The sequence below is a fragment of the Rhodanobacteraceae bacterium genome (assembly GCA_024234055.1).
GTDB lineage: Bacteria > Pseudomonadota > Gammaproteobacteria > Xanthomonadales > SZUA-5 > JADKFD01.
On sequence record JACKOW010000012.1, the window covers coordinates 57,672 to 115,342 of the forward strand.

At 64.6% G+C, this 57,671-nt stretch carries 47 protein-coding genes (2 of these 47 cut by a window edge); 26 read left to right on the plus strand and 21 right to left on the minus strand.

All coding sequences use genetic code 11. The features are described from left to right. From H7A19_16695 to H7A19_16740, 10 genes are all read left to right on the plus strand, one after another. Positions 1 to 1,193 carry the 3' portion of a serine/threonine protein kinase gene (locus tag H7A19_16695; protein MCP5476469.1) on the plus strand. Its footprint begins 700 nt before the window's first position, so only the last 1,193 of its 1,893 coding nucleotides appear in the window; its start codon lies beyond the left edge, outside the window; the stop codon is at positions 1,191 to 1,193. Between the two features lie 174 nt (positions 1,194 to 1,367). Beyond that, positions 1,368 to 2,255 carry an ABC transporter ATP-binding protein gene (locus H7A19_16700; GenBank protein ID MCP5476470.1) on the plus strand — a complete coding sequence of 296 codons (888 nt, stop codon included), beginning with the start codon at positions 1,368 to 1,370 and terminating at the stop codon, positions 2,253 to 2,255. Beyond that, positions 2,255 to 2,995, plus strand: a complete 741-nt coding sequence (locus tag H7A19_16705) for an ABC transporter permease (protein ID MCP5476471.1) — start codon at positions 2,255 to 2,257, stop codon at positions 2,993 to 2,995. Before H7A19_16700 ends, H7A19_16705 begins: the two co-directional genes overlap by 1 nt. 108 nt (positions 2,996 to 3,103) lie before the next feature. Beyond that, positions 3,104 to 4,246: a sensor histidine kinase gene (locus tag H7A19_16710; protein MCP5476472.1), complete on the plus strand. Its 1,143-nt coding sequence runs from the start codon at positions 3,104 to 3,106 to the stop codon at positions 4,244 to 4,246. Then, complete coding sequence (locus H7A19_16715) at positions 4,243 to 4,845, plus strand: response regulator transcription factor (GenBank protein MCP5476473.1); 603 nt, start codon at positions 4,243 to 4,245, stop codon at positions 4,843 to 4,845. The genes H7A19_16710 and H7A19_16715 overlap by 4 nt, the downstream gene beginning before the upstream one ends. Positions 4,846 to 4,894: 49 nt before the next feature. Next, entirely contained in the window at positions 4,895 to 5,455 is a 561-nt protein-coding gene (locus H7A19_16720; GenBank protein MCP5476474.1) for a sigma-70 family RNA polymerase sigma factor, read from the plus strand. Further along, the gene (locus H7A19_16725) at positions 5,452 to 7,800 is read left to right on the plus strand and encodes a serine/threonine protein kinase (GenBank protein MCP5476475.1); all 2,349 of its coding nucleotides are present in this window, start codon (positions 5,452 to 5,454) and stop codon (positions 7,798 to 7,800) included. Before H7A19_16720 ends, H7A19_16725 begins: the two co-directional genes overlap by 4 nt. A gap of 212 nt (positions 7,801 to 8,012) precedes the next feature. Continuing rightward, positions 8,013 to 9,428, plus strand: coding sequence for a PD40 domain-containing protein (locus H7A19_16730; protein MCP5476476.1), 1,416 nt, complete (start codon positions 8,013 to 8,015; stop codon positions 9,426 to 9,428). After that, positions 9,425 to 14,224, plus strand: a complete 4,800-nt coding sequence (locus tag H7A19_16735; GenBank protein ID MCP5476477.1) for a putative Ig domain-containing protein — start codon at positions 9,425 to 9,427, stop codon at positions 14,222 to 14,224. Before H7A19_16730 ends, H7A19_16735 begins: the two co-directional genes overlap by 4 nt. A gap of 500 nt (positions 14,225 to 14,724) precedes the next feature. Beyond that, positions 14,725 to 15,387 (plus strand): response regulator transcription factor, encoded by a 663-nt coding sequence (locus tag H7A19_16740; protein MCP5476478.1) that lies wholly within the window; start codon positions 14,725 to 14,727, stop codon positions 15,385 to 15,387. Positions 15,388 to 15,411: 24 nt separating this feature from the next. On the opposite strand, the gene H7A19_16745 is transcribed toward H7A19_16740, so the two are convergent. Together H7A19_16745 and H7A19_16750 are read right to left on the minus strand one after the other, a co-directional pair. Beyond that, positions 15,412 to 16,371 carry a patatin-like phospholipase family protein gene (locus H7A19_16745; GenBank protein ID MCP5476479.1) on the minus strand — a complete coding sequence of 320 codons (960 nt, stop codon included), beginning with the start codon at positions 16,369 to 16,371 and terminating at the stop codon, positions 15,412 to 15,414. Between the two features lie 268 nt (positions 16,372 to 16,639). Further along, positions 16,640 to 17,686, minus strand: coding sequence for a serine hydrolase (locus H7A19_16750; GenBank protein ID MCP5476480.1), 1,047 nt, complete (start codon positions 17,684 to 17,686; stop codon positions 16,640 to 16,642). Between the two features lie 448 nt (positions 17,687 to 18,134). Between H7A19_16750 and H7A19_16755 the strand changes: the two genes are divergently transcribed. The 4 genes from H7A19_16755 (at position 18,135) to H7A19_16770 (ending at position 23,218) form a co-directional block, all read left to right on the plus strand. Further along, the gene (locus H7A19_16755) at positions 18,135 to 19,349 is read left to right on the plus strand and encodes an AAA family ATPase (GenBank protein ID MCP5476481.1); all 1,215 of its coding nucleotides are present in this window, start codon (positions 18,135 to 18,137) and stop codon (positions 19,347 to 19,349) included. Then, positions 19,346 to 20,377, plus strand: a complete 1,032-nt coding sequence (locus H7A19_16760) for a ParB/RepB/Spo0J family partition protein (GenBank protein MCP5476482.1) — start codon at positions 19,346 to 19,348, stop codon at positions 20,375 to 20,377. The genes H7A19_16755 and H7A19_16760 overlap by 4 nt, the downstream gene beginning before the upstream one ends. A gap of 27 nt (positions 20,378 to 20,404) precedes the next feature. Beyond that, the gene (locus H7A19_16765; protein ID MCP5476483.1) at positions 20,405 to 21,259 is read left to right on the plus strand and encodes a replication initiation protein; all 855 of its coding nucleotides are present in this window, start codon (positions 20,405 to 20,407) and stop codon (positions 21,257 to 21,259) included. 984 nt (positions 21,260 to 22,243) lie between these two features. Next, entirely contained in the window at positions 22,244 to 23,218 is a 975-nt protein-coding gene (locus H7A19_16770) for a tyrosine-type recombinase/integrase (GenBank protein MCP5476484.1), read from the plus strand. Positions 23,219 to 23,224: 6 nt separating this feature from the next. On the opposite strand, the gene H7A19_16775 is transcribed toward H7A19_16770, so the two are convergent. Further along, the gene (locus H7A19_16775) at positions 23,225 to 24,076 is read right to left on the minus strand and encodes a hypothetical protein (GenBank protein ID MCP5476485.1); all 852 of its coding nucleotides are present in this window, start codon (positions 24,074 to 24,076) and stop codon (positions 23,225 to 23,227) included. A gap of 276 nt (positions 24,077 to 24,352) precedes the next feature. Here H7A19_16775 and H7A19_16780 point away from each other — a divergent pair, with 276 nt between their 5' ends. Further along, complete coding sequence (locus tag H7A19_16780) at positions 24,353 to 25,021, plus strand: SDR family oxidoreductase (GenBank protein MCP5476486.1); 669 nt, start codon at positions 24,353 to 24,355, stop codon at positions 25,019 to 25,021. 159 nt (positions 25,022 to 25,180) lie between these two features. On the opposite strand, the gene H7A19_16785 is transcribed toward H7A19_16780, so the two are convergent. Then, positions 25,181 to 26,332 carry a DUF2183 domain-containing protein gene (locus H7A19_16785; GenBank protein ID MCP5476487.1) on the minus strand — a complete coding sequence of 384 codons (1,152 nt, stop codon included), beginning with the start codon at positions 26,330 to 26,332 and terminating at the stop codon, positions 25,181 to 25,183. Between the two features lie 204 nt (positions 26,333 to 26,536). Here H7A19_16785 and H7A19_16790 point away from each other — a divergent pair, with 204 nt between their 5' ends. Next, entirely contained in the window at positions 26,537 to 27,097 is a 561-nt protein-coding gene (locus tag H7A19_16790; GenBank protein MCP5476488.1) for a DUF1415 domain-containing protein, read from the plus strand. A 201-nt stretch (positions 27,098 to 27,298) separates the two neighbouring features. After that, positions 27,299 to 28,009 (plus strand): pseudouridine synthase, encoded by a 711-nt coding sequence (locus tag H7A19_16795; protein ID MCP5476489.1) that lies wholly within the window; start codon positions 27,299 to 27,301, stop codon positions 28,007 to 28,009. Here the strand turns inward: H7A19_16795 and H7A19_16800 are convergent, their stop codons facing one another. Together H7A19_16800 and H7A19_16805 are read right to left on the minus strand one after the other, a co-directional pair. Continuing rightward, positions 28,010 to 30,358, minus strand: a complete 2,349-nt coding sequence (locus tag H7A19_16800) for a response regulator (GenBank protein MCP5476490.1) — start codon at positions 30,356 to 30,358, stop codon at positions 28,010 to 28,012. A gap of 138 nt (positions 30,359 to 30,496) precedes the next feature. Then, a complete protein-coding gene (locus H7A19_16805) occupies positions 30,497 to 31,198 on the minus strand; it encodes a class I SAM-dependent methyltransferase (protein ID MCP5476491.1) in 702 nt (233 codons plus the stop codon). 343 nt (positions 31,199 to 31,541) lie between these two features. On the opposite strand from H7A19_16805, the gene H7A19_16810 reads away from it, so the two are divergent. Then, a complete protein-coding gene (locus tag H7A19_16810; GenBank protein MCP5476492.1) occupies positions 31,542 to 32,378 on the plus strand; it encodes a hypothetical protein in 837 nt (278 codons plus the stop codon). Positions 32,379 to 32,513: 135 nt separating this feature from the next. On the opposite strand, the gene ureG is transcribed toward H7A19_16810, so the two are convergent. From ureG to H7A19_16860, 10 genes are all read right to left on the minus strand, one after another. Beyond that, entirely contained in the window at positions 32,514 to 33,176 is a 663-nt protein-coding gene (ureG, locus tag H7A19_16815) for an urease accessory protein UreG (protein ID MCP5476493.1), read from the minus strand. 8 nt (positions 33,177 to 33,184) lie between these two features. Beyond that, the gene (locus tag H7A19_16820) at positions 33,185 to 33,877 is read right to left on the minus strand and encodes an urease accessory protein UreF (GenBank protein MCP5476494.1); all 693 of its coding nucleotides are present in this window, start codon (positions 33,875 to 33,877) and stop codon (positions 33,185 to 33,187) included. After that, on the minus strand, positions 33,864 to 34,427 hold the full coding sequence (gene ureE, locus H7A19_16825) for an urease accessory protein UreE (GenBank protein MCP5476495.1): 564 nt from the start codon (positions 34,425 to 34,427) through the stop codon (positions 33,864 to 33,866). Before ureE ends, H7A19_16820 begins: the two co-directional genes overlap by 14 nt. Before the next feature lie 399 nt (positions 34,428 to 34,826). Continuing rightward, the gene (ureC, locus tag H7A19_16830; protein MCP5476496.1) at positions 34,827 to 36,527 is read right to left on the minus strand and encodes an urease subunit alpha; all 1,701 of its coding nucleotides are present in this window, start codon (positions 36,525 to 36,527) and stop codon (positions 34,827 to 34,829) included. Next, entirely contained in the window at positions 36,524 to 36,952 is a 429-nt protein-coding gene (locus tag H7A19_16835) for an urease subunit beta (GenBank protein ID MCP5476497.1), read from the minus strand. Before H7A19_16835 ends, ureC begins: the two co-directional genes overlap by 4 nt. After that, positions 36,952 to 37,146 carry a hypothetical protein gene (locus H7A19_16840; protein MCP5476498.1) on the minus strand — a complete coding sequence of 65 codons (195 nt, stop codon included), beginning with the start codon at positions 37,144 to 37,146 and terminating at the stop codon, positions 36,952 to 36,954. Before H7A19_16840 ends, H7A19_16835 begins: the two co-directional genes overlap by 1 nt. Further along, positions 37,143 to 37,445 carry an urease subunit gamma gene (locus tag H7A19_16845; protein ID MCP5476499.1) on the minus strand — a complete coding sequence of 101 codons (303 nt, stop codon included), beginning with the start codon at positions 37,443 to 37,445 and terminating at the stop codon, positions 37,143 to 37,145. Before H7A19_16845 ends, H7A19_16840 begins: the two co-directional genes overlap by 4 nt. 16 nt (positions 37,446 to 37,461) lie before the next feature. Next, positions 37,462 to 38,322, minus strand: coding sequence for an urease accessory protein UreD (locus tag H7A19_16850; protein MCP5476500.1), 861 nt, complete (start codon positions 38,320 to 38,322; stop codon positions 37,462 to 37,464). A gap of 167 nt (positions 38,323 to 38,489) precedes the next feature. Next, positions 38,490 to 39,335, minus strand: coding sequence for an ankyrin repeat domain-containing protein (locus H7A19_16855; protein ID MCP5476501.1), 846 nt, complete (start codon positions 39,333 to 39,335; stop codon positions 38,490 to 38,492). Next, positions 39,322 to 41,025, minus strand: coding sequence for a hypothetical protein (locus H7A19_16860; protein MCP5476502.1), 1,704 nt, complete (start codon positions 41,023 to 41,025; stop codon positions 39,322 to 39,324). The genes H7A19_16855 and H7A19_16860 overlap by 14 nt, the downstream gene beginning before the upstream one ends. Positions 41,026 to 41,214: 189 nt before the next feature. Between H7A19_16860 and H7A19_16865 the strand changes: the two genes are divergently transcribed. Together H7A19_16865 and H7A19_16870 are read left to right on the plus strand one after the other, a co-directional pair. Then, positions 41,215 to 42,507, plus strand: coding sequence for an NCS2 family permease (locus tag H7A19_16865; protein ID MCP5476503.1), 1,293 nt, complete (start codon positions 41,215 to 41,217; stop codon positions 42,505 to 42,507). Positions 42,508 to 42,667: 160 nt separating this feature from the next. Then, a complete protein-coding gene (locus H7A19_16870; GenBank protein ID MCP5476504.1) occupies positions 42,668 to 44,911 on the plus strand; it encodes a TonB-dependent receptor in 2,244 nt (747 codons plus the stop codon). Positions 44,912 to 44,968: 57 nt separating this feature from the next. Here the strand turns inward: H7A19_16870 and H7A19_16875 are convergent, their stop codons facing one another. Further along, positions 44,969 to 45,517, minus strand: coding sequence for a response regulator (locus H7A19_16875; GenBank protein MCP5476505.1), 549 nt, complete (start codon positions 45,515 to 45,517; stop codon positions 44,969 to 44,971). Continuing rightward, positions 45,514 to 46,764, minus strand: a complete 1,251-nt coding sequence (locus tag H7A19_16880) for an ATP-binding protein (GenBank protein MCP5476506.1) — start codon at positions 46,762 to 46,764, stop codon at positions 45,514 to 45,516. The genes H7A19_16875 and H7A19_16880 overlap by 4 nt, the downstream gene beginning before the upstream one ends. A gap of 215 nt (positions 46,765 to 46,979) precedes the next feature. Here H7A19_16880 and H7A19_16885 point away from each other — a divergent pair, with 215 nt between their 5' ends. The 3 genes from H7A19_16885 (at position 46,980) to H7A19_16895 (ending at position 52,465) form a co-directional block, all read left to right on the plus strand. Next, positions 46,980 to 48,140 (plus strand): hypothetical protein, encoded by a 1,161-nt coding sequence (locus tag H7A19_16885; GenBank protein MCP5476507.1) that lies wholly within the window; start codon positions 46,980 to 46,982, stop codon positions 48,138 to 48,140. A 226-nt stretch (positions 48,141 to 48,366) separates the two neighbouring features. Continuing rightward, positions 48,367 to 49,137: a hypothetical protein gene (locus H7A19_16890; GenBank protein MCP5476508.1), complete on the plus strand. Its 771-nt coding sequence runs from the start codon at positions 48,367 to 48,369 to the stop codon at positions 49,135 to 49,137. Between the two features lie 196 nt (positions 49,138 to 49,333). Further along, the gene (locus H7A19_16895; protein MCP5476509.1) at positions 49,334 to 52,465 is read left to right on the plus strand and encodes a glycosyl hydrolase; all 3,132 of its coding nucleotides are present in this window, start codon (positions 49,334 to 49,336) and stop codon (positions 52,463 to 52,465) included. A 379-nt stretch (positions 52,466 to 52,844) separates the two neighbouring features. Here H7A19_16895 and H7A19_16900 read toward each other — a convergent pair whose 3' ends face one another. Continuing rightward, positions 52,845 to 53,774 carry a LysR family transcriptional regulator gene (locus H7A19_16900; protein ID MCP5476510.1) on the minus strand — a complete coding sequence of 310 codons (930 nt, stop codon included), beginning with the start codon at positions 53,772 to 53,774 and terminating at the stop codon, positions 52,845 to 52,847. 103 nt (positions 53,775 to 53,877) lie between these two features. On the opposite strand from H7A19_16900, the gene H7A19_16905 reads away from it, so the two are divergent. Further along, the gene (locus H7A19_16905; GenBank protein ID MCP5476511.1) at positions 53,878 to 55,392 is read left to right on the plus strand and encodes an NADP-dependent isocitrate dehydrogenase; all 1,515 of its coding nucleotides are present in this window, start codon (positions 53,878 to 53,880) and stop codon (positions 55,390 to 55,392) included. 56 nt (positions 55,393 to 55,448) lie between these two features. Here H7A19_16905 and H7A19_16910 read toward each other — a convergent pair whose 3' ends face one another. Next, positions 55,449 to 55,775 (minus strand): hypothetical protein, encoded by a 327-nt coding sequence (locus H7A19_16910; protein ID MCP5476512.1) that lies wholly within the window; start codon positions 55,773 to 55,775, stop codon positions 55,449 to 55,451. A gap of 425 nt (positions 55,776 to 56,200) precedes the next feature. Here H7A19_16910 and H7A19_16915 point away from each other — a divergent pair, with 425 nt between their 5' ends. Both H7A19_16915 and H7A19_16920 read left to right on the plus strand, forming a co-directional pair. Beyond that, the gene (locus H7A19_16915) at positions 56,201 to 56,767 is read left to right on the plus strand and encodes a sigma-70 family RNA polymerase sigma factor (protein MCP5476513.1); all 567 of its coding nucleotides are present in this window, start codon (positions 56,201 to 56,203) and stop codon (positions 56,765 to 56,767) included. Then, positions 56,764 to 57,204, plus strand: coding sequence for a hypothetical protein (locus H7A19_16920; protein ID MCP5476514.1), 441 nt, complete (start codon positions 56,764 to 56,766; stop codon positions 57,202 to 57,204). The genes H7A19_16915 and H7A19_16920 overlap by 4 nt, the downstream gene beginning before the upstream one ends. 74 nt (positions 57,205 to 57,278) lie before the next feature. On the opposite strand, the gene H7A19_16925 is transcribed toward H7A19_16920, so the two are convergent. Continuing rightward, on the minus strand, positions 57,279 to 57,671 hold the final stretch of the coding sequence (locus H7A19_16925; GenBank protein MCP5476515.1) for a diguanylate cyclase. The gene runs 2,115 nt beyond the window's last position; the window shows 393 of its 2,508 coding nt (coding positions 2,116-2,508); its start codon lies off the right edge, out of view — the gene reads right to left on this strand; it ends in the stop codon at positions 57,279 to 57,281.

Below are 57,671 nucleotides of genomic sequence, written 5' to 3' on the forward strand. Positions count from 1 at the left end.
ACGCGAGCCCGGAGCAACTGGCAGGCCAGGCATTGGGGATTGCCAGCGATGTGTACCAGTTGGGATTGCTGTTGACCGAGCTGTGCACGGGCACACTGGCGCGCGCTCCCGAGCAGATCAACGCGCGGGCCCTGTCGCGAGATCTGCGTGCGATCCTGGCGCGGGCACTGGCTCCTGATCCTGCCGAGCGCTACAGCAGCTGTGAGGCGATGAGTCAGGATATCCGGGCCCTGCTCGATGGGCGCCCCGTTTCGGCGCGACGTTACCGAAGCTGGGAGCTGGCCCTTGGCCTGCTGCGACGCCATCCCCTTGCAGGTGCGCTGACCGGCTTGTGCCTGCTGTCGCTGATTGCCGGCGTGACTCTGAGCCAGATGCACGCGCGGCGTGCGCAAGCCAATGCCCACATCCTGATCGAACTGCTGGGCAGCGCAGTGCCGGCCGACTATCTCTCGCAGAAGTCTCCGGCTGCAGCATTTCTGCACCACGCCGCCATGCGGATCAACGACGATTTTGCCGATCAGCCGCAATTGGGCTTTTCCGCCAGCCTGAGCTTGGGCAGCGGCTTGATCAATCTCGGCGAAGATGCGCTGGCCCGCCAGGTGCTGGAACAGGCGGCCCGCTTCGGCCAGCACACCGACCTGACCGATACGGAGCGCTGCACGTTGCAGCGACTGCAGTCGAACGTGGTCACCGACTCGGAGCGGCAGGCATTGCTGGCCAATTTGCTGCAACCGGCAAGTCATGCAAAGTCGGCCTGCTTGAGCGCGCTGGCCACCGTTGCAGATGAGCTCAAGCGCAGCCTGGACCGGGCGACACTGGCCCAGGTCAGCACTGCGCTGGCCGCTGCCTTGAGGCAACTCGACGCGGAGAGAGCGCTGTCGACTGCAGACGCCGAGAACAGCTTCAGGCACTTGGCGAGGCTCTACCTGATGCAAGATCGCAGCCGCGCGGCGTTGCAATCCGCGGAGAAGGCGCAGGAGATTGCGCACACTCATCCAGCAGAGTTCAGTCCGATCCGCCTGGCTGAGACGCGGATGCTGATCGCCGAGGCCGCGTGTGCCAGTGCGCAGTGGCAGCACTGCAAGGACGCCCTGGATCTGGCCGCTCCGGTGATCACAAGACACTATGCCCCCGGCACCACGCCCCAGGCCGACCTCCAGAAGTTGCGCGACACCGTCGATCTGCACCCTTGAGGTGTACGCAAGTCGCTGGTCGCCGCATCTCCACGGGCGCCGTTGTCTGCCATGGCGGCAAGCCCGCCCGGCGTGGTGCTGACAGCTGTCATCCGCGATGCATGATGCCTGCGACTGCAGCTTCCCGGGGCGCGCTCTCAAGCTATGCCGCAGATCCCCGGATGGAGTGCCGCGATGCCGATGGTTGCGTTCTGGCAGGATGTACACAAGCGCTACGGACAGACCGCTGCGCTGGCTGGATTTTCCCTGCGGCTGTACCAAGGTCAGGTGCTGGCGTTGCTGGGGGCCAACGGCGCCGGCAAGACCACGGCCATCCGCAGCATGTTGGGTTTGACCTCGTGCGATGCCGGAGAGATCGCGGTATTCGGCGCCGAGGCCGGAAGCCGGGCCGCGCGTGCGGCCATCGGAGTAATGCTGCAGCAAGGCCAGTTGGCGCCGATGCTGACGGGTCACGAACTGCTGTGCGCGCACGCGGCGCTCTATCCGCAGCCGGAAGCGATCACGCAGCTGATCGCCGATCTGGACCTGGGCGGCTTCGTGGGTCAGCGCTACGGACAGATGTCTGGCGGTCAGCAGCGGCGCATCCAGTTTGCGCTCAGTCTGGTCGGCAGACCCCGGCTGCTGCTGCTGGATGAGCCTACCGGCGCGCTCGACCCGCTGGCGCGCGCTGGTTTTTGGGACAGTGTTTCGGCCCGGGTTGGTGCTGGGCTCAGTGTGCTCTTGACCACCCACGATGTGCACGAGGCTGAACAAGTCGCCAGCCATATCGCCATTGTGCGAGGCGGCAGGGTGGTCGAGCGCGGCGCGCTGGCCGACTGGCAGCGGGATGGCTGGTGCGAAATCCGCGTGCGTTCCGCGCTCGCTCCCGAGCATCTGCGCACGCTGCCCGGCGTCAGCGATGTGCAGGCCGAAGCCGAGGTGCAGCGCGTGCTGAGCCAGGATGGAAACGCCGCCCTGCGTGCACTGTTGGCCAGCGATCCCGGCGCCGAGATCCGCCAGTTCCAGGCGATGCGCTTGTCCGAACGGCTGCGCCGCCATTACCACAACGAGGAGATGGCCTGATGAGCATGACTGCCACACGTTGGCGCGTCGAAGCCGGTATGGAATGGCGCAAGCTGCGCCGCACCCTGAGCTACGTGGCCCCGGTCTTCGGCTTTCCGCTGGTGTTCTACACCATCTTCGGCGTGGTTCTGGCGCCGAAATCGGCGGCGAATGCCGGCACCTATCTGCTGGCAACCTATTCGGTATTCGCTGCCATCAACGCCGTGATGTTTGGCCTGGTTACCAGTCTGTCCTTTGAGCGCGAGCACGGCATGCTGACCCTGCGCCGACTCAGCCCGGCGCACCCGGCCAGCTATCTCTTGAGCAAGGTGGCTGCGGCCTTGCTGTTTGCCCTTCTGGTCTGCGTGATGCTGGCGCTGGTCGGCTGGTGCTTTGGTGAGGTACGCACGCCACTGGCGACGTTGGTGCGGCTCTGGCTGGTGGTGTGTCTGGGGGTCACCCCGTTTGCGTTGTGGGCGCTATATCTGGGCTTGCGTCTGCCCGCGCAATCGGCCGCCAACTGGCTCAACCTGATGCTGATGCCGCTGTTGCTGCTGGGCGGCTTGTGGGTGCCGGTGTTCGCTTTTCCGGGCTGGTTGCAGACGGTTTCGGCCTGGCTGCCCACCTACCACTTCGGCCAGCTGGCCCTGGCGCAGATCGGCATGCCCAGCGCCCGCAGTGATCTGATGGGGCTGGCGCTGACGAGTTTTGGTCTGGCCGGATGGTGGCTGGCGCTGCGCGCCTGGCGGCACCACCACTGAGCCGGTCCGATGCCTCGGCAGGTACCGCGCTCCGCCATGGACAGCGCCGGGAAGGACGCAATGCACCGGCGCGCAGTAGCATGGGCGTCTGGAGAGGGAGGCGTATCCATGTTTCAGCAGTGGGTGAATCGGCTGCGCAGGCCTTTTGCCGCTGCGGGTCTGGACGACCGCGAGGTGCTGTATGCGATCAGCAACCTGGGCTTTCTGGGATTCCTGTTTCTCAGCACCTGGCTCGGCGGGACACCTGCGGGGCACCTTGCCACCACGCTGGCCACGATTCCGCTGTTCCTGTTTGCCTATCTGACGGCAATCCTGCGCCCGCGCTGGCGCGGCGGGGCGCTGCTGCTGATCCTGGCCCTGGCCCTGGCCTTGATGCCCGTGAACTGGGGTGCGAATACCTATCTGGTGTACTTCTCGGCGTTGGCGGCGGTCTACTGGCCGGCACTGCGGGCCACGATGGCCATTGCCACTGCGCTGCTGATCTTCGCCTGGATCGGCACTCAGTTGCTGTCTTTCCCGCCCTTCTACATGGCCATCACCACACTGCTTTGCATCTCGGTGGCCCTGGGCAACGCCGTGACCCGACAGCTGCAGCGCAAGGATGCGGCGCTGCGACTGAGTCAGGCCGAGGTGCGTACCCTGGCGCAAGTCGCCGAGCGCGAGCGTATCGGGCGCGACCTCCACGATCTGCTCGGTCACAGCCTCAGCCTGATCGTGCTCAAGGCCGAACTGGCGCACAAGTTGAGCCGGCAGGGACATGCACGCGCCACTCAGGAAATGGCCGAACTGGAGCAGGTCGCCAGACAGACGCTGGCCCAGGTGAGGCGCGCCGTCAGCGGAATCCGCGCCGCTGGTCTCGATGCTGAACTGGCCGGCAGCAAGTACGCACTGCAGGCGGCGGGGACTGCACTTCGAGTCGAGAATCAGCTGCCAGCGCTGCCTGCGACGATCGAAACCGCGCTGGCCTTGGTCCTGCGCGAGGCCTGCACCAACGTCATTCGCCATGCCCGCGCCGAAAACACCGAGATCCGCGCGGGTATCCGAGACGGCCAGCTGTATTTCGTCGTCGCCGACGATGGTGTGGGCGGTATCGTCCGTGAGGGCACTGGCCTTGCCAGCATGCGCGAACGTGCGGCGGAGCTGGGCGGAAGCTGCACGGTGCAAAGTGGCATCGGCGGCACCGAGATCCGCGTGCAGCTGCCCTGGACACCGTCGGCTCTGCCCAATCCGGGCCAGGTGATGCCCGCATGATCCGTATCGTTCTGGCAGAAGATCAGGCCCTGGTCCGCGGTGCCATGACTGCCTTGCTGGAGATGGAAGGCGATATTCAGGTCATCGCCGAGGCGGCCGACGGTCTTGCCGCGCTGGCGGCCTGCGTGCAGCAGCGTCCGGACGTGCTGGTGACCGACATCGAGATGCCTGAACTCAGTGGGCTGGGACTGGCGGCGCAGCTGCGCGACAAGGACCTGGGGATTGCCATGGTGGTGGTGACCACCTTCGCCCGAGCGGGCTATCTGCGCCGGGCCATGGATGCGGGCATACGCGGCTATCTGCTCAAGGACGCACCCGCCAGTCAACTGGCCGAAGCCGTGCGCGTGGTTCATCGCGGCGGCCGTGTCATCGATCCTGAACTGGCGGTTGAAGCCTGGAGCGAGCAGGATCCGCTGAGCGACCGAGAGCGGCTGGTCCTGCGTCTGGCCGGCGAAGGCCTGGCAGCCACGGAGATTGCGGAAAAGCTGTCCCTGTCGCACGGTACGGTCCGGAACTATCTGTCTGAAGCGATCGGCAAGCTTGGAGTCAAGGGGCGCATCGAAGCCTACAGGCTGGCGCGGCAGAAAGGCTGGCTGTGAACTTCCTGCGGCAGCTATCCTCTGCAGACACCGATTTCGGGAGCGGGACGTGAATCGGCCGCCTGGCCAGACGCCCTTTACCCTGCTGCTGAGGCAATGGTCCTCGGGTAATGAGGCCGCGCGTGATGCCTTGATGGCTCGGGCCTATCAGGAGCTCAAGCGCATTGCGCGGGCGCAGATGGCGGGTGAGCGGGCCGGCCATACGCTGCAGCCGACAGCCCTGGTGCACGAGGCCTATTTGAAGCTGGCCGGCGGCGCCCACATCGAATGGCAGGACCGCACGCACTTCTTTGCGGTCTCGGCGCGGGTGATCCGGCAGGTACTGGTGGACAGCGCCCGGCGTCGGCAAGCGGCGCGGCGCGATGCCACCGGCTTGGCCCCGTTGACGCTGTCGGTCACCGAGGATGTGGTCGATCTGCAGGCGCTGGATCAGGCCCTGAATCGACTGGAGGCCCTCGACGCAACCCAGGCTCGGGTGGTGGAACTGCGATATTTCGCCGGACTGTCCATTGCCGAAACCGCGCACTCGATGGCCTTGTCCAGCGCCACGGTGGAGCGTGCCTGGCGGGCTGCACGGGCCTGGCTCTACGGCCAGCTGGGGGCGGTGTGAACAGCGCCGAAGTGACCCGCGAGCAGCGGGCGCTGGCGCTGTTCACGGCGTCTTTGGAGCAGCCCTCGGAATCGCGCTCGGCCTGGCTGGACCAGGCCTGCGGTGGAGAACCGGCGCTGCGCGCCGAGGTCGAGCAGCTGCTGGCAGCGGATCGGCTGACCCACGGCTTTCTGGATCAACCGCCACCGGGCGCGCCTGATCCGGATCGCCGCGGCGAGCGCCTCGGTGCCTTCGAACTGATCGAGCAGATCGGCATCGGCGGCATGGGCCGGGTATTTCGTGCCCGCCGGGTCGATGGCGGCTTCGAACAGGAGGTCGCGATCAAGCTCTACGGTGCCGGCCATCTCACCGGCTCGGCGCTGCAACGCTTCCACGCCGAACGCCAGATTCTGGCTTGCCTGGAACATCCGGGCATCGCCCGCGTCATCGACGGCGGCAACGCCGCCGACGGCACGCCCTTCATTGCCATGGAACTGGTCCGCGGGCTGCCGATCACCGAATACTACGAACGCAGCGGACTCGACCTCAGGCAACGCCTGCGCCTGTTCCAGCGCGTCTGTGAGGCGCTGCAGATTGCGCATCAGCGCGGCATCGTTCATCGCGACATCAAGGCCAGCAATGTGCTGGTCGATGATGACGGCCAGCCGCGGATCATCGATTTCGGCATCGCCAAGGTGCTCGACGCCGAATCGGTCGGACTCTCGCTGCCGCAAACGGGGACCCAGCTACAGATGCTCACGCCCGAGTACGCGAGTCCTGAGCAGGTGCGCGGCTTGCCGGTGGAACCGAGCAGCGATGTCTACTCGCTGGGCGTGCTGCTGTACGAATTGCTGACCGGCGCTCGCCCCTATGCGCTGATGGTCCGCAGCCCGGTGGAGATCGAGCGCACCGTGTGCCACTCGATGCCGGTTGCCCCCAGCAGCAAGGTGGCGCGCTCGATCACTCCCCTGCCCCGCGGCTTGCCCCATCACGGCCTCCTGCGCCGACAGCTGCGTGGCGATCTTGATCGCATCGTCATGACTGCGCTGCGCAAGGAGCCGGGCCAGCGCTATGCCTCGGCCGCTGCGCTGGGCGAGGATATCGGCCGTTATCTGGCGGGCCTGCCGGTGCTCGCGCGGGGCGCATCGCGCTGGTACCGGCTGGGCAAGTTCGTGCAGCGCCACCGCGCTGCCAGCGTGGCCACCGTGACGATCTTCGTCGTCCTGATCATCGCGCTGGTGGCAGTCTCGTTGCAGGCCCGTCAGGCACGCATCCAGGCCGAGCGAGCGGAAGCGGCCAAGTCCTTTCTGACCGAGATGATCAGCCGTGCCGATCCCTATGAGAACGCTGGCGAGGCCACTCTGGCCGGCGCCCTGCGGCAGGCGATCCCGACCATCGGCGAGCGTTTTGCCGAACAGCCGGAACTGCAGGCCGAATTGCGCTACGCGATCGGGTTCGCCATGGAGGGCCTGGGCGAATCCGACACGGCGCGGGACCAGCTGTCGCAGGCGATGGCCTATTTCCGGGCGGCCGGCGACCCGGTGCCCATCGCCCGTACCCTCACGGCACTCGGTCGGGTGGATTGGGGCGACAGCAACTACAGCGCCGCGCTGACGCAGTACGAGCAGGCACTGGAAATGCTGCAGGGATTGGAGACGCGTGCGGCCCGTCGGGCACGCTATGACGTACAGGCCGACCTCGGCGGCCTGCTACCCAAACTGGAGCAATATCAGCGCGCTGCCGATGTCACCCGCAGCGCCCTGCAACTGGCGGCAGAGCTGCCGGAAGTGCGACCGCTGGATCACGCCATCCTCTGGAACAATCTGGCCAATGCGCTGGAAGGACTGGGCGACGCGCCGGGTGCCATCGCCGCCTACGAACGCAGCATCGCCCTGCACCGCCAGATTCACAGCGCCCATCCGGATCTGGCTACGGCACTGGCCAATCTGGGCATAAGCTATGAAGACGCCGGCGACCTGCCCCGCGCGGTGGCCATGGTGGCCGAAGCGGCACAGATGCAGGCGCAGATGCTGGGACCGCAGCACCCGCAGGCGCTGCTGGCACGTTTCAACCTTGGCAGTCTGCAGCTCAATGCCGGCCAGCTGGAGGCCGCCGCGGACAATCTGAGCGCCGCGGCGGAAGGTGCCAACACGGCCTATGCCCCCAATCATCTGTACACCGGTCGCTTCCATCATCGTCTGGGTGAAGTCTCGCTGGCGCTCGGACGGCTTGAGCAAGCGAGCACCTACACCGCCACAGCGGCTCGGATCTATGCCCAGAATCCGGAAACCCCGGAGCGCTGGAAAACGGCCCTGGACGAGTTGATGACGCGGATTCCGGCTGGCGACACTGTTGCCGGGGATTGACGCGGGTCACGCAGCGGGTCTGGGGGCCAGGGTCGCAGCGATCTTGAGGAGGCTGCGCGCCGCCGCGGCCGTTCCTGATCTCCAGCCGGATCCAGGCCTCCAGGCAGCTTCGGGCCGAAACGGACGGCTCGCCATGACGTCGACATCGAGCTGATGGAGTTTCCTGCCGTTTTGCGCTTGTGCTTTCAGAACGCCAGAAAGCGGGGGACCGCATGAAACCATTTGCAAGCCAGGTGCCCGGGATGGCACGCGCATTGACGGTGCTGTTGCTGCTGTTCGCTGCAACAGCCCAGGCGCAGATCCAGCGCATCAGTACCGCTGTGGACGGCACCGAGGCCAATCACGACAGCTATGAAGCGAGCGTTTCCGACGATGGCAACGTGATCGCCTTCCGCTCCAGCGCAAGCAACCTGCTGGCCGGCGATATCAACGACTTGCCCGATGTCTTCCTGCGTGATCTCAATGCCGGGACCATCGAGCGGGTCAACGTCGATGCCAGCGGCAATGTGCTGAACTTCACCAATCTGTACCGGGGCAGCTATGCGCCCTCGGTCTCCGATGACGGTCTGCGCGTGATGTTCACCGGCTACCGGGATTTCGCCCAGGGCGTGCTGCGCGACCGCCTGGCCAACACCACCATCGAAGTCCTGCAGATCAGCTTTACCAGCAACAACACGGATCGACAGGCCCGCCAGGAGAGTCGGATTTCCGGCAATGGCCAGTTCGTGGTGTTTCACTCCCGCGCCGCCTTCCAGAACTCCGAACCCGTCAGTGCGCGCCCGGGCGACACCGGCACCAACGGGATGCACAGCATCTTCCTGTATGACGCCGTCACCAATCCGGTGCCCATGGCCGAGCGTTTGAGCCGACCTGATCTCACCGCCGACCCCAGTTGCGTGACCGATCCCGGCATCGAGTGCCCCGAAGGCAATGCCGACAGTTTCGCTGCCGCGGTCTCCGACGACGGCCGCCGAGTGGCCTTCCACAGCCACGCCGGCAACCTCGTGCCTGAGGACGACAACGACTTCCAGGACGTCTTCGTCAAATACCGCTTTGATGCCGGCGACAACTACCAGGGCATCGCCGGGCCGATTGTCCGCGTCAGCGTTTCCAGCCTGGGCGTGCAGGCCAATGACGACAGCGTGCAGGCGGCGATCTCCGGCAACGGCCAGTTCGTTGCCTTTCGCTCGCTGGCCAGCAATCTGGTGGCCGGGGACAGCAACGCTCACTGGGACATCTTCGTCCACGACTTGGACACGTCCACGACCACCCGCGTCAGCGTCTCCTCCAGCGGCGCCGAGGCCAATCACGACAGCTTTACACCCTCGCTGAGCGATGACGGGCGATTCGTGGCCTTCCGCTCCAATGCCAGCAATCTGGTCAGCGGCGATGACAACGCCAGGCAGGACATCTTTGTCCATGACCGCAGCAACGGGGCGACCGCGAGGGTCAGCGTGCCCGCTGCCGGCGGTGAGGCCAACGGCCACAGCCTGCGCCCGGAGATCTCCGGCGATGGCCAGTGGATCGTGTTCGAGTCCGATGCCAGCAATCTGGTGCCCGCCGACAACAATCAGTCGCGCGACATTTTCCGCGCCGCCAATCCGCTGATCGGGGGAGGATCGCCGTGAACACTCGTCTTCGCTTGCTGACCTTGATGGCCCTGCTCGCCGGCCTGTTGTGCGGATCGGCGCCGGCCGCCTCGCGTGGCGTGCCCGGGGCGATCTTTGCGGATGGATTCGAAGGCAATTTCCGCATTGTTCCGATAGACCTGCTCGGCGCCGTGGCCGAGCGCAATTTCGGCCATCAGGTCCAGGTGCTGCCGCCCGCCAGCACGGTAGTGCTGTATGCCATCGACAGCGGACCGCCCGGTCTGAGCATCGACAGCAATGGCGTGCTCAGCTGGACACCCGGGCTGGCCGATGGCGGCCCGAACACCGTGTCCGTTCGCGCCGAAGACGATCAAGGCGCGGTGGATACCGAGACCTTTGTCATCGAGGTGCTGTTGCCCAATTCACCACCGCTGATCGACACCATCGGTGAGCGCATCGTCGCCGCCAACCAGACCCTGAGCCTGACCGTGCCGGCCAGCGATCCGGACGTCGGCGATGTGCTCAGTTACGCGCTGGACGTGGCCCCGGGCGGCATGCAGCTGAACCCGGGCAACGGCCTTTTGAGCTGGACGCCGACGCTGGCCGACGTCGGCACGCATCCGGTCACCGTGCGGGTCACCGACAGTCGGGCCTTCTTCGATCTGGAGAGCTTTCAGGTGCAGGTGATCGATGCCAATCAGCCACCGGAGCTGAACCCCGTGACTGATCAGGGCGCGATCCTGAATCAGGCTTTCAGTCTGCAGCTGCTTGCCACCGATCCGGACCTGGATCCGCTGCAGTACAGCCTGACCCAGGCCCCGATCGGGATGAGCATCAACGCCGCCAGCGGGCTGATCAGCTGGGTTCCCACCAGCCTGACCCAGGGCAGCGAAAACGTGAGCGTGGCGGTCAACGATGGCCGCGGCGGCAGTGACAGCGCGACCTTTACCATCCTGATCGACAATAATCTGCCGCCAATAGCCGTCGATGACGCCTACACCGTCGAACGCGGCGAAACCCTGGACGTACCGGCTCTGGGCGTGCTGATGAACGACTCGGATCCCAATCTGAGTCCGCTCAGCGCGGTGCTCGTCGATGACGCCGATGCGGGTATCCTGGCCCTCGCCGGTGACGGCGGCTTCAGCTACACACCGGATCTGAATCTCAGCCCCTTTGGCTTCGTCGAGAAATATCGGGTGCAGAGCCCCAATGGCGGTCGGATCGGAATGCCACGCCTGGGTGACGTCGATGGTGATGGCGCTCCGGACATCTTCGTCCGCTACAGCAACGGCACCGCGGGCGCCAATCGCGGTTTGTTGGTGCGGGCCAGCGACGGCTCTCAGATCTACCAGACGCCAGCCTACGACCGCAGCGTCGAGGGCAGTCAGGGCTTCCTGCTGGCCGATATCGATCTGGATGGGCGCATGGAGATGGTGGCAGTCGGAACCGAAGGCGGCCGCACCACTACCCAGGACGGTCGCAAGCTGATCGCCTTCGAACATGACGGCAGCTTCAAATGGATCAGCGAGGCGATCCCGCAGGACGGGATCTACCTGGACGCCATCATCGACCAGCGCGGCAACCCGGGCGGCGAGATTGCCGCCGCCGATCTGGATGGCGACGGCACGCCGGAACTGATCCACGGACATGCCCAGACCGACGCCATTGGCGTCACGGTCTTCGACAACAATGGCCGGATCCTGTTCACCCGTTACGCCCGTGGCGTAGGTGCTATCCGCAGCAGTATCGAACTGACCGTGGAAGTGGTCGACCTGGATCTGGACGGCGATCTGGAGATTCTGGTCTCCGGCGCGGCCTTCTCCCATCGGGGTGAAGTGCTGTGGACCGTCCCGGGCGACCTGTCCGCACCCCGCTCCACGCCCATCGCTGCCAATCTCGACAACGATCCCTACCCGGAACTCGTGCGGGGAACCGATACCAATGACACCGCCGTGTACGAGCACGATGGCAGCCTCAAGTGGCAGGTGGTCACGACTACCGAGGAGGACTTGCCGCTGGTGATCGCCGATGTCGACGACGACGGTCGCGCCGACGTTCTCTCGGCCGCCGGTCGCGGCTCCAGCGCGGGCTTCCTGGAGGTCTACAACGGCGCCGATGGCAGCCTGAAATGGCGCTATCCAACGGTAGAGGATCCGACCATCGATCCGCGCTATTACGGTCCGGTGGTGATGGACTTTGATGGTGACGGCAAGGTTGAAGTTACCCTCATTGACCAGGACATCAGGGCGCACGTGCTCAATGGCGTTGACGGAACGCTGATCGGCATCTTCGATCTGGACAATGCCTCGGGTGTGCGCGCCATGCCGATCATGGCCGATGTCGACGGCGATGGCGCCTCCGAGATGATCATCCACGGCGAGTCCCGCTTCGGTGTCGGCGCTTCGGACATCGTGCGTGTCTACGAAGGTCCCAACGATGACTGGCCGGCCGCCAGGCCGATCTGGAACCAGTGGAACTACCATGTCACCAACATCAATGTTGATGGCACGGTGCCGGCCCAGGAGCAACCGCACTGGCTGCTGCCCGGACTGAACGCCAATCGGGTCAATGCCCTGCTCCCCGAAGAGCGGACACCAGAGGTCGATCTGTTCACCTACCGGGCCTCCGATGGCGCGCTGCAATCCAATGTGGCGACCGTGCGCATCGAGGTTCTGCCCCCGAACAGTGCACCGCAGATCCTGTCCACGCCGCGGACCCTGGCATCACCCGATTTCGAGTACCGCTACGCCGTGCTCGCAGTGGATCCCGATGTCGGCGAATCCCTGAGTTTCCAGCTGGTGCAGGCCCCGGCCGGCATGAGCGTGAACGCTCTGGGAATCATCTCCTGGACGCCGACCGGCGCTGATCTGGGCACCCATCCGATCATTCTGCAGGTCACTGACAGCCTGGGCTACAGCGACACCCAGCTCTTTGACCTGCTGGTGCGCACCGGAACCACCGTGCCCGAGGTGATCGGTCTGACCGAGGCTGCGGCAGTCAACGCCGTCGCGACAGCGGACCTCAGCGCCAATCCCATCGTTCAGGTCTTCGATGCCGTGGTTCCGGTCGGCCAGGTCCGTGCCCAGCTGCCCAGCGGTGGCAGCGCCGCGGCGGCTGGTGATTCGGTTCGGCTGGAGGTTTCCAAGGGACCGGCACCGGTGACCGTACCGCGCGTGGTCGGACTCGATCTGCTCAATGCCGGCCTGCGCCTGATGGACGGCAATCTGATGCTGGGCTCACTGAATTATGTCAACCGTGATGATCTGCCGCTGGGAACGGTGTTCCAGCAAAGTCCGGCCCCGGGCAGCTCGGTGGCGCCGGGAAGCAATGTCGATCTCAGTGTCTCCGGTGGGCCGCGCATCGATATCGCGCTCGATCATCCGGTGCTGATCGGTGGTCAGAGCAGTCCGCTCAGCGTCACCGTGTACAGCAACGAGGGCCTGCCACTGAGCCCTCAGCCGACCATTGCACTCAGCATCCTCGAAGCGGTCCCCGGCGCCAGCAGCGGGCCATTGCCGACCGTCAACAGCAGTTCGGTGCAATCGAGCCCAGGTACGCTGGGTGAGTATCTGCTGCAGGTCGACCTTCCCGACACCCTGGAGAGCTACAGCACCCGAGTGGTGGTCATGGAGAGCATCGCCGATGCGCCCGAGGGCAGCGTCTACGCCGATTTCGGGGCTCAGCTAGAACGGGCCGAGCGCCTGATCTCCGAGCTGGAAGCCGCGGTTCTGGCCAACAACGTCCCTGCCATCCAGATGATCGATGCACAGCTGCAGACCGTGCGCGCCGGGATTTCGGTTGACCGGATGCGAGGACTGACGCCGCTGGCACCCGATGGTGGCATGCCGCCGGATCGCAACACCGCCATCAGTATGGGCTTCGCGGCTGGCGCCGACGACCAGGCTTACCTGCAGGGCAATGCCGAACTGGCGCAGAGCCTGCAGCAAATGGCGGTGCTCGTCGCCAATCCGCTGACGCCGGATGTGGAGCTGTTCAACCTCAACCAGCGTCTGCTGGCGCAGGGTGCGGCCTTGAGCGGCCTGGAACCCGGCGTGCCTGGCGTGCTGGCCGCCATCGGACCCACCGTGGAACTCGTCGGCCATCGGATTCCAGCCTTGCTGGTGACCGATCTGGATGCTCTGCACCAGTCGTTGTCGAGCAGCGGTCTGCTAGGTCCGCAGGCGCCGTCGCGAATGGACAAGGCCGTGCGCTTCACTCTGGCCGGCGTACTCAGTGCCACCCGCATCCGCACGCGGATCATCAAGAACGTCTACCGGCCAATCCTCGGCGACGTCATTCGCGCCGCCGTGATCCTGGTGGCACAGAATGGCCTCGTGAACTACGCCAACGTGGGCAATCTGGCCGGCATCATCACCGCCGCCAGTCTGTCCATACACGTTGCCAAGATTCCGAACTCGGTCGCCGAGGGCGTCGGCTTTGAAGCCTACGCGCCGGCCAACAGCACGATCCTGATTGGCCCGGATGCCATCGAGCAAGCGCAGAGCATCCTCTCGGCCGGGCTCGCGACCGCACAAGACCTGAAGGACATCAACAAGCTCCAGGCCAATCTGAAGAGCGCCGCGGACATCGGTAACAACACCGTCGGGCTGATCAAGGGCGCCATCACCAGCCCCGGCAGCCTGCGCAGCGGCTGCTTCCTCGACCCCACACCCGGTTGCCAGCAACTGGTCTTTCCCGACGGCTTTGATTCGGCTTATGTCAATGACGGTCCGCTGGCCCTGCCGGCGCCGGTACTGATCGTCACCTTCGGCTTGAGCAGCGGCAATGTCGGCGTGTTTGTCGGCATCTTCCTGCCGACCGAGCCACAGAGTTGAGTCTGGCGCCGGTCTGAAATGCGTGGACGGAGCAGCGCGAGGCGTCCCGACATGGACGTCTCGCCAGCCGCTTCCAATCTGCCGACATGCCCGCATCCGCACCGGCCATGAGATGGCCTTTAATATCGTATGTATCTGATAAATAAACCAATTAATCTGGATGGAGTGGCTGGCTGTGACGCGACCGACTGGCTCTGCTGCTGACTTCAGCTACCCCGTCGACAGGGTCTGCATGCCGGGGTGTCGACGTACCGCTCGGAGACGCTCGCCCTGCCCTTTCGCGGATTCCACGTTCCCCCATCCGCGGCGCTCGTCGGATTGAGCAGAGACTTGCCGGCATCGGCGTGCCCATATCAGCCGACCCGGCATTTGGATTAGATTATTGCGGCAGTCCGGCGACACCCTGACTGCGGTCAGAATCACCCGGCAGGCGGCGTTTGCGTTAAGCCTCCGCAAAGCTCTGGCCTTGATACTAATCGCAACTGTGATGGATACGATCCATGCGTTTGTTGTTGATCGAGGCCTCCGAAAAACTCCGCTCCTCGCTGGTCCCGGCGCTGGTGGCGGCAGGCTACCTGGTGGAAGTGGCCGAGAGCTGCGCTGGCGCCGTCGGTCTGATGCAGGCCTGTGCCTATGCCATGGTGGTGATGGATCTGGCGCCACGGACATCGGATGCGCTGGGATTGCTGAAGGGCTTGCGCCAGCGGGGTGATGATGCCCGGGTGCTGGTGCTGACCGGCCGTGAACAGGTCAACGACCGGGTCATGGCGCTCGACCAGGGCGCGGATGCCTCTCTGGTCAAGCCGGTGCTCGCCGATCAGTTGGTGTCCAGACTGGCCCTGCTGCGTGAGCGCGGCGAGCCCCCACCGCCGATCTGCATTGGCGAGGTGTCTTTGGATAGCGAACGTCGACTGGTCCGCTGCAAGGGTCAGCCGATGGCCCTGTCGCCCAAGGAGTTCGAGTTGCTGGAATGTTTGATGCGTCAGCGTGGCCGCATGCTCACCCGCACCGCGCTCTATGCCCAGCTGTACGCGGGTCATCCGGACGCCTCGGAGAAGGTCATCGAAGTGCTGATGAGTACCTTGCGCAGCAAGCTTTCGCGGTTGGGCGCATCGGAGCTGATCGAGACCCGCCGCGGCCTGGGCTACGTCATTCCCAACTGAGGCGGAAAGACCGCCGCCGCCGGATCAGTTCCCCAGCGCCTGGTCGAATTCGGCCTGATTGAGCTGGCCCAGGGTGCGTTCGGCCAGTGCAACGAGGGTGTCGGCCGCCGCCGGGGTAGCAATGTCGATGCCCAACCCCGCGCCAGCCGGCCATTCGGCGTCGATGCGCTGGTAACGAGCGCCGAGCCGGTCTTCCAGCATCGATTCCACATGCTGCTGCTGCACGGCCACGGTGGTCAGGATCAGACGCCCGTCAGAGAGCCAGCCGACGGCGCCATCATCGGCATCCACGCCGTCCGCCGGCCGATAACCTGAGGTGGCCGTGCCAATCGACAGCATGCGGATCTGCGGCGGCGCAATGCCGAGGAAATGCTCGGCCTCGTGCAGCGCCACCTGATCGGGCGCCACGGCGAAGATGCCGCCATCGGCATACAGGTAGCGTCCGACCTTCACCGACGGGAAATAGGCGGGAGCGGCTGAGGTCGCCATGGCCACATCGACGGCCAGCACCCGCTCATCGCCGGTGGAGCGCTCGCCGTGGGGCGTCTTGAAGACCTTGGTCTGGCTGAGCGAGACATTCACGGCTGGCACCACCAGCCGATGCGGAGCGTCGCCCAGACGGCGCTTGTCGAAGATTTCGGTCAGGGCCGCACGCAGCGACTCACCGGAGTACTTCGGCCCCAGCACCGATCGTGTCAGATCGAGCAGTCGCCCGACGTTGCTGGTGGGCAGGCTGCGCGCCGAGAAGATCTCGCTGCCGCGTTCGCGGAACAGCTCGACGATGCGGATGACCGGCACCTCGAAGGCCAGCGCCAGTCCCAGCAGGCCGCCCACCGAGGTGCCGGCAATCAGGTCGAAACACTGCGCCAGGGGCCGACCAGCCCGACGCTCCAGGCCAGCCAGCACCGTGGCGGTGTACAGCCCCAGATAACCGCCGCCTGCGAGCGAGAGAATGCGGAAATACGGATGTGCGCTGTCGACCATGCCCTGCCCTCCCCCGCCCGACTCTGGGCTCACAGCCGGGACGGGTCAAGCCGCACAGCCGCATTCGCGGGCATCGGCCTACTTGGCCTTCTTCTCCTGTTTGGCCGCCCGCTTCTCCTTGGGAGTCTTCAGCGGCTGCTTCTTGGCGCTCTTCTTCTGATCCATGCCCTTGCTCATGACGACCTCGACTTGGCGATACTGGAATGTGTTCAGGTGTTGCCGTATCTCCGATCCCGGCACACACAGTGTACGCGTCAACGGCCCGGATTCACTGGCTTTGATGTCCCCCGGGGGCCAGCGCCGGCAGAATCCGATCGCGCATCCACAGCATCGGCTCCCTCGCGTCAGGGCGGTTATAGCGGTTGCCGACAAAGGCCACGCTGGCCTGCAACTCCGGCAACACGAACAGGTAGCTGCCACCGTTGCCCCAAGCCATCAGCACGCGGGTCTTCGGCAACTCCGGTCGGGTGGTCTGATCCAGCCACCATAGATATCCATAGGACTGTGACATGCCCGGTATGGAAGTACGGATCTGGGTCATCTGATCTATCCAACTGCTGGAAATCAACTGTTTGTCGGAGTATTGCCCTGCCGCACCCACCAGATCACCGATCCGCGCCAGACTTTCGGGATGCAGGCGCAAATGGCCGCCGCTGTCGATCTCCCTGCCCCGGTTCCAACGCGCCCAACGGGCAGTGTGGATGCCGAGTGGCTCGAACAATTCCACGGCGGCGAACTCATCCACGCTGCGGCCGGTGGCCTGCTTGATGATCAGCCCCAGGGCGATGGCATTGCCGGTGCAGTAGGAGAAACGGCTGCCTGGCTCGCTGACCAGGGCCTGGCTGATCCAGAACCGGACCCAGTCGCGCTTGCGATACATCTTGTCTTCGTGTCCGGGCGACTTCGGGTTCCAATCGTCACAATCGAGGCCGCTACGCATGGTCAACAGATCGGCGATGGTGATCCGGGTCTTGCGTGGATCACGCTCGAAGGCCCTGGCGTAGGCTGGCAGCAATTCGGCCACCGGTTGGTCAACCGAACGCAGGCTGCCCTGATCCAATGCAATTCCGACCAACAGCGCGGTCACCGATTTGGTCACCGAGCGCAGGTCTGGCAGTTCTTCGTCGATGCCAAATGAGACAGCAGCGGTCACCACCCTGCCCTGCTGGTGTATGACCATCGCTTCGATGCCCGGATGCTGGCCGACCATGAGCTCATGGCTCAGATCCTGAAGTGGCACCTGCGCAGCAGTTGAGTGGTATCCCGCGGCCAGCAACCAGATCATCAACACCCGTTTTGCGACACCACGCGTCATTGCACACTCCATCCAATGGCTCGGGTTTGGACGACAGCATGCCTTCATTGGTTACGCCGCTGGTTTGCCATGGCTGACTGCGCCATTGCCGCCGAGTCGCGAACAACGGCGCAGGGCGTCGTGGAATCAGGGGCTTGGCGTGATCTTTGGCTGCCAAAGATCGATCGGCGGGAGCGCGGGTTGGATGCAGGCGTCACCACCTTTTTCACGCTGCTGAGCCACCTATTTCTCGGCCCACAACCGCCTTTCCCTCGCTCGAGAACCGCCTATCTCTCGCTTCCATCCCCCTTTTTCTCGCCTTTCAGTGTGCAAGTTCCCGTTTTGACTACGGTTCTGGTAGTTATAAACAAGCTACTAAAAGCTCTAAACACAAAACAAAAACAGCTGACTAGCAGGAACAGAGCATGGTAGCTTTACGTGCAGTTACGTCATCAGAGCTACTTTAGCGATGAACAAGCAACAAGAAGCGGCGGCTGCCATGCTGACCCCCGATGTCGTCAGCAAACTCGATGTGCAGGAATCCCTGGAGATTGTAGCCACGCTGGGCGACAGCTTCATCAGTACCTTGAGAGAGCTGCATGCCCCGCCCGTCGGCTTGAAAACCTTGCGTCGCTACCGGATTCAGGAAGCGGCTCGGGAAGTCGGGCGCTCGGTATCCTGGCTGCGCTCGCAGGAGAGTGAGGGCAATTTTCCCGGACCGACCGATCGTAGCGCTGGTGGGCGTCGCATGTACACGCTCGAAGAGATCAATGCCATTCGCGCCTACGCCGGCACTTTGCCGAAGAGCCCGGCGCGGCGCCCGTACGTGCTCGGTTTCGTCAATTTCAAGGGCGGCAGTTCCAAGACCACCTGCACCTATCTGGCGAGCCATTTTCTGGCCTCCCGAGGCTACCGTGTGCTGCTGGTCGATCTGGATCCGCAGGGTTCGCTGACGGCGTCCTTTGAAGTCAGTCGCAGCGGCGAACCGGTTCGCGGGATCGACTGGGAGCAGACCATCGGTCCGATACTGACTGGCGAGATCGACGATCCGTTGACGCTGGTGCATCAAACCCATTGGCCCACGATCGACATCATTCCGGCATCGGTGGATGTCTACGACGCGGAGATGCTGCTGGCCGTGGAAACCGCCCGCACGGGTATCCAGGACAATCCCTTCTGGCGGCGCCTGGACACCGCAATGCGGCGACTGGACCAGTACGATTTTGTCCTGCTGGACAGCGCTCCGGCCCTGAACCTGGCGGCCATCAATGCGGTCGTCGCTTCGGATGGACTGGTAATTCCGGTGCCGCCCCGCAATCTGGATCTGGAAGCGGCAGTGAAGTTCGCCAAGGTGGTCCATGCCTGGACCGAAAGGCTGCCTGGTTTCAATGACCGCAAGCGCTGGCTCAGACTGCTGCTGACGCAGCTGCAGAAAGGCTCGCTGAGTGACCAGACCCACGCGCTGCTGGCCAGCCGCTTCTTTGGCAGCCTGATCTTCAACAATCATTTTCCGATGTCCGAGGCTGTGCGCCGCGGCTCGGCCGGCGCGCCCAGCTGTTATGAAGGCAGCAATCAGGTGGATCGCAGCCAGGCCGAGGCCAACCGCCGCGTGCGCGAGGCCCTGGACGAAGTCTTCGAGGAGATGCTGAGCATGATCGATCTCAAACGGGGGGCTAAGGCATGAGTACTGGACGCAGTGCGCAGGATCGGGCGCGACGCCTGCTGGAAGGGATCGGCGCGGCCGCGGCGCCGGGTGTGCCCTTGCCCAAGTCCGGGCGCGGCATATTGGGTCGACTGGAGCAGATGACCGGTTCGCCGCTGGTGTTGCGCGAAGTGGACCCGAACCGGGTTCGGGTCTGGGAATTGCAGGGACGTCTGCAGGCTGCGCTCGATGCCCGCACGGTCAGCGATCTGATCGATTCCATCGGTACCCACGGGCAGACCACGCCGGCGATCGTGCGCCCGGTCAGCGGCGATGCCGGCGCCGAGTTTGAAGTCATCGATGGATCGCGCAGGCGCTTCGCCTGTGCCCATCTGGGCCAGCCGTTGAAGGCCATCGTCGCCGAGCTCAGCGACCGTGACGCCGCGCTATTGACCGAAACCGCCGACGCCAGCCGCAAACACTCGGCCTACGAGACCGGCGTCAAATGGAGTGTCTGGCTGCAGCGCCAGTTGTTCGCCACGCAGGACGCACTGGCGCAATGGCTGCAGGTGTCTGCTGGCGATCTTTCATTCAAATTATCCTTGGCAGAACTGCCCTATTCCTTTGTGCTGGCGCTGGGTGGCCATGACCGCCTGTCGCGTGAACTTGGCCGACGCCTGGCGCGATTTGTCGGTCGGGCCCGTGGGCTAGGTCGGATGGACGAGATCCGGCACCGCCTGAACGGTATCGGTGAGCAGGCGCAGCAGTCCGACTGGAGTGCTGCGCGCGCGCTCGTGGCCTATGCCGAACTTGAGGCGGAACTACTGCCGGCAAGACGCAGCAGTCAGCAGAAGTTGGAGGAATCGGTGATGACTGCCGAAGGCCAACTGCTGGCCACGGTCGCCAGCCCCGATCGCAGCAACCTGGTGGTGCGCTGGTCGAAGGGATTGGCGGCTGAGGAGCGCAAGGCGCTGCTCTCGGCGCTGAACCAGTTTCTGGGGGAATGGGCGCAGAGCCGGTCTTTGGCAGCCAAAGAACCAGCCAAGGCAATGAAAAGCAAAAAGAAATAGCTCTTCGAGCGAGAAATAGGTGGTGTCATGAAACGCGGTGGAAGCATGCTGGTGACCAAGGCGAATGCCATCGTCGAGGCTTCCTATCGCTTGACGCTGCAGGAACAGCGTCTGGTGCTGTTCTGCGTGGCGCAGGTCGACTCGCGGCAGTCGCTCGAACAGCAGCGCACCTTCGTAGTCGAAGCCGCGCCCTTCCGCGAGACCTTCGGGCTGTCGGCGGAAAAGGTCTACGAGGAGCTGAAAGACGCAGCCGTGCGCCTGTTCGAGCGCAAGGTGACGCTGAGCGATGCCCAGACCGGACAGGAGACGCTGCTGCGCTGGGTTTCGATGATCCGCTACCAGAACCGGCGTGGCCGTGTCGTTCTGAATTTCTCGCCGGAAATGCTGCCTTTCATCTCGGCGCTCAAGGACCGTTTCACCAGCTATCCGTTGGAGTCTGTGGCGCGTCTGTCCTCCACTTTCGCCATCCGCATGTTTGAAGTGCTGGCGCAGTACGCGGGCCTGGGGCGCCGTCAGGTGACCGTGGAGCAGTTGCGCCGCTGGCTGGATTGCGTAGACAGCTACCCGCGCTTCTCCGAGTTCGAGCGCTGGGTGGTGGCACCGGCCGTGGCCCAGCTGAACGAGCGCACCGAGCTTCGCATCCGCTACGACAAGGGCAAGATCGGCCGCAACGTCAGCCATTTCGAATTCGTCATCGGCCGGGCGCCGTCCGCGCCCAAACCCAAGGCGCCAGCCCAGACTGCGCCTGCCAAAGCCGTGGCGCCGCCGGCGGCACGGGCGGACGACGAACGCCGGGAATGGGAGGCGCACATGCGCCGCCTGGGCTATGACCCGGAAGAACTGATGGCGCAATCCCGCCGCGGGCCGTCCGGCGAATCCTGAGCCGTCCCAACGCGCCCAGACCGCGCATCAGCCCAGCCTGCAGAGCATCTGGCCCGCACGTCTCACACCTGCGCGGGCAGATGCCGCGGTTCCGTTGTGGCGCAAGGCGAATCGGTGGCCACACAGCCATTGCAGCGTGTACGGCTGCATCTGCCCGCTTTGCGGACCTCGCTGGTTCTTTGCGACTATCGCTGTGTTGCTCCTCTCCATGAACCGCATTCCAGCGCCGGGCACCGGGGGTGTCGGGGCGCTGCTGTGGAGGGCGCCGCGCTGCGGCGCCGCTTTGCGCTGCGCGGAGATCAAGAGCGGCCGCGCAGGCGCGCGTCCCTCCTCAAGGCCGCTTCGTACCTGCCAGGGTTCATGGCCCTCGCGCGTTCTTCCGCAACAGGTGTGTGAAATGCGGGCTAGACCAGGCTTCAGCACGGGGACCGTGTTCAAACTGGCCCGTGCCCCGGCCGTCGGCGCCACCACCTTTTTCTCGCTTCAAGCCTTTGTCAGCTCAGCGTGGCCAGGCTGAGTGTGCGCGCCGCAGGCGCGTTCCCCGGCACACACACGGCCCAGGAGCGCCGGGGAGCCGCTGCGCAGCACCCGCAGCCTATGTCTGAATTCAAGTGGGTTCATTGCTCGTGGCCAGTGTCGGGCCGGCCCGGATTTGCTTGCCAAAGACTGCGCTATCAATCTGATCTGTCTAGCTTTTGTGCGTTTTCGAAGAGAGCCGTCTTCTGAACCGTATTGAGCCGGACAGCAGCCCGCAAGATCACGGGAACATCGGACACTGACCGCACCACCTTTTTCTCGCTCCAAGCGGAGAAACCACCCAATCTCTCTGAGCTGCGGTCCGCAAGATGGAAGCACCGGACCCGTCCGCGAACCGTTCTGGCCTGTGCCCGATTGACCAAACCATAAACCGACGATCCAGCAAAGCCCGCATGACGCCAGCTCATAACTGCTGATAAGATTATTTATCATTAGTACAATCGCAGCATGCCTGACCGAATTCATCCAATACCGAGCGCTCTCCAGGAACTGCTCGCACCCAAGCAGGCGTCAGATCTGGCAGACCAGGCGGGCATCCAGATGCAGGGGGAGTGGCTGGCACAGTTCCTCAGTCCGCACTCGCGTCGGGCCTATGCCGCTGACGTGCGCGATTTCCTGCGCTTTCGCCAGATCACGTCCGCGGCGCAGTTGCAGTCGGTGCAGATGGGCGAGGTGCTCGCCTGGCGCCTGCATCTGCAGCAGCAGGGCGCCGGAGCGGCCACCCAGCGCCGCAAGCTGTCGGCCCTCGCCTCCTTGTTTCGCTACCTGTGTGAGCGCCAGTGGATCACGGCGAATCCGGTGCAGGCGGTGCGCCGGCCGGTCGTGCAAAGTTACGAGGGACAGACGCCGGCGCTGTCCGAGGCCGAGGCCAAGGCCCTGCTGGAGGCGCCCAGCGACACCACCCTCAAGGGCTTGCGCGACCGCGCCATCCTGGCAATGCTGCTGTTTCAGGGGTTGCGCCGCAGCGAACTGGTGGCGCTCAACCGCGGCGACGTCCATCGTGACCGCGGCCGTTGGCGACTGCGGGTGCGCGGCAAGGGTGGGCGCATGCGCCAGCTGCCCTTGCACAAGCAGGCGCTGGAACGCATTCAGGCCTACCTGGCCCATCTGCCGGTTGCGGGCCCGGCCAGTCCGCTGTTCCTGGCCTTGCGCAACGCCCGGGGCGATGGCCGGCTCAGCGCGCAGTCGATCTACAGCCAGGTGGTCCGGCGCTATGGCGCGGAACTGGGGCTCAACGATCTGCCGTGGTTTGGCCCGCACGTGATGCGGGCCACGGCCGCGACCCAGGCGTTGGCGCAGGGGGCTGATCTGGCCACCGTGCAGCATTGGCTGGGGCACACCAGTATTCAGACCACCCGCGCCTACGACCGTCGTGATCGGGCGCCGCAAGTCGCCGCGCTACAGCTGAACTACGGTGATTGAGGGCCTTCAGGGGCGTTCGGCCGAGTAGCGTCTTGCCTCGGCGCCACTGACCGGCCCAATCTGGGCGCTGTCATGCACCCATAGCTCCACTTCGCGTTCTGCCCTGATCTGACCGAGCACGCGCACGCCAGCGCCAATGGTGATTCGGGTCTTCTTGTCATCGCCCCAGCACCAGCCAAAGCACCTGGACTTGCGCACCAACAGATCGCCACCGATGACCGTGGCACCTTGCAAATCGATGTTGCCGGCCGTGGTCTTGAGGTCGCCGCGCACTTCGCTGTCGATCAGCTCGACGTCGCCGCTGCCGCTGTCCACATCGCCACCGACCCGGGTTCCGCTGAGCTGGATTGAACCGCTGCCGGTATCGATCTTGCCGGACACCTCTGATCCTCGACCCAACTTGACTGAACCGCTGCCGGTATCGACCCCGCCAGCGATTTGAACCCGCTCGCCGCCGCGAACACCGCCGCTGCCGGTGTCGATGTCGGCGGTTCGGACACCGTCGCCCATGCGCACACCGCCACTGCCGGTATCGATGCGACCGACGCTGCTGTCGTTGCCCAGGCGCACACCGCCACTGCCGGTATCGATGTTGCCGGCGCTCGCGCCCGCTGCCAGTTCGACGCCTCCGCTGCCAGTGTCGATATTGCCCGTGCCGGCGCCGGCCTCCAGCAGCACGCTGCCACTGCCGGTATCAATATTGCCGGCCACCACGGCGGCCGGAACCCGCACCGATCGGCTGCCGACATCGGCGTTCTCGCCTGGACCAAGCACCTTGGTGGCTGCGTGGGTCATCGGGCTCAGCAGCAGTGCCAGTACCAGCACCGAAGCGAAGGGTAGGGCAGGGCGCATCATCATCGTTGACTCCAGAATTCGAGGTTGAGTGGGTGCGACGCAAACTCCATGCCAATCGACAGAGCGCCCGGTTCGGTCGAAAGCCGAATTCGCGATGGCAAGATCTGGCGAATAGAGCGATGAATTGGCCAGTTTACCCAGCGGTTGAGCGGTGCCGATCGCGGCGGGCGGACGGAACTGTCCGCTTTTGAACCCCACGGGGCATCAAGCCCGGGTATGCCTCTTCACACGCAGGCCGATAACATCAGGGCACGGAAACTCGAACAAGGAGGCAGTCACATGGCCCGAATTCTGATCACCGGCAGTGCCCGCGGCATCGGCCTGGAATTGGTGCGCCACTATCTGGCGGCAGGTCATGAGGTGATCGCTGTTTGTCGCGATCCGGGACCGGCGCTGTCGCAATTGCCCTGTGAGCGCATCGACGGTGTAGAGCTCAGCCAGGGCGCGGGGATCGATCGGGTACGTGAGGCCGTGAGTGATCGTCCCCTGGACATCCTGATCCATTGTGCCGGCATCCTCCGCCGCGATGTGCTGGGGCAATTGCGCGAGCAGATCGATCAGTTGCGGGCCCAGTTCGAAGTGAACACGCTGGCACCGCTGTTGCTGACCGAGGCGCTGTTGCCGGTAATGCAGACCGGCAGCAAGGTGGCCATGATCACCAGCCGCATGGGCTCGATAGGCGACAACAGTTCGGGCGGCTACTACGGCTACCGCATGTCCAAGGCGGCCCTGAACTGTGCCGGCAAGTCCCTGGCGATCAACTGTCGCGAGCGCGAAATAGCAGTCGCGCTGTTGCATCCCGGATTTGTGCGTACGCAGATGACCGGCGGCGCCGGCGACGTTGATCCGGCCGCTGCAGCAGCGCAGTTGGTAGAACGCATTAATGCATTGACCATTGCCACAAGCGGCAGTTTCTGGCACGCCAATGGCAGCGAGCTGCCGTGGTAGGGGAAAGTCCCGGTCGCCCCTGGCGGTGCGCTGGTTGGCGCATCAAACAGGGAGCGGGGGGCAGGGGGCAGGGGACCCACGTCGCGGCACGATCAGATCATGCGTCGAGGTTGGACCCCTGCCCCCTGCCCCTTGCTCCTTGTTCTTAAGGCCTTTAAATCAATGCGTTAGCGTATCTTCGACGAGAGCGCCATCGGTCACCGCCGTCTGCGGCAACAGCCGCATGCTTGGCGCATCGTCGAAGACCTGCCACAGCGTCGCCGGCAGCCCACGGAAGCTGCGCTGGTAGCGCGTGGATTGCGGACCTTCGTCGCTGACGTTGCGGATGCGGATGCCGATCACCTGGGCCGCATGTTCGCGAGCCACGTCGCCGTAGATTTCCGGATCCGATTCCCCCGAATCACCGATCAGCAGAAAACGTCGCTCCGGGAAGTCGGCAAAGAGCTGGCCGATGGCCGCGAGTTTGTGACTGCGCGAGGCTCCCTTGCGCGGAATCACGCTCGTGAAGGAGGTCGATTCGCGCAGATGCACGCTGCCACGAGGAAAGCCCTGATCGTCCAGAAATTGCGCCAGCGGCGTGTACAGCTGGATCGGGCTGGAGGAGACGTAATGGAAACGTGCGCCGCCTTCCTGTGCGAGCCACTGATATTGCGTCGCCATGCCCGGCACGGCGGCGAACTCGTGGACGAAGGTGTTCAGCAGCATCTGTTTGCGATTGCCAACCTGTGAGACCTTGATGGTGTCGTCTATATCTGAAATGACCGACAGTCCTTCCCGGGCCAGCCACAGCGCACGCCCACCCAGCTGGCGCGCATCGCCAGCGGGCATCACCACCGAGAAATCGATCCAGTCGCCATCGTTGAGGCCTTCGGGCGCTTTCAGCGACAGTCGGCTGCTGCTGCGGCCGGCGCCATTGCTGCGCGGAAGCTCGGGCTCGTCGCAGCGCTGTCCGACCTGAAGGCAGCTGCCGGGCAGTGTCAGGGCGATCTGCTTGCGGCTCTCGGAATCAACCCGGAACAGCTGTGTGCGGGCGTAGAAGCGATCGCGATCGCGGGTCGACATCTGATCCAGATCCAGATCCAGATGGTGCGCCAGCAGGGCGCTGAGCCCCGGCCGGCGCTCGAATTCAAAGACCCAGCTCTCGACCCGGATCTCGATCTGATCGGGGCCCTGCTGCCGGGCCGTGCTTGGCAGAAACACGACCTGATCATGGCGCGATAGCGGCTTTGCGCCCACGGACACACAGCCGACCATCAACAGGACAAGGCCCAGGACCGGGAAGCAGGCAGGGCAGGGCAGTCGGAAACGCATGTCTTCAAGTCCTTCAGTACAGGCCAGCGGCGGCGAGACGGCCGCACCGAGTTGCGCGGCCCAATTCTGAGGGATTGCGCCCGGGGCTGCCAAAATGAAGTTCAGCAGCCAGCCTTCCACCGTGGAGACCGACGAACGCGCCGGCCAGTGGTCAAGGACCGGTCCACAGTCCAGAATGCGCTGCCCCGTCCCGGCCAAGCAGACGTGTCCGACCCATCAGCCCCCGCCAGCGAAGAATCCGTCGTTGCCGCCACCTGCCAGTGGCTGGAGCAGGCCGTGATTGGCCTCAATCTGTGCCCCTTCGCGCGGGCGCCCTATGTGAAGGGACGGGTGCGCTTTCGGGTCAGTGCCGCCGTCGACGAGGACCAGCTGGTGGCTGATCTGGCCGAGGAACTCGGGCGGCTGGCGGCCACCGATGCCGAGGAGATCGAAACCACGCTGCTGATCCACCCCCAGGTGCTGGGAGATTTCCTCGATTTCAACGACTTCCTCGAGATCGCCGACGCCACGGTGCAGGCGCTGGGACTGGAGGGCGAACTGCAGGTGGCCAGCTTTCATCCCGACTACCAGTTTGCCGACGCGCAGGCCGAGGCCATCGAGAACTGCACCAATCGCTCACCGTTCCCGACCCTGCATCTGCTGCGCGAAGCCAGCATCGATCGCGCCATCGAAGCGGTGGCAGACACCGACGAGATCTACCGGCGCAACATCGACACGCTGCGGGCGCTGGGCTGGGAAGGCTGGGCGGCCAGATGCGGGCGCTGAACGCAGGGGAACCGCCGTTCGCTTTGGGTCATGGGCGGCAGCGTCATTGCGAGGAACGTAGTCGCGAAGCAATCCAGAGACTTGCGACCCTGTTTCTGGATTGCTTCGCTGCGCTTGCAATGACGCCAGTCTGCTAGTTTCCCTCACTGCAAGCTCTACCGCTTTCCGCTTTGCCTTTCCCCTTCTCCCAGCTCCCCAGCCATGCGCCTCAACAAGCACATCAGTGAAACCGGATTCTGTTCGCGCCGAGAAGCGGACGAGCTGATCGAGCAGGGGCGGGTCACGCTCAATGGCGAGATCGCGGTGATCGGCATGGAGGTGGCCGACGGCGACGAGGTGCGCGTCGATGGCGCCGAACTGCGGGCGCGACCGAAGAAGAAGGGGCGCAAGCATGTCTATATCGCGCTCAACAAGCCGGTCGGGATCACCTGTACCACCGAGGATTCGGTGTCCGGAAACATCGTCGAATTCGTCGGTCATGAACAACGGATCTTTCCGATCGGACGCCTGGACAAGGACTCCGAAGGCTTGATCCTGCTGACCAGCAACGGCGATATCGTCAACGACATCCTGCGGGCGGAGAACCACCATCAGAAGGAATATCTGGTCGGCGTCAACAAGGCCGTGACCCCCGAATTTCTGGCTGCGATGTCCAAGGGCGTGATCATCCACGGCAAGAAAACGCTGCCCTGTCGAACCGCACGTATCGCCAAGTTCGGCTTCCGCATCGTCCTGACCCAGGGCCTCAACCGCCAGATCCGGCTGATGTCGGCGGCGCTGGGCTATCGGGTGACCGAATTGCGCCGGGTGCGCATCGACAACATCAAGCTTGGCGCACTCAAGCTCGGCCAGTGGCGCAATCTGACCGATGCCGAACTCAAGGGCCTGTTGCCAGGACGCACCGAGTGGTAATCAGCCAACGGTTGCCTGGAATTCGAAATCCAGCGATTCGCTGTAGCCGCGCAGTTGTTCGCACTGGATGTAATCGGTGCCGAGTTCCCACAGGCGGGTGATCGTGAGGCGGTCGGGGACATCCTCGACTTCGATCGGGACGCCACCATCGCGCACATGCGCCAGCATCGAGGTGAAGGCCAGCGAGGGCTGCAGTGCCAGGTCGGTGTCGAGCTTGACCGCGTCGACATTGATCTGCTGCAGCAGCCGCAGCGCCTCCTTCTGCAGGCCGAAATGGCGCAGGCACAGATGCACGCCCAGCGTGCGCAATCGATCCAGGACCGGGCGCACCGTGGTCAGTTGTTCGATGACCGCATCGGTGTCGAGTTCCAGGGTGAGCTCACCGGAACCGCGGGTCAGACCGCTCTTGCGGCACTCGTCTTCGATGTAGGGAAAGAAGCCCGGGTCGATGATGGTCGGTAGCGCCACTTCCACCTGAATGCGCAATTGGCGCCCGCGTTTGCGTTGGGACACGATGCTGTCCAGGGCCAGTCGCAAGGCCATGCGGTCCAGGGTTGCCAGAGTGCCGGCGTGGAGAGCCTGTTCGTAGTAGTTGTCGCGACCCAGCGTGGCCGGCTGCTGCGGTCCTGCGCGCAGGCGCAGGCGCTGCTGCCATTGATCGGTCATGGCGCCGCGGACCATGATCAGCGGTTGATACTCGGCGACGCACAGCGCCAGCTGAGGGTGCGTCACCGGATTGTCGGCGGCGGAGCTTGCCTTCCTCGGTGCCGGTGCCGCCGGGGCAGATGCGGCAGCACCCTCGGCTTTGCCACCGCGGGCCCACAAGGCCATTGCCAGATCCAGCCAGCGCTGGGCGTCGGGCAGGGCGGCGCAAAGCTCCACCCTTGCCTGCACCTTGATCTGTCCGCGCGAGACCACCACCGGGCGCACGTCGATGCCCTGCCGCAGATTCTGTGCCAGCTCATGCAATTCGCCTTCGCTGCTACGCGCGGCCAGCACCAGAAAATGAAACTCGTCCCAGGGGCCGAAGGAATCCCCGGCGCCCAGGCGGGCGGCGATACGGCCGGAGATGGCCTGTTCCATCTCGCAGCGCAGCAGGCTGGGGAGCTTTTCGATCAGGGCCTTGGCATTCTCGATGCCCACCGAGATCAGCGCCGCCGGACGGTCACTCAGATCACGAATTCGTAGCGCCAGCAAGCTGCGGGCCAAAGGTCCGGTCGGCGCCGCCAGCGGCCCGCTCAGCACCTGGCGCCGCAGAGCGCGAGCGCGCTTTGCGCGGCCGACGACCACGTCGATCAGATGGGCTGGTTGCACGGGGCGGGTCAGAAAATCGTCGGCACCGACATTGATGGCTCGGGTGCGTTTGTCCACATCCTGCTCGCCCGACACAAACACGATCGGCAGCAGCAAGGTCCCGGGCATTTCGCGGATGCGTGCGGTCAGGGCCATGCCGTCGATGTCCGGCATGTTGAGATTCACCAGCATCAGATCGGGTCTGAAGGTCTGGACCACGCCGAGCGCCTCGCGCGAGGAGCTGACGGCGCGTGTACTGATGCCGCGACGGCGCAGCACGGCGTCGTAGAACACGATTTGGGTGCGGTCGTCATCGACGATCAACACCCGCAAGGGCTCGGTCGAGCTCAGCGTGTGTTGCAATTCGGCCAGCTTGCGCACCACGCCAGCGGCATCGGCGTGAGCGATGAAGGCATCGGTGCTGCCGGTCATGCCCAGCAGCTGCTCGCTGATCGTGCCCTCCAGCGTGACCACCAGTACCGGTGGTGTTGGCCCCGGTTTGCGGGCCTGATCGATGGTGTCGATGATCTCGCCGAGTTGCGGCAGCAGGCTGGAATCGACGACGACGCCGACCAGCGTCTGATCGTCCACGATCTGGGCGACACCAGCGCGATCTGCTTCAATCAGCGCCCGCCACCCTTGCTGCCGGAGCTGCGCCTGCAGGCCAGGGATATCGCGATCGGCCGGGCGCACATAGAGCACCGCAGCGCGGGTGCTTTCTTCGTGTTTCAGCTGAGCGGCCAGTTCCAGCGCCTGACGGGCAAGCAATTCCAGAAATTCGTTCAGCCGCTGATGTTCCGCCTCGTTGGGAGGCTCGGCGCCGTCCAGCAGAAAACCCAGATAGGCGCCGGTATCACGGCAGGCGTGTGCCACCTCGTCGAGCTTGAAGCGCGTGGCAATGTCGCTGGTCTCGGCGAAGGAGGCTCGCAATTCGGCAACGCGGTCTGGCTCCCAACCCTCATCAAGGGTGGTCTGCGCCTGCATGGTCAGTTGGGTGATGCGCGCCTGCAACATGCGGCGAAAAGTGGCGTCGCCAGAAGCATTGTTGGAACTCATGGTCTGCCTTGTCGGTGCGTAGGCCGAAACATCGCGCGCCGACAATCACACAGCTCAGGCTGTGTCGGCAACCACAGACCGATGGACGCGCGGGTGAGCCCTGCGGACGGTCCAGGCGCAGGGCCAACCCGTGCCTGGCTATACGGTAATCGTCACCAGCTGATAAAGCTGGCCGAAAAGCGTCGAGCGTTGAATCTGGGAGGATTTGATGCCGGCCGGCAGCCAGGCCTCCAGCGGCTGGCGCCACAGATCCATGGCGTAGGGCTCGAGGGTGCGCAGGATGCCCTGCATCGGCCAGTACAGTGGATTGGCCGCGCTCGGTCGATGGTAGTCGACGATCACCAGTTGACCGCCGGGCTTGATGACCCGCAGGGCTTCGGCCAAGGTCGCCTTGCGCACGTCTTCAGGCATCTCGTGCAGCAGGAAGAACAGCAGCGCCCGATCGTAACTGGCGTTGGCCATCGGCAGATCGGCGCTATCGGCGTGGATCAGCCCCACCTGGGCCTCGGTGGGCAATTTGCGGGCCAGATTGTTGAGCTGCACCGGCAGGATATCGACGACATCGAGCTGGCCCTTGGGCGCAATGCGCTCACGGAGCTTGGCGGTCAGATTGCCGTAGACGCAAGCAATCTGCAGCGTACGCCCGGGCAGCGAATCGCCCAGGGTGTTCAGCGCGGCATCGCGCAAACGGGCGAAGTTGCCCCAGAGAATCAGATTGACCAGCCACTGGCGCTCGAAGATGTAGACCGCCTTGGGGTGCACATAGGCCCACCAGTAGGTCTGTTCCAGATAACCGGGAACGGCCAGTGGGGCTGCGGGGACTGCGGACTTGCCGGTCATGATGGCTCCTGTGCACGGGGCTGTTGCCAGAGTCCAGTATGCACACCGCCAAAGATGCCGCGCCTGACCTTGATCAAAGCCCACCGGGCAAGAATTTCGCGCCTCCGCGCCTATAGTCGGACAAGCACCGTGAGCGGCCTTTGAGGGCCCGACACTGCACACGGGCCACGAACCACATGGCTGCCGGTAGGAGCGACCTCGTGTCGCGACCGCCGCGCCTCATGTCGCAGCGAAAATCGGGAAGTTTGGCGAATCGTCGATCTGGCTAGGTGGAGTCTGGATTGAACTTCGGCACCGGTCTGGTGGTCTGACGCAAGCTCAGTCGTCACCGGGAGACTTTCTGATGATCGCGATCCGCACGCGCTGGTGGCTGCTGCTGGCGGTCGTATGGCCGATGCAGCAGTGGGCCGCCGAACCCGCCGCGCCGATGCGGCAACTGCTGGACGCTGCCACAGGACATCGCGTACTGCTGGTCGGCGAGATCCACGGCACGGTCGAAGTGCCGGCCCTGGTGGCCGATCTGGCCGATGCACTCGCGGCTGAAGAGCCACTGGTCGTGGGTCTGGAGTTGCCGCGCGATGAGCAGAAGCATATTGATGCCTTTCTCGACAGCGCCGGCACCGGTGATGATCGTGCGGCCCTGCTGACAGGGAAATTCTGGACCCGTGACTATCAGGATGGACGCAGCAGCGCGGCCATGCTGGACCTGCTGGAGCGACTGCGGCAGCTGCGCTTGAGGACCAAGCTTGAGGTACTGGCGCTGGATCAGGTCGGCGCCGCCGTGGCCGATGGCGATGCCCGTGACCAGGCCATGGCCGAAAGGCTGAGCGCGGCGCTGGACGACCATCCCAAGGCCCGGGCGCTGGTGCTGGCCGGCAATTTCCACACGCGCCTGCAGAAGGGCGCGCCCTGGGACGAGAGCCACGAGTTTCTGGGCTACCGATTGTCCCGCTTCGAGCCCTATGCCATCGAGATCATGGGCGTCGCCGGCAGCGCCTGGATCTGCACCGGCCCTGAAACCGACAGCTGCAAGGCGCGGGATTTTCCGGAGAGCAGCCTGAAGCCGGGCATCGAACTCGGCGCCGAGGTGAATGAGCGTGGACATCAGGGTATGTGGCGGTTGGAGCGCACCAGCGCCTCGCCGCCCGCGAAGTTTTCTGTGGGCGAGAGGGTTGAATAGCGGCAGCTGGCGAGGTCCGGTTACCACGCCCTTGTAGGTTACGTTGTCCCGCAGGGACTACGTGACACGGTGACGCGCCACAGGCGCAACTGAGCGAATTCCTTGTCACGTAGTCCGCTGCGCGGACAACATGACCTACGAGATCGTGCTCTGTGCGCCGACGAGCAAACCCTCGCGCTCGATGAAAGCGATGACCTGATCCAGTCCCTGCAGCGTGCGCAGATCGGTCATGACGAAAGGCTTGCCGCCGCGCATGCGGGTGGTGTCGCTGCGCATGATCTCGAGTGAGGCGCCGACATGCGGGGCCAGATCGGTCTTGTTGATGATCAGCAGATCCGAACGGGTGATGCCCGGGCCGCCCTTGCGCGGCACTTTTTCGCCGCCGGCCACATCGATCACGTAAAGCGTCAGATCCGACAGCTCCGGTGAGAAGGTGGCGGCCAGATTGTCGCCGCCCGATTCGATGAAGACGATGTCGGCATCGGGGAACTGGTTCAGCATGCGCTCGATGGCTTCGAGATTGATCGAGGCATCTTCGCGGATCGCCGTGTGCGGGCAACCGCCGGTTTCCACACCCAGGATGCGCTCGGCTGGCAGCGCGCCGGCCACGGTCAGCAGGCGCTGGTCTTCCTTGGTGTAGATATCGTTGGTGATGGCAATCAGTTCATGGCGATCACGCAGCGCCTTGCACAGCATCTCCAGCAGCGTGGTCTTGCCCGAGCCCACCGGCCCGCCGATGCCGATGCGCAAGGGCGGCAGGGAGCGGGTGCGGCGAGTTTTCCAGTCCGGGGTATGCATCGTGATTCTCAGGAGCGAAACAATCGGGAATATTGCGATTCGTGCTGCGCCGACAGAATCGCTAGCATCGGTGCGAAGTTGCTGATCTGCTCGGAAGAAGTCGCGTGGGCGCGGGCCAGAACCTGCGGCAGTCGCAACGCCAGCCGGCGCAGCAGCGCTTGACCCTGGGTCTGGCCCAGCGGCACCAGTTTCACCGCCGCACTGCACAGGTTTTCCAGCAGGCTCCAGGCGCAGGCATACAGACCGGAGGACGCCGACAGACCCAGCGCACGAGCCGCCAGCGCATGCACGCATCCGTAGCTGACAGGATGCATGCGGCCGAGCACGGCGCGCTGCTCCGGTTGCAACTGCGGTATGGCCGGCAAGGTCAGCAGCCATTGCCGAAGAGAATGCCCGGTCTGTGTGCATTCCAGCAGCAATTCCTGGCTCTCGCGCATCGCCAGCAATCGATCATTGCCGCGCTGCAGCGCCGGCTCATCCGGCTCGCTCCAGGCGGCGTACAGCGAAAGCCACAGCGGACCCTCGGCTCGCGCCCACTGGCATTCCAGCTGATCGCCAATCCAGCGCTCGACGCTGAGCACATCACGAACGAGGCCGGCTTCGGCTGCCGCCTCCAGCCCCAGAGAATGACTGAAGGCGCCGATCGGCAGCGTTGCCGAACTGAGTTGCAACATCCCGGCCAGCGACTCAGTCGTGATCATGGTGGTGCTCACCTGGTCCGTGCGGATGTGGGTGAGGATGCGCGTGCTCGGCAAACAGTGACTGCGCCAATTGATAATCCTCGGCGAAGCTGGCGTCATGGCCGTGCTTGTGGCCACCACCGTAGGCGCCGGATTCCGGCTGGAAAGGGGCTTCGGTTTCCGTGGTTTCCACGCCGAGCAACTGCAGCATCTCGCGCAGCACCGGATCCGGTTCGATCGCCAGATAGCCCGCGCCAATCTCGACGGCGACATGACGATTGCCGAGATGATAGGCGGCGCGGGTCAGCAGTAGCAGATCCGCGCTGCTGATGCGCAACACGGTTTCCGGCGCCGCACAGACTTCGAAGCGCCGGCCGTCCTCGGCCAGCAGTTGATCGCCGGGATGCAGCTCAGTGCCTGGGGGCAGGGCGATCGCCAGTTCCAGACCGTCCGGCAACTCGAGGCGCTGACGACAGCGTCGACGTTGCTCAGCGGTCAGTTCCAACGCGCTCGCCGCCAGCGCATCGGCGGGACAGTCTGCGGCGCGGATCAGGGAGCGGATCAGCGCCATATCTGAGCACTTGCAAAGAGCATTTTTGTCCGCGAAGGACGCAAAGGACGCGAAGAAATGCTCACGCGCGAGCGATCCATCAATGTTGCGATGCAAACCCGGGAGTTCGCGTTCCTTCGAATGCCAATCGGCTGCTCTGCTGGTCGCCGGAAGCGAAAGCCCAGGGTCGACCTAGACAACAGGCACGCACTGTAGGCGTCGCCCCTCATCCGGGTCCTGCGGACCCACCTTCTCCCCGCAAGCGGGGAGAAGGAACCATCTCGGCAGACGATTGCTTTGCGGCATGGGTTCTTGGAAAGCGCCGAGGCCTGTGAGACAACCCACTGAACAGCTCTCCTTCCGCTCTTCTTGGCGTCCTTTGCGGACAATGCTTTTGGCTCCTGCCACACTCGCCGGTCCTCAAAACAAAAAATAGCGCTGCGCCATCGGCAGCACGGCGGCGGGTTCGCACCACAGTGGCACGCCGTCGGCGACCACCACATAGGTCTGCGGGTCGACCTGGATATCGGGCATGGCGGCGTTGTGGATCATCTGCGCCTTGCCGATCTGGCGGCAGTTGCGCACGGCGACCAGGGGTTTCTGCAGTCCGTAGCGGCCGCCGATATCGGTGGCCAGCGCGGCCTGCGAAACAAAGGTCAGCGAACTCTGGGTCAGGCTACGCCCGAAGGCGCCGAACATGGGTCGGTAGTGCACCGGTTGCGGCGTCGGGATCGAGGCATTGGGATCGCCCATCGGCGCCGCGGCGATGCTGCCGCCCTTCAGGATCAGACTCGGTTTGACACCGAAGAAGGCTGGCCGCCACAGCACCAGATCCGCCCATTTCCCTACTTCCACCGAGCCAACTTCATGGCTGATGCCGTGGCTGATGGCCGGGTTGATCGTGTACTTGGCCAGGTAACGCTTGACCCGGAAATTGTCGTGGCGTGCTGGATCGTTCTCGAGGCTGCCGCGCTGCTGCTTCATCTTGTGCGCGGTCTGCCAGGTGCGCAGGATCACCTCGCCGACGCGGCCCATGGCCTGGCTGTCGCTGGAGATCATCGAGAAGGCACCGAGATCGTGCAGGATGTCCTCGGCGGCGATGGTCTCACGGCGGATGCGGCTCTCGGCAAAAGCCACGTCCTCGGCAATGCCGGGATCGAGGTGATGGCAGACCATCAGCATGTCCAGATGCTCGTCCAGCGTATTGACCGTGAATGGCCGCGTCGGATTGGTCGAGGAGGGCAGCACATTGGGCCGCGAGGCCGCCTTGATGATGTCCGGGGCATGACCGCCACCGGCACCTTCGGTGTGATAGGTGTGGATGGTGCGACCCTTGAGCGCCGCCAGCGTGGTCTCGACGAAACCGGATTCATTCAGGGTATCAGTGTGAATGGCGACCTGGGTGTCGGTGGCGTCGGCGACCGTCAAGGCACAATCGATGGCTGCGGGCGTGGTGCCCCAGTCCTCGTGCAGCTTCAGGCCGATGGCGCCGGCCTCGATCTGTTCGCTCAGCGCGCCCGGCAGGCTGGCGTTGCCCTTGCCCAGGAAACCCAGGTTCATCGGGAACGCTTCGGCCGCTTCGAGCATGCGCCGCAGATGCCAGGGGCCGGGTGTGCAGGTGGTGGCGTTGGTGCCCGTGGCCGGCCCGGTGCCGCCGCCGAGCATGGTGGTGATGCCCGACATCAAGGCTTCTTCGATCTGCTGCGGGCAGATGAAATGGATATGGGCATCGATGCCGCCGGCGGTGAGGATCAGACCTTCGCCGGCGATGATCTCGGTGCCGGGGCCGATCACAATGCTGATGCCGGGCTGGATATCTGGATTGCCGGCCTTGCCGATGCCGCTGATGCGCCCGGCCTTGAGGCCTACGTCGGCCTTGACGATGCCCCAGTGATCGACAATCAGGGCGTTGGTGATCACCGTGTCGGCGCAGTCGGCACTCAGCCGTTGACTCTGGCCCATGCCATCGCGGATGACCTTGCCACCGCCGAACTTGACCTCCTCGCCATAGATCGTGTGGTCACGCTCGACCTCGATGATCAGATCGGTATCGGCCAGACGCACGCGGTCGCCGGTGGTCGGGCCATACATCTCGGCATAGGCCTGGCGGGTAATTTTCATGGGCCGTCGCCGTCGCTGTTGTAGAGCGGAGCTTGCTCCGCTGCCCCTGCTCGGCTTCCACGCTCAAGCTGCTTCGGCGCCTTCAGCCGAGCAAACTCGGCTGTCCCGGAGCCCGGTAGATCCAAGCCGCCCATCACCCGCCCGGCAAAACCGTAGACCAGGCGATCGCCAGCCAGCGCCACCAACTCGACGCTGCGCGTCTGTCCCGGCTCGAAGCGCACGGCCGTGCCCGAGGCGATGTTGAGCCTGAAGCCACGGGTGATCGCCCGCTCGAATTCGAGCGCGTCGTTGGTCTCGAAGAAGTGGTAGTGCGAACCCACCTGCACCGGACGATCACCGCGGTTGGCGACGGTGAGTCGCAGGGTCTCTCGGCCGGCGTTGAGTTCGATCTCACCGGCCTCGATCAACATTTCGCCGGGACGGATCATGGCCGGCGCTGCTTGGGCGGCGCCTCGGATCGCGGCGCACGATTGCGGCGTAGGGCGCCGATCAGCGCCAGCGTCAGGCCGATGAACAGCAATCCGATCAGCCAATGTTCCAGCTCACCGGGACCATGTCCGGGATGGGCAGACGCCGGGCCGGGCAGGGCCAGCAGCAGGGTGCAATACAGGGTCTTCATGCGATCGGTCCATGAACGGTGACGAGCTTGCTGCCGTCGGGAAAGGTGGCCTCGACCTGGATGTCAGGGATCATCTCGGCCACGCCGTCCATGACGTCCTCGCGGCCGAGCAGGGTGGTGCCGTAGTGCATCAGTTCGGCCACACTGCGGCCGTCGCGAGCACCTTCCATGATCGCGGCGCTGATGAATGCCACGGCTTCGGGGTAGTTGAGCCTGAGTCCGCGGGCCCGCCGCCGTTCAGCCAGCAGGGCGGCGGTGAACAGCAGCAGCTTGTCTTTCTCGCGTGGCGACAGTTCCATTGAAGCGGTGGTGACCTCAGGTATCCCAGATGCGTGGCCGCTGGGCGACGCGACCGATCACGGTCGGCCGCAGCAGCCGCCAGAGGTCTTCTAGCAAGGCACGTACCAACTCGGCCGAGGCGCCTAGGGCTCGCACCATCAGCAGTTCGATCGGTGCCGGCAGCCAGCTGATGCCTGCCGCCAGGCCATGCGAAGCAGCCCGCGCGCGCAAGGCCTCGATCAAGGCTTCAGCGTGCTCCTTCAAGTCCGGGGCGGCGGCCCACAACGTGGCCGTCACTGGATGTCCGGCCAGACCCAGCGGCGAGCGCATCAGCGGGTCGTCGGCGCCCAGATCGGCGCGCTCGCAGCAGCGCTCGCGGCCCTGGCGCCACAGACTCAGATGCTGGCGCCAGCGGCCTTCAGTCCAGTGCTCCCCGGCAGCAACACGCCCGAACTGGGTGATGTCCCAGCCGATCATGCGGGCGCTGCCGGCCAGCTGGATGTGGAGCTGCTGCTCCGCCTGGGCGGCGTCGAACAGGATGGCTTCCTGCGGCAGCCATTCCAGACAGGCATTCTCGGCGACCGCCAACTGCACCGACTGGCGCGCGCCCCCGCGGCGGCCGTGGTACCACTTGGCCGCGCCCGGGGTGGTGATCAGGGCGTGGGCGCCTGCGTCCAGGGCGATGTCCATCTCCAGCACATCGCCGCCAGCAATGCCGCCGGGTGGATGCAGCAGCAGGGCATGGGCGATCTGCGGACCTTCCGGATACAGCAAGCGCTGCACCCGCAGCGGGCCCAGATGACGGTTCTGCACCATCCGGGTGCAATTACCGTGATCGGACGCCAGCCGCAATTGCAGCGAAGCCAGCCAGGGTGGAGCTGAGAGTGCGAGGTCCATGGCCCGATGAGGCAACAAGCGGGCCAAGCCTTGCCATCGGGACAGCGCCTACTCTGGGCAGGGCCTTGCCTGGAAACTCACGGTGCCATCGATCACACACTGGTGAATCTGGGTGCTGCCGGTCTTCACGGGGCCGCAGAGTTCGCCCTGAGTTCCGGCCCGATCCGCTATCGCGCAGCCCAACTGCTGAAGTCGCGCCCGCTGCGATCGCGACGGCTGGAATCCGCGCCTCGCGCCAACAGCAGGGCCATGGTCTGCGTCTGCCTGTTCTGGGCGGCCACCATCAAGGCCGTCATGCCCTGTGTTTCGACGGCATCGATCTCGGCGCCGCGGTCGAGTAGCGGTGCCACAGCGGGAGCACAGGCCGCAGCGGCCAGCAGCAGCGGAGTGTTGCCGTTGCGGTCCCTCGCATCGACTCGGGCACCCGCCGCCAGCAGTTGTGACACAGGGTCGATTCGGCAGCTGGCTACGGCGTGGTGAAGTGCGGTCCAGCCGCGCACCGATGCCGCGTCGATGTTGGCACCAGACCGCAGCAGCAGCGCCAGCGCGGAACCGTCTTCCTGGTCGGCTGCCAAGGCCAGAGCCGCGACGCCGGCCCGATTGGCGAGATTGACCTGCGCGCCCTGGTCCAGCAGATAGGCCAGCACGTCGATGTGGCCTTGTCGTGCCGCCAGCGCAAGGGCGGTGCTGCCATCCGCGAGCGGCGCATCTACATCGGCTCCGGCCTCGACCAGATGACGAACGCAGGCGGTCAATCCCTGATACGCCGACCGCAGCAGCGGAATGGTCAATTCATCCCGCTGCTGCGCCGGGACTGTGGTGGGCAGCAGCTGCGGCAATGCCGCGCAATTGCCTGTTCGCACGGCCTCGCCGATCGCGACACCGATGTCGACTCGGGGTTGAGCCGTGATGTCGCCTCGTGATGCTGGCAACTGGCAGGCACAGAGAAGCGAGCAGAGCGCCAGCAGCACCAGCGCCCGGCAGGCCAGGGCACCCGGCTCACTCAAAGCCATCGCCGAACACCGGATCGGGCACGCCGCTGTAGCTCAGTTCCAGACGTGCCGAATACAGCACGGTCGGCTTGCGATCGCCCTTGACGTACACCACCAGATCCAGATCGTCGGTCATCGGCGTGCCGTTTGAAGACACGTTGGTGTTCGGATTCACGGCGATGAAGGGGTTGAAGTTGTAATCCACCCAGGCCCGGGAATCGGTCAGCGGGCTGCCGCCGGGCACGCTCCAGTCGAGCAGATTGATCACGGTTGTGGTACGGGCGCCGATTTCGTACTTGATGTTGTCCTGCTGGAAGGGCGGCGGACTGCACGGGATCAGCGGAATCTCCAGCCCGGGAATGTCCTGGCCAAACTTGTTGGATCGCAGCCGCCAGCGCGGGCCGGAGACTAGGGCACCCAGACTGCCGTCATCCACTGGCAGCTGAGCGCCGCCCAGCGCATAGGACCATTCGAAGGGGTCGCGATCGATGGTGGTGTACCAGGCGTTGGTAAAGCCCCCGGTCAGGTCCGAGGAGAAGGGCATGGGATCGGCGGTCGGAGTCATGAAATCACCGTTCTGCATGACGCTGCCGGCCGGCAGGAAGTCGCCGTCGCCCTCGTAGCAGTCGCGAGCCGAGTACAGGAAGGAACCGACCGCAATGGCCCGCGGCAGCACGCCATTGGAACTCGGAATGCGACCGGTGGCGCCCTCGTTCTCCAGATCTTCGGGTCGCAGCTGGTCGTTGGGGTTGTTGGTGATCCAGTGGTCCACGATCAGGCGGGCCCGGGTCACCGCAAAGCTGGCGCCCGGCACTTTCCACTCGGCCGGCAGCGGGATGCGCGCATAGATGCGGATGTCGTTCGGGCGTTTCACCAGATTGCCCCAGCGATACAGTGCCTTGCCATCGTCCTTTTCGGTGATGCCGTAGCTGCTGCTGGCCGCGATGTTATCGAGTACCGTGCTCTCGTTGGCGGTCAGTTCGGCCGGCGTGCCATCCAGGCCCATGGTGATCGGGATATTGGTCAGCTCGCCGTTCTGGATCAGTCGCAGATTGTTGTCGAGTTTGCGACAGCGCAGGGGCTGGCCCGGATTGTTGGGGTCTGGAATGGGATTGCCAGTGGCCGGATCGATCAGCGGCGGCTGCAATCCGGTGCTCAGGATCAGCGGGTTGTACGGAATCACCTCATGACAGGTCAGGATGTGCTCCATCACCGAGTAGTGCTCGGTATCGCACTTGACCGCTTCACCGCCAATGCCGGCACACCAGGTGCCCAGCGGCGGTGCCACCCGGAAGGTGTCGGTGGCGGCGTCGGCAATCAGCAGACCCGGATCCATGGTGACGGGATCCACATAGGGTCCGACCCAACCTTCCACGTAGTCGTTGTCGCGTACCTTGGGCGCGGCGCCGACAAAATCGCTGACATAGAAGCCGAATGCGCTGTCGAGGGCATACAGCCCCGTTCCCGGGGTTTGACCGCCCTGCGGCGGAGGAATGTCAGGCGGGCAGGGCGATGTGCCGGGAAAAGTTGCCGTGCCGGCGGGGGTGCACAAGATGGTGGGATCGGTGCCCACCGTGCTGCCGTCGAAGGCCCCCAGGATGTCGCCCAGCTGGAATACGTGGGTGGGTGAGGTGTAGTCCGTGGCCTGGGCGGCGCTGACGCTGAGCAGTGCGATGGTGCAGGCTGAGCAGATCGATCGTAACGTGTTCATGCGTTTTCCCCTGTCAATGCTGAGCAGGAGGCCGCGACCGTCAAGCGCCAGCGGCATCCTGCTACGGTGCAATATGACAACACCCTACATTAGGGACGAATAAAGTAGTTGATCTCGATCAACTAGCCCGCATTCGGACCAGCCCTGTAACGGGCAATAATCCGGCGTTTGGACTTGGGAGTGACCGCGATGCTGCAGTCCTGGTTTGCGCTGCGAGCACATGGCAGCTCGCTGAAGACCGAGTGCCTGGCGGGCCTGACGACCTTTCTGGCGATGGCCTACATCGTGTTCGTCAACCCGGAGATTCTGGCCGCCGCGGGAATGCCGAAAGAGGCCGTATTCGTGGCCACCTGCCTGGCGGCCGCCTTCGGCTCGATGCTGATGGGGCTGTACGCCAACTACCCGATCGCGATGGCGCCGGGCATGGGCCTGAACGCGTACTTCGCCTTCACCGTGGTGGGCACGTTGGGCTACAGCTGGCAGACTGCGCTGGGCGCCGTGTTCCTCTCGGGTTGTCTGATCATTGCCGTCAGTCTGTTCCGGGTGCGCGAGTGGATCATCAACGCCATCCCGCGCTCGCTGAAACTGGCGATCTCGGCCGGCATCGGCCTGTTCCTCGCGATCATCGGCCTGAAGAACGCCGGCATCATCGTCGGCAGCCCGGCCACGCTGGTCACGCTCGGTGATCTGCACGCACCCGGTACGCTGCTGGCCATCGCCGGTCTGCTGCTGATCATCGGTCTGGAAGCGCGCAAGCTCACCGGCGGAATCGTCATCGGCATCCTCGCCGTCACCGTGGCCGCGGTCGCTCTGGGCATCACCCCGTTCAACGGCGTGTTCGCGGCGCCGCCGTCAATTGCACCAGTCTTTCTGCAACTCGATATCGCCGGTGCGCTCCACGCCGGACTGATCGCGGTGGTCCTGACCTTCTTCCTGGTCGAGCTCTTCGATGCCACCGGCACGCTGATCGGTGTCAGCCACCGTGCCGGGCTGCTGGATGCCGAGGGCCGACTGCCGAGATTGAAGAAAGCCCTGCTGGCCGATTCCACGGCCATTGCGGCCGGCTCTTTGCTGGGCACCTCGTCGACCACCGCCTACATCGAGAGCGCCGCCGGCACCGCGGTCGGTGGCCGCACCGGCCTGACCGCCGTGGTGGTCGGCCTGTTGTTCCTCGCGGCCCTGTTCCTGGCGCCGCTGGCCGGCACGGTCCCGGCCTTCGCCACCGCACCCGCCCTGATCTACGTGGCCGTGCTGATGACGCGGGCGCTGGCGGAGATCGACTGGGAAGATCTGTCCGAATCGGCGCCGGCCTTCATCTGCGCCATCAGCATGCCCCTGACCTTCTCCATCGCCCACGGCATCGCCTTCGGCTTCATCAGCTACGCCGCCATCAAGCTGATCGCCGGTCGCGCCGGCGAAGTGCCGATCACGGTGTGGGTGCTGGCCGCGGTGTTCGTGGGCAAGTTTGCATGGCTGGGGTGAACGTCATGCGCCCGAGTGCTGCTACTCCCTTCCCGATGTTTGGCGAGGGTCCCGGGCGTTCCCTGCGACATTCGGTCGCAGGCCATGGTTGATCGAGCTCACTAGAGTACGGCCGGGGCGAAACCTAGATTCGCCTGTCTGCTGATCGATGGAGTGAGCGATGCGAGTTTCGATGTCTGTGCTGGCGACGGCCCTGCTGGTCGCGACCAGGACTTTGTTGGCGGCGCCGATAGAACTGGAGCGGGTGGAAGTTGAAGGTCAGCGGATTGACCCGGTTCCGACCCCGGCAGGCAGGGTCGACGATGCAAGGATGGCGCCAGCGCGGAGCACTACCGCCGACAGCGCCAGCTTGCTGCGTGATGTGCCGGGGTTGAACCTCAGATCCGCAGGCGGCACCAGCAGTCTGCCGGTGATCTTGGGTCTGGGCGGGGATCGCGTGCGCACCACGGTGGACGGCATGGACCTGGTTGCCTCATGCCCGAATCACATGAACCCGCCGCTGTCCTACCTGGATCCGGCTGCGATCGGTCGGATTCAGGTCTACGCCGGCATCACCCCGGTCAGTGCTGGTGGCGACAGCATCGCCGGCAGCATCGTGGTGGAAACGCGCGGTCCGCGCTTTGTCGAAGCCGGCGCCGAGCCCGAGTGGCGTGGCGAGGCGGGCTTGGGCTATCGCGACAATGGCGCCGCCTGGCGTAGCGATCTGTATCTGGCCTATGCCGGCGAGCGCTTTGCCGCCAGTTACAGCGGAGCGCATGCACAATCGGACAACTACAGCGCCGGCGGCGACTTCAAGACCAGCACGATGACTGGCCGCGATGGTCACACCCTGCCGCTGGACGAGGTGGGATCGAGTGCCTATGAGACCAACAACCATGCGCTGACGCTGGCCTGGCGCGGGCGCGATCAGTTGATCGAGGCCCAGTTCGGTTATCAGGACACACCCTTCCAGGGCTATCCGAACCAGCGCATGGACATGGTCGACAACCGGCAGCAGCGCATGAATCTGCGCTATCTCGGCGATCTGGACCGGGGCACGCTGGAGGTACGTGCCTATCACGAGGAGGTCGAGCACCGCATGAACTTCGGGCCGGACCGGCGCTTCTGGTACGGGTCCAATGCCGGCAGCGGCAGTCCGTGCTCGCCGATTCGCTTCATGGGTGACCCAGCGGGCAGTTGCGCCGCCGGCATGCCGATGAACACCGACAGCAGCACCACCGGCGCCACGCTGCATCTGGATCTGCCGCTGCAGGGCGAGGATCTGGCGCGTCTCGGTGTCGAGTGGCAGCGCTATCGCCTGGATGATTACTGGCCAGCGTCTGGCGGCGCGATGGGCCCGGGCATCTTCACCAACATCCGCGATGGCGAGCGCGATCGCCACGCGCTGTTTGCCGAGTGGGAAGCGCACCCGGCTGCCCGCTGGACCACGATGCTGGGCCTGCGCTACGAGGGCCTGAGTACCGATGCCGGCGAAGTGCAGGGCTACAGTGCCGCGCCGATGGCCATGGGCAACCAGGCTGCCGAGGCCGCGGCCTTCAACGCACTGGATCGCAAGCGCACAGACCACCACTGGAATCTGGCGGCCTCGGCACGCTATGACCTGACCGAGACCCAGGTGCTGGAGTTTGGCCTGGCCCGCCGGGAGCGTTCGCCCAATCTCTATGAGCGCTATGCCTGGTCGACCTGGGCCATGGCTGCCTCAATGAACAACACGGTGGGTGATGGTAATGGTTATGTTGGCGATCCGGCTTTGCGACCGGAGACCGCTTACACCGCCTCCGCCACCTGGCGCTGGCAGTCTGCCGACGCAGCGCGGCACCTGGAGCTGACACCCTTTTACACCCGGGTCAACGACTACATCGACGCGGTGCCGGTCGGAGTGTTCCGCGTGGATCAGTTCAACGTGCTGCGCTGGGCCAATCAATCGGCACGATTGTGGGGTTTGAACCTGACGGCGCAAGCGCGCCTGACCGAGACGGCAGGCCTGGGCATCCTGGATCTGAGTGCGCGTCTGCAATGGCAGCGTGGCGAGAACCGCGATACCGGCGAAGATCTCTACCAGCAGATGCCGGCCAGTGCCCGGCTGACCCTGGCGCAATCCCGTGGCCGATGGACCAGCGCATTGGAATGGGAACTGGTCAGTGCCAAGACCCGGGTGTCGGGCGTGCGCAACGAGATTCCCACGACAGGTTATGGTCTGTTGCATTTGCGTGGCGGCTATGCCTGGACGCAGGTGCGCATCGATGCTGGCATCGACAATCTGCTCGATCGCAATTACGACCTGCCGCTGGGCGGTGCCTATGTGGGGCAGGGCATGACCATGAGCTTGAACGGCATCCCCTGGGGTATTGCCGTGCCGGGCGCGGGCCGCACCGCCTACGTCGGGGTGCGGGTGAATTGGTGAGCAACAATCTGCGGGAGTTCAGCCGGGTACCCGATCTGGCGCTTGCCAATTGACCGCTCACCCGCGTTCCGGTGCCGGACGCTTGCCCAGCTTGCGCTGCAAAGTGCGCCGATGCATGCCGAGCAAGCGGGCGCTGGCCGAGATATTGCCGCCGGTCGAGGTCAGTGCCTGCTGGATGTGCTCCCATTCCAGACGCTGCATTCGGGTCATCGAGGCCGGTACTTCATCGACTACCTCTGTTGCCGGTTCGCCGCTGATGGCGCGCAGAATGGCTTGAATGCTGGCGGGCTTGGGCAAGTAGTCGTCGGCGCCACGCTTGATGGCCTCAACAGCGGTGGCAACGCTGGCGTAGCCGGTCAGCAACACGATGACCATCTCCTCGGACAGCGCCCGCAGCGGTTCGATCAGGCGCAGCCCGGATTCGTCGGCCAGCTTGAGATCGACCAGTGCCGCATCGGGGACGCGGGCGTCCGCGACACTCAACGCATGCTCGATGTCGTGGGCGATGCAGCTGCTGTGGCCACGGCGCTGCAGTGAGCGCTGCAACTGCGTGGCATAGACCGGATCGTCGTCGACGATGAGGATGTGCAGGGTCTCGCTGTTCATTCGCACAAGCTGCTCAGTGGCACACGCAAACGGGTCATGGCGCCGTCGGCAGCCGATTGCAAGCTCAACTCGCCGCCGAGCCGCTCAACAGTTGCGTGCGACAGCGCCAGTCCTACTCCCAGACCTTCAGGCTTGCTGGTACCGAACAGTCGGTGCGTCAGCGGCTCGCGCGCCAGCGCATCCCCGCCGCGGTCGCGGATGACACCAATCAGATCGTCGTCTGCCACCTGCAACGTCAGTTCAATCGAGCTTTGACTGCGGCTGGCACTGGCATCGGCGGCATTGTCGAGCAAGGCCTGCAACAGATGCTCCAGTGCCGGGTCTGCGCGTACCTCGGTCTCCGGTAGCTCCACATCGCGCAACAACTGCATCGATGGACGCAGCAACTCCCAGCGTGAGATCACGCTGTCTATATATTGATTGAGCGGCAGCCGCGCGTGTTCATCGGGATGGGCGTCGTGTACCAGTTTGCGCACCTGATCGCGGCAGTGGGCGACCAGCACGCGCGCTCGATTCAGATCCTCATGCAGCGTCGGGTTGCCGGCGTGGTCCTCGCTCAGGTCGTCAAGCAGCAGCGTCAGCGTGCCCAGCGGCGTGTTCAAGGTGTGCGCCATGGCGGCGGCATGGGTGGCCAGACCGAGAATGCCCTCGTCTCGTGCTGATTGTTCGCGCAAGCGTGCGATCTCGCGCTCGCGGGCATCGCGCAAGGCGGCCAGTTGCGTCAGCACCGCCACGAACACCACCGCCGACAGCGCGAAATTGACCGCCATGCCGGCCAGATGCAGGTCGAAGGTGCCGGAAATGCCGTGGATATGCGGCAGCGGCGGTCCAAGGATTGCCGCCGCGGCATAGCCTGCCGTCGCCATGACCGCCACCCACACGATATGCCGCACCGGCAATGCCAGCGTGGACAGGGCGATCGGCACCAGAAACAGGGACACGAAGGGATTCATCACGCCGCCGCTCCAGCCGATGGCCCAGCTCAGTTCGGAGATGTCCACGGCAAGGTGCAGCACGGCGAGCGCTGGTGTGCCCGGCAACGTCCGGCGGCGTAGCGTCAGATAGCCGTTGAAGCACACCAGCGCCACCACGCCTAGCCACAGCGGCCATGCTGGCAGCGGCAGCGCCAGCCAATGCAACGCCACCCAGATTGCCAGCGCCTGGCCCAGCGCGGCAAACCAGCGCAGTTGCATCAGCGTACGCAGGAAGGCGGGATCGATACGCTTGGAGCGGTCGGCGTTTGCCAATGGGAGATCAATCGCAAGAATGGACACACGCAGGCGCGCAACTGCCGGCTAGGGGCAGCTGGCCTGCGACCCGATTCAACCATATCGCAGTGGGGGCGCTGCAGGCAGGGTGCTGCGGCCAATCGTCGCAGGGACCTGCGCGAGGATGGGATGATTGAGCGCAAACATGGGTCCATCGGCGCTATGGTTCCGCACTTCCCAGAACTGCCCGTCGCATGAAGCCTTCGCCCCAAGCCAGCTTGTTTGATGACCCGCCGCAGCAACCACCTGCTTCGGATTTGCTGCGGATAGAACAAGGATCCGCAGCGCTGAACCCGGCGCAGCGCAGTTTCAACCGGCTCACGCAGCAGCTGGCGCGGGCGCGTCTGATGCTGGAGCAATGGCGCTTGATGCAGCAGCGCGTTCGGGAGCGGGTGCTGGCCGAGATGGTGCCGGGCACCGAGGCACTGGCCGCGTTGCAGCGGCAATTGATCGAGCAACTGGATGGCTTGCTGACGCATCCGCCAGCGGGCATCAAGCTCACTCGGCGCCGGCGCGATGCGCTGATCGAGTTTCTGCTGGCACGCATTGAGGACAGCGTTGGCGAGGGTGAGGATGAAGCCCTGGACGATCTCTATCGGCACTACAGCGGTATCGGCTTGAGCGAGCGCCGGCAGGCGGATCAGGAGCTGGAACTGCAGTTCGCCGAGCAGATGGCCAGCGACCTGTATGGCGATGACGTGGTCGCCGATCATTCGGCTGAATCCGTCGAAGAGTTGCTGCGCCATGTGCAAGCGCGCATGGACGATCGCTTCGAGGCCGAGCAACGCGAGCGCGAGGCACGCGCGGACGAGCGCAAGAAAAAGCGTCGCCCTTCGCCAGCCGAACTCAAGCGTGAACAGGCCGCCCAGGCGGCCAGCGTCTCGCTGCGTGAGATCTATCGCAAGCTGGTGAGCAGCCTGCACCCGGATCGGGAGAGCGATCTCGACGAGCGAGCGCGCAAGACCGGCTTGATGCAGCAGATCAACAAGGCCTACCAGGACAACGACCTGCTGACGCTATTGACGCTGCAGATGGAAGTCGAGCAGATCAATGCCAGCACGCTGGCAGCGCTGCCGACCGAGCGCCTGCAGCACTACAATCAGGTGCTGCGCGAGCAGTTGCGCACGCTGCAGGACGAGTTGAGCGCGCAGGCCCAACAGTTGGAGGATCAGCTCGGGGCGCACCGGTACGAGCAGATTCTTCAGCCCAAGGACGCCGAACGCCTGTTTGAGCGCCAGCTGCGCGAACTGCGCCAACTGCAAGCCCAATTCAAGTCCACCATCGCGGCGCTGGCCAATCCGCATCTGCGCAGCGCCGAGATCGACGCCATAGCTGTGGCCATGTCTCGACGCTGAGCAGGTGCTGGCCCGGTGCCGAATCGGCAGTCAAATACGCGCAGCGGCGCCTCAATCTGCATCCCGGCGACGTATCAATAACTTGGATCACGGATTCGTGGACACTATTTGCCCGAACTGCGAGCCGCGGACTGTTTCACCGTCGCTTGCAACCCCATCCTCTGGCACATGGTGCGAAGCGGCATTCTCTGCATAGTGCCGGCAACCCAAACCCCCGAGGTGTGCGATGAAATTGTCTCTGTCTTCCCTGATGCTGGGCCTGGCCGTGTTTGGCGCGTCGAGTTTCGTGTACGCCGACGATCTGACCGATGTTGATGCGGTCATTGCCAAGCACATCGAAGCGCGTGGTGGCATGGACGTGCTCAAGGCCATCAAGACCACGCGTGCCGAGGGCACGATGACCATGGGCCCGATGCAGATGCCTTTCGTCGCCGAAATGAAGCGGCCGAATTCCATGCGCATCGATTTCAGCTTCCAGGGCATGCAGGCCAGCCAGGCCTTCGACGGCACCAATGGCTGGCAGATCATGCCGATGATGGGCAAGCTCGATCCGGAGCCGATGGGCAGCGATGAGCTGACCCAGTTCAAGAATCAGGCCGATATCGACGGTGCGCTGGTCGACTACAAGTCCAAGGGTCACAAGGTCGAGCTGCAGGGCGTGGTCGATGTCGATGGCACCCCGGCCTACAAGGTCAAGGTCACCCGCGCCGATGGCACCGAAGAAACCAACTACATTGACACCGAGTACTTTCTGGTGATCAAGACCGAGAGCGTGGTCAAGATGCAGGGTCAGGAAGTCGCGGGCAGTGCCATTCTCGGCGACTACAAAGAGGTCGCGGGCACCATGGTGCCGTACTCGATCACCAACGTCATGACCGGCCCGATGGGCGAGATGAAGCAGGAAATGCAGTTCACCAAGATCGACGTCAACGTCGATCTGGCGGCCGACCGCTTCACCCAGCCGGCGCCGAAGGCCAAGGTTGAGGCGGCCAAGTAGGCTGATTGCGGCGTCATGGGCCGGGGTAGGTTGGGCTAAGGCCGCAAGCCGTGCCCAACGTTGGGCACGCTGCGCTTGGCCCAATCTACGCTGCGCTCGCAATGACGCCTGTGTTCCGATCCAGGCTTTGGCTGATTCGAGTCTGCTCTTCCACATCGGCATGGCCGCGACAGCGGCCAGCCCCCGGAGATCGCTGATGCGCACACTTCCCCTGTTGCTTCTGGCCACCCTTGCCAGTGGCGAAATCGCGGCCCAGACCGCGCCCGATTCCAGCGTCTTCGGTGGACTGCGCGCGCGCAGCATCGGCACGGCGCACACCAGCGGCCGCATCAGCGCCATCGATGCCAGCGCGCAGTTCCCTCAGACGATCTTCGTCGGCGCGGCCTCCGGCGGCGTCTGGCGTTCCACCGACGGCGGCACCACCTTCAAGCCGGTGTTCGATGACCATATCCAGAGCATCGGTGCCATCCGCATTGACCCAAGCAACCCCAAGACCGTCTGGGTAGGCACCGGCGAAACCAATGTGCGCAACACCGTGTCGGTGGGCGATGGGCTGTATCAGAGCATCGACGGCGGCGAGAGTTTCAAGCGGGTGGGTCTGGAGAAATCGGAGCGTATCGCCGAGATCGTGGTCGACCAGAACAACAGCAAGAATGTGTTCGTGTGCGTCACCGGGGCGCTGTGGAGTGATTCGGCCGAACGCGGCGTCTATCGCTCGCGCGACGGCGGTGCCAGCTTCGAGAAGGTGCTGTACGTCGACACCGAAACCGGCTGCTCGGACCTCGCCATCGATCCGCGCAATCCCAATGTGCTGTACGCGGGCATGTGGAGCCTCAGGCGTTCACCTGATTTCTTCCGCTCCGGGGGCAAGGGCAGTGGGCTGTATCGCAGCTTTGATGGCGGCAGCAGCTGGGCCAAGGCCGAAAGCGGCTTGCCAACCACCGAGAAAGGTCGCATCGCACTGGCGGTGGCACCGAGCAAATCCAATGTGGTCTATGCGCTGGTCGAGGCCAAGAAGACCGCGCTGTATCGCTCGGACGACATGGGCAACACCTGGGCCGAGACCAATTCCAGCACCAATGTGCAGATGCGGCCCTTCTACTTCGGCGAGATCGTGGTCGATCCGGTCGATGCCGATCGCATCTACCGCCCGGCCTTCGTGACCACGGTCTCCACCGATGGCGGCAAGACCTTCAACAGCATGAGCTTTGGCGGCTCGGTACACCCCGATCACCACGCGCTGTGGATCAACCCGAAGCTGCCACAGCAGTTGCTGCTGGGCACCGATGGCGGCGTCTACGTCTCGATGAATCAGGGCGCCAAGTGGAGCCAGTTCCGCAATCTGCCGGTGAGCCAGTTCTACCATGTCAGCGCCGATATGGCGCAGCCGTACCAAGTCTACGGCGGCCTGCAGGACAATGGCTCGTGGACCGCGCCCAGCCGCAGCGCCTCGGGCATTCGCAATCGCGATTGGGACAGCGTCGGCATGGGCGACGGCTTCTGGGCCTGGCCGGATCCTAGCGATCCCGATACCGTGTTCAGCCAATACCAGGGCGGCAAGCTGTTGCGCGTCAATCGCACGCTGGGCGAGATCAAGCGCATCGAGCCGGCTCGCGGAGAAGGCGAAGACAAGCTGCGCTTCAACTGGAACACGCCCACCGTGCTGGCACCCAGCGGCAAGCTTTATACCGGGTCCCAGTACTTGCATGTATCCACCGATCGCGGCGACAGCTGGACCCGAATCTCACCGGATCTGACCACCAACAATCCGCAGCTGCAGCGCCAGGCCACCTCCGGCGGTCTCAGCCGTGACAATTCGTCCGCCGAGAACAACACCACCCTCTACACCATTGCCGAGTCGCCGAAGAACCCGGACACCATCTGGGTGGGCACCGATGACGGCAATGTGCAGCTGACCCGCGATGGCGGCCGCAGCTGGACCAATCTCACGGCCCGGCTGAAGAGCACGCCCAAGGGGGCCTGGGTGTCGCGCATCGAGGCTTCGCCGCATGACGAGGGTACCGCTTTCGTCACCATCGACGATCATCGTCGCGGCGACATGAAGCCCTATCTGCTGGTCACCCGCGATTTCGGTGCCAGTTTCGCGCCGGTGAATCTGGCCGGCGTCGACGGCTATGCCTGGGTGATCGAGCAGGATCCGGTGCAGGCGGATCTGTTGTATCTGGGCACCGAGTTCGGCCTGTTCATTTCCATTGACGGCGGCGCCCACTGGGCACGCTTTGCCGAGAATCTGCCGCGCGTGGCGGTGCACGATCTGTACCTGCATCCGCGCGAAAACGATTTGATCATCGCCACTCACGGTCGCGGCATCTACATCATCGACGACCTCAGCCCGCTGCGGGCATTGAACGCCGAGGTGCTGAAGCAGGATCTGGCGCTGCTGCCGTCGCGGGCCGGTATCCAGACCATTGGTGGCGGCCTGCAGGATTTTGGTGGCGACGATGAATATGCCGGCCAGAGCCTGCCAGATGTCGCCGTGATCAGCTTCTATGCGGCCAAGCGGCATATGTTCGGTGACTCCAAGCTGGAAGTCTTCGACAGCAAGGACAAGCTGATCACCACCTTGCCGGTGGACAAGCGTCGCGGCGTGGTTCGGATCGAGTGGCCGATGCGCCTGAAGGCGCCGAAGTTGCCGCCATCGACCCAGCTGGTGCAGGCCTTTGTCGGTCCGCGCCTGCCCGAGGGCGACTATCGCTATGTGCTCACCCGCGGCAAGCAGACGGCCGAAGGCAAGGTGACGCTGGCAGCCGATCCGCGCTCACCGCACAGTGCCGAAGATCGCACGGCCCAGCGCGAACTGGCGCTGGCGCTGCACGGCGAACTGGCCGATCTGACCTTTGTCGCCGATCAGCTGGCTGATCTGAACACGCAGATCGAGGCACGCAACAAGGCGCTCGGCAACAAGACGCCCAAGTCGCTGACCAGTTTCGCGGACAAGCTGTCGGCGCTGCGCAAGAAACTCGCCGCCAGCGATACCGATGGCGGCTATGTCAGCGGTGAGGAACAGCTACGCGAGCGCATGGGCGAGCTCTACGGCGCGGTCGTTGGCTATGACGGTCGACCCAGCGCCAGCCAGCAGCAGATGCACAAGAACGTGCAGGCCGAGCTGGCGGCGCGCATGGCCGATCGTGATCAGCTGCTGGCCGAACTGACCGCCGTCAACAGCGCCGTGGAGAAAGCCGGTGGCGAGGCCCTCAAGGCCTTGGACCGCGCTGGCTGGGAGGCCAAGGAATCAGGCAGCGGCCCCGCCAGCGTCGCCAGGCGCTGGTTCAGCTGCGAAGTTTGCCTCAGCCACGTGCTGCATTGAGCCCCCAGCTCGCGTAGGAGCGACCTCGCGTCGCGACCGTCAGCCGCGATGAACTCGCGGCTGGGGTGTCCATGGCCAGAGCTTGAACGCAAAGAGCCGCGAAAGCACTGGTAGGAGCGACCTTGCGTCGCGACCGCCCACCGCGATGACCTCGCAGGTGGGGAACGCCCCGAGGCTGCCAGGCCAGAGCTTGAACGCGGAGAACGCAGAGCGGCGCAGAGAACGCAGAGAAGAACACACAGCTCTCGGTTTCTCTTGGTGTCCTTTCTGCTTTTCCTTTGCGTACTTCGCGTCCCGCTTCTGCTTGGATCGGCCTTGATGGATGGTTTTCGCGAATGTTGGCCGGCGTCACGTAGCCCGCTGGCGCGGCCAACGTGACCTACGGGTTTGGCTGCGGCGTGTCCTGCAGATAGCTGACAAAACGCCGGGCTGTGGCCGACAGCGGGTGGTCACTGCGCCAGACCAGTGACCAGCGGCGTTCGATCGGAAAACCGCGTACCTCAAGTTCGATGAGTCCTGCGGCGGCCAGATCGCTCTGGCCGGACTGGCTCAGCGCCAGCCGGGAAATTACGGCGATGCCGAGGCCAGCGGCGACCGAATGCTTGATCGCCTCATTGCTGCCCAGGCTCATGGCAATCTTCGGCTTGAAGCCGGCGTCGGCGAAATGCTGCTCGGCCACACGACGGGTGCCGCTGCCGGCCTCGCGCATCAGCCAGCGTTCCCCGGCCAGATCAGCCAGCTTCAGGCGTTTGCCTGCGAGAGGATGGCTGCTGCCGGCGACCACGATCAGCGGATTGTCGAGAAAGGGCAGGGAGCGCAGTGGCAGATCCTGTGGCGGCAGCATCATCACCACCAGATCGTCGCTGCGCTGTTGCAGGCGCTGGACCACGCGGTCACGATTTTCGATGCTCAGCTCGAACTCCACGCCGGGATGGGCGGCGGCGAAGGGCCCGATCAGATCCGGCACGAAGTATTCGGCCGTGGTCACGGCGGCAATGCGCAGATGTCCGCGCACCAGCCCACGCTGCTCGTTGAGGTTGGCTTCGAAGCGCTGCCAGCAGTCGATCAGCTCGGCGACCGTGTGCTGCAGGGTCTCGCCAGTCTGGGTTAGGCGCAGCTTGCGCCCGGAGTACTCGAACAGCGGTTCGCCGATGGCGCCGGCCAGTTCCTTGAGCTGCACGCTGACCGTGGGTTGGCTGAGGTGCATGGCCTCGGCCGCCCGGGTCACCGACAGCAGACGTGCCGTGGTTTCGAAGGCGCGCAGCTGTTGCGGGGTGATGCGCAGCAATCGACGCAGGGGTGTTGGCATAGATAAAAAACTATCGATGGAATCAAATACAAGTATTTCCCAAATGCACCGGGATTGCCTAGTTTTCGCCCATCTCCGCACCAGGATGGACACGAGCATGGAAATGGATCAGGTCAACTCGCCGGAATGGCTGGACAGCAGCGTCTCGCAAGCAGTATCGGAAAACCCGGTGCTGACACCGATCACGGTCGCGCCCGGCGACGGCATCGGCCCCGAGATCATGCAGGCCACCCTGGCCATTCTCAGCGCGGCCGGGGCGCGCATCGCCCCGGAGTTCATCGAGATCGGCGAAGCCACCTACCTGCGCGGTCATGCCGCGGGCATCGATGACGCCGCCTGGGCCAGCCTGCGCCGCACCGGTGTGCTGCTGAAGGGGCCGATCACCACGCCCTCGGGCGGTGGCTACAAGAGCCTCAACGTGACCCTGCGCAAGACCCTAGGCCTGTACGCCAATGTCCGTCCCTGCATCAGCTACGCGCCCTTCGTGGCCACGCTGCATCCGCGCATGGATGTGGTGATCGTGCGCGAGAACGAGGAAGACCTGTACGCCGGCATCGAGCATCGCCAGACCGACGAGGTCTACCAGTGCCTGAAGCTGATCACCCGCCCGGGCTGCGAGAAGATCGTCCGCCACGCCTTCGAGTACGCCCGCCAGTACGGCCGGCGCAAGGTCACGTGCATGGTGAAGGACAACATCATGAAGATGACCGACGGCCTGTTTGCACGCGTGTTCGAGGAGATCGGCGCCGAGTATCCGGACATCCAGCGTGAGCGCTACATCATCGACATCGGCGCGGCCCGACTGGCAACCCGGCCGGAACGCTTCGATGTGATTGTCATGCCCAACCTCTACGGCGACATCCTGAGCGACATCGCCGCCGAGATGACCGGCAGCGTCGGCCTGGCCGGCAGCGCCAACATCGGCGAGCACGGCGCCATGTTCGAAGCCATCCACGGCAGCGCCCCGGACATCGCCGGGCAGGGCATCGCCAATCCGGGCGGCCTGCTGCTGGCCGCGGTGATGATGCTGGTGCAGCTGCGTCAGAACGACGTGGCCGAGCGTATCCACAATGCCTGGCTGCGGACGCTGGAGGATGGCATCCACACCGCCGACATTGCTTCCGCGAACACCCGCAGCAAGGTCGGCACCGCCGCTTTTGCCGAGGCCGTGATCGCCCGACTGGGACAACAGCCGACCCAGCTGGCGTCGGTGAAATACGCCGATGTACCGGCCGCTGCCGAGCCGCGCCGCCCGCTGTACGTGCGCAGGCCGGCGCAGCACAAGACCCGGGTAGGCATCGATATCTTCGTCCACGCCGCCGACATCGCGCCGGACGATCTGGCAGCACAGCTGCAAGCCACTGATACCGAACAGCTGTCGCTGCAGCTGATCACCAATCGCGGGGTCAAGGTGTGGCCGCAGGGACACGCCGAGACCTTCTGCACCGATCACTGGCGTTGTCGCTTTCTAGCGCGCGAGGGTCAGGACCCGCTGACGCTGGGCCACAAGGTGGCTCTGCTGCAGCGCATGGCCGATGCCGGCATTGATGTCATCAAGACCGAACATCTGTTCAACTTCGATGGCGTCGCCGGCTACGCCCAGGCGCAGGGACAGTAATCCATCGCTACGCGCCCGGCGGCCGTGGCCGCCGGGTCGCCTGCCACGGCGCGATCTCAGCGCGCCCGATTGGCCAGGCCATGAAAGCCGAGCATGCCCAGGCCCGCCGCGGCAATGACGATGCCGAAGGCGGCAGGGTCGTTCGGACCCAGATTGAACAGATCGATCAGTCCGAAGGCGATACCGACCAGCACCAGCACCAGGCCCCATTTCAACGAGGACACTTTCCGGTTCTGCTCGTCGGCGGCGAGCATGGTGCGAACCAGGTCTTCCGAGGCGCCTGACTCCGCCAGGCGGCGGCGCACTCGTCCGTCCATGACGATCTTGATGGCTACGACCACACACACGAACAAGGTGATCGGAATCAACGGGCCTAGATCCACAGCGGTACTCCTGAGCAGCGGGCGGTATTGCCCTTTGCCCGGATAGAGACAGCGAGTGCGGGTTCGGTTGCATGGCCCCTGTGGAAGTTCCGGTCGCCCCGGCGGTGCGCATATTCGCGCAACAAACGGGGGCAAGGGGCAGGGGGCAGGGGACCCACGTCACGGCACGGTCAGATCATGCGTCGAGCTTGGACCCCTGCCCCCTGCCCCTTCTATTCAAGACTTATGAAGCAATGAGTTCGCGCATGTTTGGTGAGAGACCAGCTTCAGCCACCAACAGAACCCGCACGCAGCAAGGCAGAAGCGATCGCGGCTGAAGCCGCTCCCACAGGAAGAGGTGGGACCAGCCGCAAGGCGCACCGATCCGGGACTTCCATGCCAGACTGAGGTGCAACCGATCTCGTTGCGGGTGTCTCCAACCCCTCATGAGTACCGACCCACTGCTGGTTCAGGCCGTGCTGGCGCGACAGCCAGGCGCTTTCGAGCGCCTGGTGCGTGCCCATCAGGGTCTGGTCTGGCATCTGCTCGAACGCATGGTCCGGCATCCGGAAGACACCCGCGAACTCAGTCAGGAAGTGTTCCTGCGCGTGCATCAGAAGCTCGAGCAATATCGTTTCGAGAGCTCGCTGGCCACCTGGATAGGCCGGATCGCGTTCTCGATCGCGACCCGTCATCTGCAGCGCAAGCGCCTGCCCATGGATGAAGCGCTGCCTGGCCACGAGGACGACGCCGCACTCGATCGGGTCAGTGACGCCTTCGATCTGGCCGAAGCCTGCAGCGATGCGGACCTGATGGCCTGTGTCAGCCGCGAGCTGGATGCCTTGCCGCCGCTGCAGCGCACCCTGATCGAGCTTTATCATTTCGAAGAACTCGGCATCGCCGAGATCAGCCAGATCACCGGTCAGCCCGAGGGCACGGTGAAGAACAGTCTGTTCCGGGCGCGGCGTCGTCTACGCGAGCGCCTGGAGCTGGCAATAGGAGTCGCGGCATGACACACAGGGTGAACTGGACCGCCGAACAGCAGGCCGAATGGGAGGCACAGGAGCAGGCGCGGCAGGCCGAACGGGCCACCGCCGATGCCTCCGAGGATGCCCGGGGCCATCTCTACCGGGTCATCGACCGCGGCGCACGCCAGAGGAAGCGCCTGGAGCTACCGGCAGATTTCGCCACAGCAGTCGTCAGCCGTGTCCGCGAACAGGAGGTCGATGAAGCCATCGAGCGCTGGCTGTTGCGCATCGCCGGTCTGATTGCGCTGGTGTGCGCTCTGGTCTATGCCGCACCGGATCTGCTCCACAGCCCCTCGCTGGCCCATGGCGCCTGGCAATCCTTGTCCAGCCTGGAAACCTGGCTGGGCAGCCCGTGGTTGTGGGCGACGGTGCTCGCGCTCGCAGCTGCCAGCGGGCTCGATCGCGCCGTCTATCGGCGCTGACCCCGCACCTTGATGGGCCGGCGTCCCAGGCCCTCAAGTCCGATGTGTTCTTGCCTTGGGTGATCTGCTTCGGGTCAGGGCTTTTCCTGTTGCCGTAGCGTCGCCAGCAATTGCGCCGTTGGATCCGGCTGGCGCCGGGCGCAGGGCGGAATCACCAGCGTGGTGTATTCCTCAAAGCGGGCGCGGGCCAGATCGGCCAGCGGCAGTCGGTCGGCCCGGAAGGGCTCCACCGACAGGCGCGCCGCCTCGTAGAGAATCACTTCATGGTCTGCCGGGTAGTCCTGCAGCAGGCGCTCGACCAGTTTCTGGATTTCCTCGGGCTCGGCATGGAAGCGGGTGCAGGCGGTATCGCCGGTGAGCGCTACCTGCCACAGCAGCAGCAGGCTGCGAGTGTCGACCTGCCGGTCTTCGAGCAGGAACTGGGTGGCCTCGACTGACTGCACGCCGCTGCGTCCAGGGTCTATGCC

Coding starts and splice junctions, on each gene's coding strand:
- H7A19_16700 (MCP5476470.1), top strand. CDS start 1,368: ATGCCGATGGTTGCGTTCTGGCAGGATGTACACAAGCGCTACGGACAG.
- H7A19_16705 (MCP5476471.1), top strand. CDS start 2,255: ATGAGCATGACTGCCACACGTTGGCGCGTCGAAGCCGGTATGGAATGG.
- H7A19_16710 (MCP5476472.1), top strand. CDS start 3,104: ATGTTTCAGCAGTGGGTGAATCGGCTGCGCAGGCCTTTTGCCGCTGCG.
- H7A19_16715 (MCP5476473.1), top strand. CDS start 4,243: ATGATCCGTATCGTTCTGGCAGAAGATCAGGCCCTGGTCCGCGGTGCC.
- H7A19_16730 (MCP5476476.1), top strand. CDS start 8,013: ATGAAACCATTTGCAAGCCAGGTGCCCGGGATGGCACGCGCATTGACG.
- H7A19_16740 (MCP5476478.1), top strand. CDS start 14,725: ATGCGTTTGTTGTTGATCGAGGCCTCCGAAAAACTCCGCTCCTCGCTG.
- H7A19_16745 (MCP5476479.1), bottom strand. CDS start 16,371: ATGGTCGACAGCGCACATCCGTATTTCCGCATTCTCTCGCTCGCAGGC.
- H7A19_16750 (MCP5476480.1), bottom strand. CDS start 17,686: ATGACGCGTGGTGTCGCAAAACGGGTGTTGATGATCTGGTTGCTGGCC.
- H7A19_16755 (MCP5476481.1), top strand. CDS start 18,135: ATGAACAAGCAACAAGAAGCGGCGGCTGCCATGCTGACCCCCGATGTC.
- H7A19_16760 (MCP5476482.1), top strand. CDS start 19,346: ATGAGTACTGGACGCAGTGCGCAGGATCGGGCGCGACGCCTGCTGGAA.
- H7A19_16765 (MCP5476483.1), top strand. CDS start 20,405: ATGAAACGCGGTGGAAGCATGCTGGTGACCAAGGCGAATGCCATCGTC.
- H7A19_16770 (MCP5476484.1), top strand. CDS start 22,244: ATGCCTGACCGAATTCATCCAATACCGAGCGCTCTCCAGGAACTGCTC.
- H7A19_16775 (MCP5476485.1), bottom strand. CDS start 24,076: ATGATGATGCGCCCTGCCCTACCCTTCGCTTCGGTGCTGGTACTGGCA.
- H7A19_16780 (MCP5476486.1), top strand. CDS start 24,353: ATGGCCCGAATTCTGATCACCGGCAGTGCCCGCGGCATCGGCCTGGAA.
- H7A19_16785 (MCP5476487.1), bottom strand. CDS start 26,332: ATGCGTTTCCGACTGCCCTGCCCTGCCTGCTTCCCGGTCCTGGGCCTT.
- H7A19_16795 (MCP5476489.1), top strand. CDS start 27,299: ATGCGCCTCAACAAGCACATCAGTGAAACCGGATTCTGTTCGCGCCGA.
- H7A19_16800 (MCP5476490.1), bottom strand. CDS start 30,358: ATGAGTTCCAACAATGCTTCTGGCGACGCCACTTTTCGCCGCATGTTG.
- H7A19_16805 (MCP5476491.1), bottom strand. CDS start 31,198: ATGACCGGCAAGTCCGCAGTCCCCGCAGCCCCACTGGCCGTTCCCGGT.
- H7A19_16810 (MCP5476492.1), top strand. CDS start 31,542: ATGATCGCGATCCGCACGCGCTGGTGGCTGCTGCTGGCGGTCGTATGG.
- ureG (MCP5476493.1), bottom strand. CDS start 33,176: ATGCATACCCCGGACTGGAAAACTCGCCGCACCCGCTCCCTGCCGCCC.
- H7A19_16820 (MCP5476494.1), bottom strand. CDS start 33,877: ATGATCACGACTGAGTCGCTGGCCGGGATGTTGCAACTCAGTTCGGCA.
- ureE (MCP5476495.1), bottom strand. CDS start 34,427: ATGGCGCTGATCCGCTCCCTGATCCGCGCCGCAGACTGTCCCGCCGAT.
- ureC (MCP5476496.1), bottom strand. CDS start 36,527: ATGAAAATTACCCGCCAGGCCTATGCCGAGATGTATGGCCCGACCACC.
- H7A19_16840 (MCP5476498.1), bottom strand. CDS start 37,146: ATGAAGACCCTGTATTGCACCCTGCTGCTGGCCCTGCCCGGCCCGGCG.
- H7A19_16845 (MCP5476499.1), bottom strand. CDS start 37,445: ATGGAACTGTCGCCACGCGAGAAAGACAAGCTGCTGCTGTTCACCGCC.
- H7A19_16850 (MCP5476500.1), bottom strand. CDS start 38,322: ATGGACCTCGCACTCTCAGCTCCACCCTGGCTGGCTTCGCTGCAATTG.
- H7A19_16855 (MCP5476501.1), bottom strand. CDS start 39,335: ATGGCTTTGAGTGAGCCGGGTGCCCTGGCCTGCCGGGCGCTGGTGCTG.
- H7A19_16860 (MCP5476502.1), bottom strand. CDS start 41,025: ATGAACACGTTACGATCGATCTGCTCAGCCTGCACCATCGCACTGCTC.
- H7A19_16865 (MCP5476503.1), top strand. CDS start 41,215: ATGCTGCAGTCCTGGTTTGCGCTGCGAGCACATGGCAGCTCGCTGAAG.
- H7A19_16870 (MCP5476504.1), top strand. CDS start 42,668: ATGCGAGTTTCGATGTCTGTGCTGGCGACGGCCCTGCTGGTCGCGACC.
- H7A19_16875 (MCP5476505.1), bottom strand. CDS start 45,517: ATGAACAGCGAGACCCTGCACATCCTCATCGTCGACGACGATCCGGTC.
- H7A19_16885 (MCP5476507.1), top strand. CDS start 46,980: ATGAAGCCTTCGCCCCAAGCCAGCTTGTTTGATGACCCGCCGCAGCAA.
- H7A19_16890 (MCP5476508.1), top strand. CDS start 48,367: ATGAAATTGTCTCTGTCTTCCCTGATGCTGGGCCTGGCCGTGTTTGGC.
- H7A19_16895 (MCP5476509.1), top strand. CDS start 49,334: ATGCGCACACTTCCCCTGTTGCTTCTGGCCACCCTTGCCAGTGGCGAA.
- H7A19_16900 (MCP5476510.1), bottom strand. CDS start 53,774: ATGCCAACACCCCTGCGTCGATTGCTGCGCATCACCCCGCAACAGCTG.
- H7A19_16905 (MCP5476511.1), top strand. CDS start 53,878: ATGGATCAGGTCAACTCGCCGGAATGGCTGGACAGCAGCGTCTCGCAA.
- H7A19_16915 (MCP5476513.1), top strand. CDS start 56,201: ATGAGTACCGACCCACTGCTGGTTCAGGCCGTGCTGGCGCGACAGCCA.
- H7A19_16920 (MCP5476514.1), top strand. CDS start 56,764: ATGACACACAGGGTGAACTGGACCGCCGAACAGCAGGCCGAATGGGAG.